Source organism: Agromyces sp. Y182 (assembly GCF_059445385.1).
Window position 1 is genome coordinate 1,700,644 of record NZ_JCAIUF010000001.1, and the last position, 56,924, is coordinate 1,757,567.

47 protein-coding genes and 1 pseudogene (2 of these 48 only partly in view) are annotated in these 56,924 nt (G+C 69.4%); 20 read left to right on the forward strand and 28 right to left on the reverse strand.

Annotated features, from left to right (window positions below):
- On the forward strand, positions 1–32 hold the 3' end of the coding sequence (locus AC1C2R_RS07770) for a MarR family winged helix-turn-helix transcriptional regulator (protein ID WP_495379563.1). It extends 475 nt beyond the left edge of the window; only the last 32 of its 507 coding nucleotides appear in the window; the start codon falls outside the window, past its left edge; the stop codon is at positions 30–32.
- A 26-nt stretch (positions 33–58) separates the two neighbouring features.
- Here AC1C2R_RS07770 and AC1C2R_RS07775 read toward each other — a convergent pair whose 3' ends face one another.
- A complete protein-coding gene (locus tag AC1C2R_RS07775) occupies positions 59–976 on the reverse strand; it encodes an NAD(P)-dependent oxidoreductase (protein ID WP_495379564.1) in 918 nt (305 codons plus the stop codon).
- Between the two features lie 256 nt (positions 977–1,232).
- Positions 1,233–4,430, reverse strand: coding sequence for an efflux RND transporter permease subunit (locus tag AC1C2R_RS07780; RefSeq protein ID WP_495379565.1), 3,198 nt, complete (start codon positions 4,428–4,430; stop codon positions 1,233–1,235).
- Between the two features lie 124 nt (positions 4,431–4,554).
- On the opposite strand from AC1C2R_RS07780, the gene AC1C2R_RS07785 reads away from it, so the two are divergent.
- On the forward strand, positions 4,555–5,091 hold the full coding sequence (locus AC1C2R_RS07785; protein ID WP_495351936.1) for a MarR family winged helix-turn-helix transcriptional regulator: 537 nt from the start codon (positions 4,555–4,557) through the stop codon (positions 5,089–5,091).
- Positions 5,092–5,093: 2 nt separating this feature from the next.
- On the opposite strand, the gene AC1C2R_RS07790 is transcribed toward AC1C2R_RS07785, so the two are convergent.
- The 5 genes from AC1C2R_RS07790 to AC1C2R_RS07810 form a co-directional block, all read right to left on the reverse strand.
- Positions 5,094–5,816: a flavin reductase family protein gene (locus tag AC1C2R_RS07790; RefSeq protein WP_495379566.1), complete on the reverse strand. Its 723-nt coding sequence runs from the start codon at positions 5,814–5,816 to the stop codon at positions 5,094–5,096.
- 126 nt (positions 5,817–5,942) lie between these two features.
- Positions 5,943–7,589 (reverse strand): FAD-dependent monooxygenase, encoded by a 1,647-nt coding sequence (locus AC1C2R_RS07795; protein WP_495379567.1) that lies wholly within the window; start codon positions 7,587–7,589, stop codon positions 5,943–5,945.
- A 104-nt stretch (positions 7,590–7,693) separates the two neighbouring features.
- The gene (locus AC1C2R_RS07800) at positions 7,694–8,782 is read right to left on the reverse strand and encodes a WxL protein peptidoglycan domain-containing protein (protein WP_495379568.1); all 1,089 of its coding nucleotides are present in this window, start codon (positions 8,780–8,782) and stop codon (positions 7,694–7,696) included.
- Between the two features lie 82 nt (positions 8,783–8,864).
- Entirely contained in the window at positions 8,865–10,874 is a 2,010-nt protein-coding gene (locus AC1C2R_RS07805; RefSeq protein ID WP_495379569.1) for a purple acid phosphatase family protein, read from the reverse strand.
- A 147-nt stretch (positions 10,875–11,021) separates the two neighbouring features.
- Complete coding sequence (locus tag AC1C2R_RS07810; protein ID WP_495351941.1) at positions 11,022–12,236, reverse strand: HupE/UreJ family protein; 1,215 nt, start codon at positions 12,234–12,236, stop codon at positions 11,022–11,024.
- A 171-nt stretch (positions 12,237–12,407) separates the two neighbouring features.
- On the opposite strand from AC1C2R_RS07810, the gene AC1C2R_RS07815 reads away from it, so the two are divergent.
- The 3 genes from AC1C2R_RS07815 (at position 12,408) to AC1C2R_RS07825 (ending at position 15,486) form a co-directional block, all read left to right on the forward strand.
- Positions 12,408–13,067, forward strand: coding sequence for a type 1 periplasmic-binding domain-containing protein (locus AC1C2R_RS07815; RefSeq protein WP_495379570.1), 660 nt, complete (start codon positions 12,408–12,410; stop codon positions 13,065–13,067).
- A gap of 150 nt (positions 13,068–13,217) precedes the next feature.
- Positions 13,218–14,189, forward strand: coding sequence for a cation diffusion facilitator family transporter (locus AC1C2R_RS07820; protein ID WP_495351943.1), 972 nt, complete (start codon positions 13,218–13,220; stop codon positions 14,187–14,189).
- A gap of 100 nt (positions 14,190–14,289) precedes the next feature.
- The gene (locus AC1C2R_RS07825; RefSeq protein WP_495351944.1) at positions 14,290–15,486 is read left to right on the forward strand and encodes an AI-2E family transporter; all 1,197 of its coding nucleotides are present in this window, start codon (positions 14,290–14,292) and stop codon (positions 15,484–15,486) included.
- A 148-nt stretch (positions 15,487–15,634) separates the two neighbouring features.
- On the opposite strand, the gene AC1C2R_RS07830 is transcribed toward AC1C2R_RS07825, so the two are convergent.
- Together AC1C2R_RS07830 and AC1C2R_RS07835 are read right to left on the reverse strand one after the other, a co-directional pair.
- Positions 15,635–16,453, reverse strand: coding sequence for a DNA/RNA non-specific endonuclease (locus AC1C2R_RS07830; RefSeq protein WP_495379571.1), 819 nt, complete (start codon positions 16,451–16,453; stop codon positions 15,635–15,637).
- 51 nt (positions 16,454–16,504) lie between these two features.
- Entirely contained in the window at positions 16,505–17,257 is a 753-nt protein-coding gene (locus AC1C2R_RS07835; RefSeq protein WP_495379572.1) for a GAP family protein, read from the reverse strand.
- A 120-nt stretch (positions 17,258–17,377) separates the two neighbouring features.
- Between AC1C2R_RS07835 and AC1C2R_RS07840 the strand changes: the two genes are divergently transcribed.
- Entirely contained in the window at positions 17,378–18,514 is a 1,137-nt protein-coding gene (locus tag AC1C2R_RS07840) for a hypothetical protein (protein WP_495379573.1), read from the forward strand.
- Between the two features lie 165 nt (positions 18,515–18,679).
- On the opposite strand, the gene AC1C2R_RS07845 is transcribed toward AC1C2R_RS07840, so the two are convergent.
- Complete coding sequence (locus tag AC1C2R_RS07845) at positions 18,680–23,341, reverse strand: family 78 glycoside hydrolase catalytic domain (RefSeq protein WP_495379574.1); 4,662 nt, start codon at positions 23,339–23,341, stop codon at positions 18,680–18,682.
- A 411-nt stretch (positions 23,342–23,752) separates the two neighbouring features.
- Here AC1C2R_RS07845 and AC1C2R_RS07850 point away from each other — a divergent pair, with 411 nt between their 5' ends.
- Positions 23,753–25,636, forward strand: a complete 1,884-nt coding sequence (locus AC1C2R_RS07850) for a cation:proton antiporter (RefSeq protein WP_495379575.1) — start codon at positions 23,753–23,755, stop codon at positions 25,634–25,636.
- 147 nt (positions 25,637–25,783) lie between these two features.
- Here AC1C2R_RS07850 and AC1C2R_RS07855 read toward each other — a convergent pair whose 3' ends face one another.
- The 5 genes from AC1C2R_RS07855 to AC1C2R_RS07875 form a co-directional block, all read right to left on the reverse strand.
- Positions 25,784–26,698, reverse strand: coding sequence for an NAD(P)/FAD-dependent oxidoreductase (locus tag AC1C2R_RS07855; RefSeq protein ID WP_495379576.1), 915 nt, complete (start codon positions 26,696–26,698; stop codon positions 25,784–25,786).
- A gap of 320 nt (positions 26,699–27,018) precedes the next feature.
- On the reverse strand, positions 27,019–27,576 hold the full coding sequence (locus AC1C2R_RS07860; RefSeq protein ID WP_495379577.1) for a TetR/AcrR family transcriptional regulator: 558 nt from the start codon (positions 27,574–27,576) through the stop codon (positions 27,019–27,021).
- 36 nt (positions 27,577–27,612) lie between these two features.
- Positions 27,613–29,700, reverse strand: coding sequence for a YhgE/Pip family protein (locus tag AC1C2R_RS07865; protein WP_495379578.1), 2,088 nt, complete (start codon positions 29,698–29,700; stop codon positions 27,613–27,615).
- Entirely contained in the window at positions 29,700–30,434 is a 735-nt protein-coding gene (locus AC1C2R_RS07870) for an ATP-binding cassette domain-containing protein (RefSeq protein ID WP_495379579.1), read from the reverse strand. Before AC1C2R_RS07870 ends, AC1C2R_RS07865 begins: the two co-directional genes overlap by 1 nt.
- A gap of 139 nt (positions 30,435–30,573) precedes the next feature.
- Positions 30,574–30,942 carry a hypothetical protein gene (locus tag AC1C2R_RS07875; protein WP_495351962.1) on the reverse strand — a complete coding sequence of 123 codons (369 nt, stop codon included), beginning with the start codon at positions 30,940–30,942 and terminating at the stop codon, positions 30,574–30,576.
- 106 nt (positions 30,943–31,048) lie between these two features.
- On the opposite strand from AC1C2R_RS07875, the pseudogene AC1C2R_RS07880 reads away from it, so the two are divergent.
- A pseudogene (locus AC1C2R_RS07880) lies at positions 31,049–31,138 on the forward strand (hypothetical protein); the annotation flags it as partial.
- Between the two features lie 101 nt (positions 31,139–31,239).
- Positions 31,240–31,500 carry a hypothetical protein gene (locus AC1C2R_RS07885; protein ID WP_495380413.1) on the forward strand — a complete coding sequence of 87 codons (261 nt, stop codon included), beginning with the start codon at positions 31,240–31,242 and terminating at the stop codon, positions 31,498–31,500.
- A 74-nt stretch (positions 31,501–31,574) separates the two neighbouring features.
- On the opposite strand, the gene AC1C2R_RS07890 is transcribed toward AC1C2R_RS07885, so the two are convergent.
- The 4 genes from AC1C2R_RS07890 to AC1C2R_RS07905 all read right to left on the reverse strand — a co-directional run bounded on the left by AC1C2R_RS07890 (position 31,575) and on the right by AC1C2R_RS07905 (position 37,710).
- The gene (locus AC1C2R_RS07890; RefSeq protein WP_495379580.1) at positions 31,575–35,540 is read right to left on the reverse strand and encodes an SCO7613 C-terminal domain-containing membrane protein; all 3,966 of its coding nucleotides are present in this window, start codon (positions 35,538–35,540) and stop codon (positions 31,575–31,577) included.
- 42 nt (positions 35,541–35,582) lie between these two features.
- Positions 35,583–36,854: a HipA domain-containing protein gene (locus AC1C2R_RS07895; protein ID WP_495379581.1), complete on the reverse strand. Its 1,272-nt coding sequence runs from the start codon at positions 36,852–36,854 to the stop codon at positions 35,583–35,585.
- A 2-nt stretch (positions 36,855–36,856) separates the two neighbouring features.
- The gene (locus AC1C2R_RS07900; protein ID WP_495351966.1) at positions 36,857–37,072 is read right to left on the reverse strand and encodes a helix-turn-helix domain-containing protein; all 216 of its coding nucleotides are present in this window, start codon (positions 37,070–37,072) and stop codon (positions 36,857–36,859) included.
- A 98-nt stretch (positions 37,073–37,170) separates the two neighbouring features.
- The gene (locus AC1C2R_RS07905) at positions 37,171–37,710 is read right to left on the reverse strand and encodes a DUF2000 family protein (RefSeq protein WP_495379582.1); all 540 of its coding nucleotides are present in this window, start codon (positions 37,708–37,710) and stop codon (positions 37,171–37,173) included.
- Between the two features lie 48 nt (positions 37,711–37,758).
- Here AC1C2R_RS07905 and AC1C2R_RS07910 point away from each other — a divergent pair, with 48 nt between their 5' ends.
- Positions 37,759–38,556, forward strand: coding sequence for a helix-turn-helix transcriptional regulator (locus AC1C2R_RS07910; RefSeq protein ID WP_495379583.1), 798 nt, complete (start codon positions 37,759–37,761; stop codon positions 38,554–38,556).
- A gap of 16 nt (positions 38,557–38,572) precedes the next feature.
- Here the strand turns inward: AC1C2R_RS07910 and AC1C2R_RS07915 are convergent, their stop codons facing one another.
- Positions 38,573–39,358, reverse strand: a complete 786-nt coding sequence (locus tag AC1C2R_RS07915) for an SDR family NAD(P)-dependent oxidoreductase (RefSeq protein WP_495379584.1) — start codon at positions 39,356–39,358, stop codon at positions 38,573–38,575.
- Positions 39,359–39,444: 86 nt separating this feature from the next.
- Between AC1C2R_RS07915 and AC1C2R_RS07920 the strand changes: the two genes are divergently transcribed.
- The 3 genes from AC1C2R_RS07920 to AC1C2R_RS07930 all read left to right on the forward strand — a co-directional run bounded on the left by AC1C2R_RS07920 (position 39,445) and on the right by AC1C2R_RS07930 (position 41,281).
- Complete coding sequence (locus AC1C2R_RS07920) at positions 39,445–40,302, forward strand: helix-turn-helix transcriptional regulator (protein WP_495351970.1); 858 nt, start codon at positions 39,445–39,447, stop codon at positions 40,300–40,302.
- Between the two features lie 167 nt (positions 40,303–40,469).
- Positions 40,470–40,820, forward strand: a complete 351-nt coding sequence (locus AC1C2R_RS07925; RefSeq protein WP_495379585.1) for an ArsR/SmtB family transcription factor — start codon at positions 40,470–40,472, stop codon at positions 40,818–40,820.
- Positions 40,817–41,281 (forward strand): SRPBCC family protein, encoded by a 465-nt coding sequence (locus tag AC1C2R_RS07930; protein ID WP_495351972.1) that lies wholly within the window; start codon positions 40,817–40,819, stop codon positions 41,279–41,281. The genes AC1C2R_RS07925 and AC1C2R_RS07930 overlap by 4 nt, the downstream gene beginning before the upstream one ends.
- A gap of 118 nt (positions 41,282–41,399) precedes the next feature.
- Here AC1C2R_RS07930 and AC1C2R_RS07935 read toward each other — a convergent pair whose 3' ends face one another.
- Positions 41,400–42,353 (reverse strand): BadF/BadG/BcrA/BcrD ATPase family protein, encoded by a 954-nt coding sequence (locus AC1C2R_RS07935; protein WP_495379586.1) that lies wholly within the window; start codon positions 42,351–42,353, stop codon positions 41,400–41,402.
- A 122-nt stretch (positions 42,354–42,475) separates the two neighbouring features.
- Positions 42,476–43,588 carry a phospholipase D-like domain-containing protein gene (locus AC1C2R_RS07940; RefSeq protein ID WP_495379587.1) on the reverse strand — a complete coding sequence of 371 codons (1,113 nt, stop codon included), beginning with the start codon at positions 43,586–43,588 and terminating at the stop codon, positions 42,476–42,478.
- Positions 43,589–43,793: 205 nt separating this feature from the next.
- On the opposite strand from AC1C2R_RS07940, the gene AC1C2R_RS07945 reads away from it, so the two are divergent.
- Entirely contained in the window at positions 43,794–44,666 is an 873-nt protein-coding gene (locus AC1C2R_RS07945) for a carbohydrate kinase family protein (RefSeq protein WP_495379588.1), read from the forward strand.
- A 246-nt stretch (positions 44,667–44,912) separates the two neighbouring features.
- Entirely contained in the window at positions 44,913–45,257 is a 345-nt protein-coding gene (locus tag AC1C2R_RS07950; RefSeq protein ID WP_495351976.1) for a cupin domain-containing protein, read from the forward strand.
- 19 nt (positions 45,258–45,276) lie between these two features.
- On the opposite strand, the gene AC1C2R_RS07955 is transcribed toward AC1C2R_RS07950, so the two are convergent.
- Entirely contained in the window at positions 45,277–47,622 is a 2,346-nt protein-coding gene (locus AC1C2R_RS07955; protein WP_495379589.1) for an LLM class flavin-dependent oxidoreductase, read from the reverse strand.
- 99 nt (positions 47,623–47,721) lie between these two features.
- On the opposite strand from AC1C2R_RS07955, the gene AC1C2R_RS07960 reads away from it, so the two are divergent.
- The gene (locus AC1C2R_RS07960) at positions 47,722–48,111 is read left to right on the forward strand and encodes a winged helix-turn-helix transcriptional regulator (RefSeq protein ID WP_495379590.1); all 390 of its coding nucleotides are present in this window, start codon (positions 47,722–47,724) and stop codon (positions 48,109–48,111) included.
- A 58-nt stretch (positions 48,112–48,169) separates the two neighbouring features.
- Here the strand turns inward: AC1C2R_RS07960 and AC1C2R_RS07965 are convergent, their stop codons facing one another.
- The 3 genes from AC1C2R_RS07965 to AC1C2R_RS07975 all read right to left on the reverse strand — a co-directional run bounded on the left by AC1C2R_RS07965 (position 48,170) and on the right by AC1C2R_RS07975 (position 50,326).
- A complete protein-coding gene (locus AC1C2R_RS07965; protein WP_495379591.1) occupies positions 48,170–48,658 on the reverse strand; it encodes a hypothetical protein in 489 nt (162 codons plus the stop codon).
- 145 nt (positions 48,659–48,803) lie between these two features.
- Positions 48,804–49,721 (reverse strand): DNA-3-methyladenine glycosylase family protein, encoded by a 918-nt coding sequence (locus tag AC1C2R_RS07970; RefSeq protein ID WP_495379592.1) that lies wholly within the window; start codon positions 49,719–49,721, stop codon positions 48,804–48,806.
- Positions 49,722–49,735: 14 nt separating this feature from the next.
- Positions 49,736–50,326, reverse strand: a complete 591-nt coding sequence (locus AC1C2R_RS07975) for a TetR/AcrR family transcriptional regulator (RefSeq protein ID WP_495379593.1) — start codon at positions 50,324–50,326, stop codon at positions 49,736–49,738.
- A 91-nt stretch (positions 50,327–50,417) separates the two neighbouring features.
- Here AC1C2R_RS07975 and AC1C2R_RS07980 point away from each other — a divergent pair, with 91 nt between their 5' ends.
- Both AC1C2R_RS07980 and AC1C2R_RS07985 read left to right on the forward strand, forming a co-directional pair.
- Positions 50,418–51,530: an SDR family NAD(P)-dependent oxidoreductase gene (locus AC1C2R_RS07980; protein ID WP_495379594.1), complete on the forward strand. Its 1,113-nt coding sequence runs from the start codon at positions 50,418–50,420 to the stop codon at positions 51,528–51,530.
- The gene (locus AC1C2R_RS07985; RefSeq protein WP_495351983.1) at positions 51,527–52,381 is read left to right on the forward strand and encodes an SDR family oxidoreductase; all 855 of its coding nucleotides are present in this window, start codon (positions 51,527–51,529) and stop codon (positions 52,379–52,381) included. Before AC1C2R_RS07980 ends, AC1C2R_RS07985 begins: the two co-directional genes overlap by 4 nt.
- Before the next feature lie 49 nt (positions 52,382–52,430).
- On the opposite strand, the gene AC1C2R_RS07990 is transcribed toward AC1C2R_RS07985, so the two are convergent.
- Entirely contained in the window at positions 52,431–53,153 is a 723-nt protein-coding gene (locus AC1C2R_RS07990) for a YoaK family protein (RefSeq protein ID WP_495351984.1), read from the reverse strand.
- A 252-nt stretch (positions 53,154–53,405) separates the two neighbouring features.
- Between AC1C2R_RS07990 and AC1C2R_RS07995 the strand changes: the two genes are divergently transcribed.
- Entirely contained in the window at positions 53,406–54,068 is a 663-nt protein-coding gene (locus AC1C2R_RS07995; protein ID WP_495351985.1) for a pentapeptide repeat-containing protein, read from the forward strand.
- Between the two features lie 87 nt (positions 54,069–54,155).
- Here the strand turns inward: AC1C2R_RS07995 and AC1C2R_RS08000 are convergent, their stop codons facing one another.
- The gene (locus tag AC1C2R_RS08000) at positions 54,156–55,562 is read right to left on the reverse strand and encodes an alpha/beta hydrolase fold domain-containing protein (protein WP_495379595.1); all 1,407 of its coding nucleotides are present in this window, start codon (positions 55,560–55,562) and stop codon (positions 54,156–54,158) included.
- A gap of 76 nt (positions 55,563–55,638) precedes the next feature.
- On the opposite strand from AC1C2R_RS08000, the gene AC1C2R_RS08005 reads away from it, so the two are divergent.
- A protein-coding gene (locus AC1C2R_RS08005; protein WP_495379596.1) for an MMPL family transporter crosses the window boundary here: on the forward strand, positions 55,639–56,924 show its 5' portion. Its footprint extends 1,114 nt past the window's final position; the window shows 1,286 of its 2,400 coding nt (coding positions 1–1,286); it begins with the start codon at positions 55,639–55,641; the stop codon falls past the right edge of the window.

Consider the following 56,924-nt stretch of genomic DNA (forward strand, 5'->3'; position numbering starts at 1 on the left):
CCGAGGTGATCGCGGCCGTACAGCGCGGCTGACCGGCGTCCGCACAGACGCGAACGTCCTACAAACCAGGCTCGTACCCCGCGACCCGCCCGTCGGCCGAGGCGTACTTCACGATCAGGCTCGCATCCATGCCGCCGAGTCCCTCGCCGATGAGCCGCTCGAACTGCTCGAGTGCGAGACGCGCCGCCGGCAGGTGCAATCCGGCCTCCCCGCCGGCGGCGACAGCGAACGAAAGGTCCTTCTCGGCGAGCACGGTCGTGAACGTCGCGTCGAAGCCGCGGTTCGCTGGACTCGTCGGCACGACGCCGGGCACCGGATACCAGGTGCGCAGCGGCCACGACTCCCCCGACGACACGGATGCCACTTCGTGGAACTTCGCCGGGTCGAGCCCGAGCTCAGCGGCGAGCTGCGAACCCTCGGCGACACCGAGCAGCGAGACGAAGAGCATCAGGTTGTTCGCGAGCTTCGCGGCGATGCCCATCGTCGGGCCACCGAGGTCGAAGACGTGCCCGGCCAACGATTCGACGAGCCCGGTCGCCTCCGCGACATCCGCCGGCTCGCCGCCGAGCATAAAGGTGAGCGTGGCCGCCTCGGCGCCCGCGATTCCGCCCGACACCGGTGAGTCGACGAAACGAAAACCATGGCCGACGGATGCCTCGTGGCAGAACCGCGACGTCGCCACATCGACCGTCGAGGTGTCGAGCAGCAGGGCCGTGGCCGGCGCCGTCGCCCATACGCCGCCGACGCCGCCGTAGACCTCGCGCACGTGCTCGCTGCGCGGCAGCGACGTGAACACTGCGTCTGCACCTTCGACCGCCTCGGCGATGGTGGCGACGATGCGCACGCCGCGCTCGGCGGCCGCGGTGCGGGCTGCGGGCACCGGATCGACGCCCCTGACGACGTGCCCGTCCGAAACGAGGTTGCCCGCCATCGGGCCGCCCATGTTGCCCAGACCGATCCATGCGATGGTGGCCATGGTCCCTCCCGACGTCGTCGACGCGAAGCACGCTCGGGCGGAAGCCGACCGGTTCCACCTCGCATCCACGATACGTCGGGCGCACCCGCGCGGCCACCGCTGTCGCCGGGCAGCCCTGCGCACCGGCGCGCGCACCCCGTCTCACGCGCACGGCGCGAATCAGGAGAAAGGCCCCGAATCAGGACGATCTCGCGAGAATCGTCCTGATTCGGGGCCGTTTGCCTGAATTCGGGCTCAGGTCACGCCGGGCGAAGCGTCAGAGTTGGTCGGACGCCTCGGGCACGGCGGCATCCGGTCGCTCCGTCTCGTGCTTCGTCTCGTGCTTCGTCTCGTGCTTCGTCTCGTGCTTCGTCTCGTGCTTCGTCTCGTGCTTCGCCGCTCGCTTCGCCTCGCGTCGCTCGCGGCGGCCCTCGATGAGGAGGTACAGCACGGGCACGAGCACGAGGGTCAGCAGGGTCGACGAGATGAGGCCGCCGATGACGACGATCGCGAGGTCCTGCGAGATGAACCCGCTCGACCCGGTGACACCGAACGCCATCGGCAGCAGGGCGAAGATCGTCGCGAGCGCGGTCATCAGGATCGGGCGCAGTCGCTGGCGAGCACCGTTGAACACGGCGTCGGCCACCTTCTGACCTTGTGCACGGTACTGGTTCACGAGGTCGATGAGCACGATCGCGTTCGTCACCACGATGCCGATCAGCATGAGCATGCCGATGAGTGCCGAGATGCCGAGGGGGCGGCCGGTCGCGAGCAGCAGGGCGATGGCACCCGTCGCCGCGAACGGGATCGACACGAGGAGGATCAGCGGCTGCCGCAGCGAACGGAACGTCGCCACGAGAAGCATGAAGACGATCGCGATCGCGACGAGCATCGCGAGGCCGAGCTGCTCGAACGACTCCGTCTGGGTAGAGGCGAGGCCGCCGATCTCGGCGGTGACGCCCTGCGGCAGCTCGAGTTCGGCGAGGCTCTCCTGCACCGAAGTCGTCACGGCGCCGAGCTCGCCCTCTTCGGGCGTGATCGAGATGGTCGCGACGAGCTCGCCGGCATCACGGGCGATCGACGTCGGCACGGTGACCTCTTCGACGGTCGCGACCTCCGACAGCGGCACGAAGCCGGCGGGGTTCGCAGCACTCGGCAGCATGACCTGTTCGAGTTCGGCGGTGCTCTCGGGCGCCGGCGCGCCGTCGAGGAAGATGCGGTACTCCTCGTCGTCGAGCCCGATCGAGCCGATCGCCTGCGGCGAGAGCGTGCCCGCCACGATGGCGAGCACCTGCATCTCGGTGAGACCCTGCTCGAGCGCGGTGGCACGGTCGACCGTCACCTGCACGATCGGCTGCGCCGGCGCGCGGTCGCTCGCGACCTCGGCCGCGTTCGGCGTGTCCTCGAGGGCGGCGAGCACGGCATCGGATGCCTCGGCGAGGTCGCTCTCGTTGGCGGCCTGCACGATCACGTCGACGCTGCCGCCGAAGCCGCCCATCGCGGCCGAATCGGCGAGGGCGATCTCACCGGCATCCTCGATCTCGGCCAGACGTTCACGCACCCCGTCTTGCAGCGCGGTCTGGTCGACGTCTTTCGACGTGTTCACGATGTACGTGGCGGTGCCGCCCGAACCGCCGAGCATCGACATCATGCCGCCGCCGGAGCCGGCCGTGAGCATGACGTCGTCGACGCCGTCGATGTCGAGCAGCACGTCTTCGACCTGTTCGGCGCCCACCGACACGGTCTCGAGGTCGCTGCCGGCCGGGAACTCCTGCGTGACCATGATCATGTTCTGACCGGTCGAGCCGAGGAAGTCGACCTTCAGGAACGGCACCATCGCGAAGGTGATGACGAGCAGCAGCACCGAGGAGACGAGCGTGACCACGGGGTGCTTCTGAGTGCCGCGCAGCACCGGCGCGTAACCGCGCTGCAGCCAGCCCTTGCGCTCCTTCTCTTCGGCGGCGAGGCGGGTCGCCTCGACATCGACGAGGTTCTTCGGCTGGCGGAGGAACCAGTACGAGAGCACCGGCACGATCGTCAGGGCCACGAGGAGCGAGGAGAGCATCGCGATCGTGACGGTGAGGGCGAACGGCGCGAACAGCTCACCGACCATGCCGCCGACGAGGGCGATCGGCAGGAACACGGCGACGGTCGTGAGGGTCGACGACGTGATCGCGCCGGCGACCTCCCGCACGGCGCCCAGGATCGCCTGCACCTTCGGCTCGCCATACGCGAGGTGACGCTTGATGTTCTCGATCACGACGATCGAGTCGTCGACGACGCGCCCGATCGCGATCGTGAGCGCACCCAGGGTGAGCATGTTGAGCGAATACCCGCCGAGGTTCAGCCCGATGAAGGTCACGAGCACCGAGAGCGGGATGGAGATCGCGGTCACGAGCGTCGATCGCACCGACAGCAGGAAGATCAGGATGACGACGATCGCGAAGAGGAGACCGAGCAGGCCCTCGATCGCGAGGTGCTGGATGGACTCCTCGATGAACGGCGCCTGGCTGAACAGCACGGTCAGCTCGATGCCGTCGAGTTCGTCGCCGAGCTCGGCGAGGGCGTCATCGACACCGTGCGACACGGCGACCACGTCGGCATTCTGCGTGGCCGTGATCGACAACGACAGGGCTTCCACGCCGTTGGTGCGGGTGATCGAGGTCTGCGGTTCGGTCACGAGCTCGACGGATGCCACGTCGCCGAGTTCCACGACGGTGCCGGGTGCCGTCGTGCTCGCGAGCGGGATCTCGCGCAACACGTCGAGCGAGTCGATCGGCTCGCCGCCCTGCACGGGAAGCAACTGACCGTCTTCGGTGATGCTGCCGAGCGGCAGGGTCATGCCGTTGGCTTCGAGCGCCTCGGAGATCGCCATCGGCGAGATGCCCTGCTCTGCGAGCACGGCCTGGTCGGGGGTGATCACGACACGCTCGGTCTCAGCACCCGAGACCGTGGCGGCGCGCACGCCGTCGACGGATTCGAGGCGCGGCACTACGACGTCGTCGAGGGTTGCGGAGAGCTCGCTCAGCGAGACATCCGTCGCCCCAGCGGTCAGGAACATGATGGGCAGGGATGAGGTGCTGCCCGAGAGCACCTCGGGTGCCGCGTCTTCAGGGAGCGTTGCACCGAGCCCGTCGATCGCGTCGGTGAGCGATGCGGTGAATTCCTTGGCGTCGGTGCCGTAGGCATAGGCCACCGAGACCGTGGACATGCCGCTCGAGGAGGTCGCGATGACCGATTCGACGTCGTCGAGATTCGTCAGCGCCTTCGAGATCGGCACACTGACCTGTTCGTCCATGACCTCGGGGCTCGCGCCGGGCAGCACCGTGACGATCGTGGTCTGCGGCAGCTCGATCGACGGGATGAGCTCTTGCTTCAGCTGCGTCATCGAGAAGACGCCGAAACCGGCGATCACGAGTGTCACGAGGGCGACGAGCGCTCGATTGGCGAGGCTGAAACGCGCGAGTCTGAACATGGCCGCCCTGGGGGTCGAGTGGAGCTGGAGTCGGGAACATCTGCTTCGTGCAACACGAAGCTTCGTGTCAGGCTACGTTTCCATTCCTGTGCCGCGGCTGAGAATGTGCCGGTACGGTGGTCGAGTGGAGAGCTTCGATGTCGATGCCGCCGACCGGGGCGCGCTGCTTGACGAACTCCTCCGCATGCAGGCGGCGATGGAGACGACCGTCGTGCCCGATATCGTCGAGCCGTTGCTCTCCATCCGCCTCACGATGCAGCAGCTGAAGGTGCTCGGCATCATCATGACGAACCCCGACGGCAGCACCGTGCAGGGCCTCTCGAAGGCCCTCGGCGTCTCGCTTGCGACCATGTCGGGCATCGTCGACCGGTTGACCGGTCACGACATGGCCACTCGCGTCGACGACCCCAGCGACCATCGGGTACGTCGAGTACTCGCCACCGCGAAGGGGCGCGAGCTCATGCAGGAGTTGCTCGCCGCCCGCCCCCAGCTCAGCCGTCCGCCGCTCGAACGACTCGATGTCGAAGACCTCCGCGCACTCACCCGGGGCATCGGCGCGTTGCTGCGAGTGATGGAGGCCGAGGCGGCAGCGGCCGAATCGGCGGCCTCAGGCGACGTAGAGGCTGTCAGCGCCGCCCCTGAGCCCGGCCCCAAACGCTGACTTCAGCCGCGGTACCACTCCTCGTCGATCGTCGCGAGGCGCGAAGGCCGCACCTCGTCGCCGAATCCGAAGAACCGCTGGAAGCTCATCATGAGCGGTCGCCAGCGCTCGGCATCGATGCGGTTGGCATGGCCCGGTGCGCGAACACCCTCGTGCACGTGCACGCGCACGATGTCGACTTCCACGGCCAGCAGGGCGGCAGACGCGAGGTCGGAACTGCCGAGCAGCGGATGCACCGCGGTGACCCTCCCCTCGAGGTGCACCGGGCATTCGAGCACTCGAGGCGGGGCGACGACGTCGGCGGCGATCGGGTGCGCACCGGCCTCGGTGAACTTGTCGCGCACATGCCGGTAGCCGACGCTCGCCTTGCGCTCGGAAACCGGGTCACGTCCGGTCGTGAGGGCGAGCGCGTCGACGATGTCGACCTCGGTGACGGAAGGCAGGTTGATCACGACCTCCCGTGTTGCGACGAGGTTGCGCCCGGTCTGCGATCGGGCCGCGATGCCGAGCACCGCCGTGTGGCCGAGCCACCACACGGATGAGATCGGCGCGAGGTTCGCGTGGCCGGTCTCGTCGACCGTGGTGAGGAGCGCGACGGGGGTGCCGAAGTACAGGATCGCGGGGTCGATCGCAGCGTGGGCACCGGCGGGTGCGTCCGCGCCTGGGCGTCCGGCCCTTGGGCTGGCGTCGGCGGTGCGCGGGTCGGTCTCGGTGAAGGTCGTCATGTCCTGCTCTCGTCGTCGTCTGACTCGAGCATCGCGCGACGGCGGCGCCGGATCCGGCGTGAATCGGACTTCGCGTCGGCGAGGTCTCCTCAGCCACCCTCCGAGATGCGCGTTGACCGGCGCCCCTCACGCGCCGGCGAGGCGCGCCCGAGCGGCGTCGAGCGCACTGCCCGTGCCCGGCGAGAGCACCTCGGCGACGACGAACCCGTCGCGGCGCACGAGGTAGACGCGGTCGCGGCGGAGCCGCCGGTCGCGCGGCCCGCTCGTGTGGCGCGCGAAGACGTGCGCCTCGACCCCGAGCTCGGCGGCGATGCGGCGCACCGCACGCTCGGGAACCCCGTAGCCGTGCACCTGCCACCGCATCGAGCGGAGCGCGGCGAAGTTGTCGCCGGTCCACGGCAGCCGCACACCGACGAGGGCGTCCCGTCGCGTGCCCGCGGCATCCGGTACCGGGTAGCGGATGCGGGTCTGCGAGACGTAGCCGAACACCCGCCGTCCACCGATGAGACGGGGCAGCAGCCGGATGACCAACGGCCCGACGAGCGGCACGATGCGCCCGCGCACGAATCGCGCGAGCGGTGTCGCCGACGTCACGACGCCGAACGCCCGGTCGGTCGTCGCGACGAGCACCTCGCCGACGGGCCGCCGCTCGGCCTCGTACCGGTCGAGCCGCGCGTCGGGCATGCCGCCGACCACGACGTCGGCGAGCGCGCACGCGAGATTGTGCGCTTCCTGCAGGCCGGTGTTCATGCCCTGCGCGCCGATCGGCGAGTGGATGTGCGCGGCATCGCCCACGATGAAGCACGGGCCCTCGCGAAAGCGCGCGGCGAGCCGGTGGTGCAGCCGGTAGGTCGTGAACCATGCGGATGCCTCGTACCGCACGCCGAACTCCCGGTCGACCAGCTCCCGCACGAGCGACTCCGACAGTTCGCCGTGCTCGTCTCGATCGCGATCACGCACGACCCCGAGCAGGCGGGCGCGGCCCGGCCCCATCGGGAAGCCGAGCAGGAAGTGCTCGGCCGTGATGCGCACGTTGATCCCCCCGTCGACGAGACCGGTGACGCCCGAGGCATCCGCAACGTAGAAGGTGTGCTCGTTCGTCACCCCCTCGAAGGGGATGCCGAGCGTCTCGCGCACGACCGAGTGCGCCCCGTCGGCGCCGACGCAGTAGCGGGCGCGCACGGTCACGGCGCCCGTCGGCCCGGCGAGGGTCGCGGTGACGCCCGCTGCGGAGGTCTCGATACTCGTCCTCCTTCGTCGGGCGCTCCTCGACCAGCGGTGCTCGGGTACCGCTGGAGTAGCGAGCGCAGCGAGCGTATCGAGACCCGGTGCGGCGACCTCGAGCCGTTCGAGTCGATGGCCCCAACGCACCTCGCGCCCGCGTTCGGCGAGCGCATCGACGAGCAGCCGTTCGTTTCGGCTCTGCTCGAACACCGTGATCTCGGGGTACGGCGTGATGCCGGCGCCGAACGCCCGCAACGGCAACCGCCCGAACGGCCGACGCCCCCGCCCTGCCCCCGGTACGACGAACGTCGCCGAGGAGCGTTCTGCGAGCACGCGATCGACGAGCCCGAGCTGATCGTAGAGCTCCATCGATCGCGCCTGCACCCCGAGCGCACGGGACTCGCGGGTCGGGCCGCGCTTGCCGTCGACGACGACCGCTTCGACGCCGAGCTTCGCGAGGCACACCGCGAGCATGAGCCCGCTCGGGCCCGCCCCCACGATGAGCACATCGGTGTCGATGCGCCCGGCTGACTCAGCGGCCTCGCCCATGGCTCAACTGTTGCACCGTGCGTCCTCGGATGCCAGAGGTGCCGAACGCAGGCGAGCAAGGACTCGCTCGGTCGGTGACGCCCTCGGCAAACCGGCGGTTCCTGCTATTCGACCGCCGCCGCGACCTTCTCCGGGGCCTCGCCTGCGGCGAGCGCCTGCTCCACGGCCTCTCGCACGCGGGCGTCTTCGCGCTCCTTCGCGGCTGTCGCACGGCCCTTGCGCAGGCGCAGACCCACGACGATGAGTGCGGCGACGACGAGCACGATGATGACGAGGAGCCACGGGACCGCCCATCCGATCGCGGTCGTGCTGACGGCATCCATCGAGGTGGTGGAGCCGGAGGCGTCGGTGACGAGAGGCACGACGGTCGCCGTTCCGGCGAGCCAGAACACTGCGGGCACGCCCTGGATCGGCACCGATACCGTCCACGTCTCACCGGGCAGCAGCTGCGGCGGCGCGTCGACCGCCTCCGCCTCCACCGCGAAAAGGCCGAATGGGCCGGCTGCCGTGGCCGACTGCTGAGCGGAGATGATCGTGTTGCCGGTGTTGTGCACTGTGTAGGTCAAGGTGGCGTCGCCGGTGGCGAGTGGGCTGAGGCCGCCGTTCCACTCGACGTGCTGGTCTTCGATGGCCAGGCCCGGCGCGAGCGCCCCGCCCACGCGCAGAGCGACGCGGATTCCGAGGCGGCGGTCGACGCTGATACCCGCGGTGTCCTTCTGCGCACCCAGCGAAGTCACGATGCCGCCCGCGTAGTCGCCCGGCGTCGCGTTCTCCGGCACCGAGACGGTGAAGGGAACGGTCACGCTCTCGCCTGCGGGGACGGTCACGGTCTCGGTGCCGGCGTGCACCCAAACACCCACACCGACTGATGTCGCGCCCGAGACGAGCAGGTCGAACTGACCGCTGTCGGTCGTGTAGCCGTCCGACGAGTAGACGGCGAGCTCCAGAGGCGTCTCGCCGCGGTTGGCGACGACGAGACCGTCGTCGACGGTCGTGCCGGGGTCGACTGTGTAGGCGTAGCTGGTGCGATCGGCGCCGAAGGCGTTGGACGCTGTGCGCACCGTCCACGTCACATCGTCGGTGGCCGCGTGCGCCCCGAGCGCGGGCGACAACAGCAGGGAGAGCCCGGCGATGATCGCGACGGCGATGGTGCGGACGAAGGAGCGAGACGATGCGAGTGCGGCGCTGGTCATGCGGATCCTCTGGGAGTGGAGTGCGAAATCCGATGGTGTGGATGCCACGCGGCATCCACACCATCGGTGTGCCCTATGCCGGTCAGCCGGCCAGAGCGGTGACGGTCAGCGTGGCGCGGTAGCTGCCGTTCGCGACCTCGAGTGGGATCTTCAGATCCAGGTCGGCGCCGATCGTCGCCTCACCGCGCTCGTGACCCTGCGTCGCAGAGCCGAGGACGCGAGAGCTCGCCAGACCGTTGCCGTCGGTGTAGCCCGACTGGATGGACGAACCGGCGACGGCTCCGGCACCCGCCGTGACGACCTTCGGCGTCCAGCCGAGGTACTTGCCCGAGAAGGTGACGCCACCGTCGTGGAAGTCGCTCGACGAGGCCGAGATCGACCACGGCGCGAGCGACGTACGCGAGTCCGTGACGGCGATCGGGTTGATCTCGCCTGCGGCTTCGAAGTACTCGCCGTCCTTCTCCTTGGCGGCGCCGAGGTCGACGAGGCCGTTGTGGCCGTCGATCGTCCAGCCGAACTCGCCCGGCGCAGCCGTCGGGACGTCGACCTGCACGTCCTGCCCGTCGCCGTGGTACGGACGGATGGTCACCTTGTCGACGACGGAGCCCACCGGCTGCGCCGCGCTGGCACCGCTGTCCGGACCGCACCAGGAGACGTTGCCGAGCTCGACCGCGGCGTTGGGCGCCTCGCAGGTGCCGCTGCGGAGATTCTCCACGACAAGGGCGTCGTTCTTCACCTGGACCTTGACGTAGCTCGGCACGTGCTCCTGGTTCTGCACCGAGTTGTACCAGTAGCTGCTCGGGTTCAGCGGGTCGGCCCCATTGCCCGCGCCGCTCGTGCCGGTCGAGTCGGGGTTGGTGATGTCGTAGTACTTCGAGCCGGATGCCGAGTTGCCCGTCACGTAGACGACGCCGCCGGGCCCGGTAAACACCTCGTCCTGGCCGGGCTGCTCGTCGGGGTTGGCCTTGACGCCGTTCTTGATCTCGTAGCTGCGGGTGTAGACGTGGTCGTGGCCCTGCAGCACGAGGTCGACGCCGAGGTCGGAGAACGCCGTCGGGAAGTCGACGCGGCGCACCTTGGCATCGCCGTCCTTCGCGTGCGCCGCGGCCGAGTAGATCGCGTGGTGGTACACCAGCACGGTGTACTTCGCGTCGGCGCCGTGCTCATCGACCACGTCGCTGACGTACTCGATGTGCGCGGCATCGCCGCCACCGCCGCTCGACGTGGAGTAGCTGTTGCTGTTGAGGTCGATGAACAGCACGTCCTTGTACATGTACCAGTAGTCGCCGCCGGACGTGTTCGACGTCGGCTGGCCGTTGGCGTAGTACGGCGCCGTGCGATCGGTGTTCGGTGTGAACAGGTGCTGCTCGTACGCCTTTCCGCCCACGTCGTGGTTGCCGATCGTGGCCGCCCACGGGTACTGGCGCAGCTTGTCCGAGCTCAGGAACGCGTCCCATTGGCTCTCGTTGTTGGCGCTCTCCACCTGATCACCGCCGGAGACCAGGATCTCCGCGTTCGGGTTCGCGGCCAGCGAGACATCCAGCGTGTTGGCCCAGCCGGCGCCGTCCCTGGCCGTGTCGCCCGACGATCCGATCTGCGGGTCGCCGAAGAAGAGGAAGTCGAACTCGCCGTTGAAGGAGTGCGTCGTGAACGCCGTGGTGTCGGACCAGCCGTCTTCTGCAGAGCCGACCCGATAGGAGTAGGCCGTGTTCTCCTGGAGGCCGTCGATCGTGGCGTGGCGGTTGTAGCCGCCGCTGCTCGCGATGTTCGCGGATCCGAGCGCCGAGTAGGTCTTCGCATCTGCCGGGAATCCGCCGTCGACGAGCGACGCAGTCGGGGCGACCTGCACCGACTGCGCGGTGTCGGCCGAGGAGTACCACGTGACGATGCGTTGCGCTTCGTCGGCACCGACGCCCAGGACGATGCCGGTGAGGTTCACGGTGTCAGCGGCCATCGCCGGCGCGGCGGCGATGCCGCCGAGGGCGAGCGATGTGCCGATCGTGGCCACCGTGAGCCACGAGGACGTTCGGCGCAGCGCCGATGTCCGCGTGTGTGCGCGTGCGTGAAGCACTTCTGCACGAGGGAGAGGCATGGATGTGTCCTTCTCTTGAGAGGGGTGAACCGGCTGACAGCCGGACTTGCCAAACATTCGCCCGGTGCGTGAACCCCGGCTGAACAATGGGGGTCCTGCGGATTGCGGAACCGGGAAGAGTCTCAGCGGGCTCCCAGAGTGGCGAGGTCACACCCCGAGTAGCCGTTCTCCGAACCAGATGAGTCCGAAGATCGAGACGCTGACCGCAAGGGCGCCCGTCGCCCAGAGCCCGATGCGCGGCACGCGCCGGCGCAGCAGCGTCAGCAGGGGGAACAGGATGGCGATGATGACGAGCTGCACGGCCTCGATACCGAGGTTGAACACGAGCAACGACCACAGCAGGGTCCACGACCAGGGCTCGTCGATGCCCAGCGCACCGGCGAATCCCACCCCGTGAACGAGGCCGAACATGAAGACGACACCGATGCGAAGCCAGCCCGCGCGATCCAGGCCGAACGGGCCGCTGTCCTTGGAGAGCTCCGCCGCGGCATCCCCTCTCCGCCAGAGCTGCCACAAGTGCCACGCTCCGACGATCGCGATCGACAGAGCGATGATCGGCTCGACGAACCAGGCCGGAAGCGACACGACACCGGTCGCCGCGAGGATGAACGTGATCGAGTGGGCGATCGTGAATGCGGTGGCGGCGAGAACGACCTCGCGCAGCCGTCGCGACCCGGCGATGAGGGCGAGCAGGAACAGGATGTGGTCGATGCCGGTGAGGAGGTGCTCCGCGCCGAGGTGGAAGAACTCCCAGAAGCGCTCCCAGGTGCTTTGCTCGGTCGAGAACGAGGTCTGGTCCGTGTCCAGTGCAGCGCTGCCGGAGCGTCCGTCGAGCTCGTACGTGAGCACGACCTTCGTCCCGGTGACGTACCCCTCTGCGTCGGCGAACAGCGTGCTGGTCACGACGTGCGCGTCGCCCCGAGTCGCACATGCGCTGTCGAGCGCGAGCTCGACATAGGGCGCGTCCTGCTGCTCGGTCATCTGGATGTCGCCGGCCAGCGCGGCCGGACAGGCATCCCCGCCCGAGGTCACGACGTATCTTTCGTTCACGTAGGCGAGCACGGTGTCGATGTGCGCGTCGAGCGCGTCCGCCATGGCGGGGCCTTCACCGCTCTCGAACGCCGCGGTCCCGTCCTGGAAGAGCGGATCGTCGCCCTCGGCGTCGGCCGCCGAGACCACGAGGAGGTCGTACTCGAGCTGGAGTTGCGTGCGCACGTGACCGGGCTCGGCCGACGTGACATCGGCGTAGACCACGGAGGTGAATCCGTGCGCGGCGGCGGGTGCCGTCGTCAGCGCGCCGATCGTGAGGGCCGCCGCTCCGGCGAGCAGGGTGAAGACGACGCGACGCGCACGGGACGACATGGAACTCCTTGGGTACGGGGATCCTAGAAGAGTCGACGGCAGCCGTGAACGACGGGAAGAGCGAAGGAGAACAACGGGCAAACAGCCACCTCTCGCCTCGTATGCACACGGGGCGAGGGCGCAGAGTAGAGGAACCTGCGCCCGCTGCCCGATCCCGAGGACGGTCCCTCCTTGCTCCGCCGACACCGGACGATCTCGACGCTCGTCATCGCCACTCTGTCCCTCGGCCTGCTCACCGGCTGCGCGAGCGATTGGTCGGGGCACCACGCGGCCCCGACGGCGGAGGGCATGCTCGCGCCGGGCTTCGCACCTGACACGCCGCCGAGTCCGGAGGCGACGATCACACCGACCCCGGGTTCATGGGACGACGTTCATGCCTCCTCGGGCATGCGAGTGGTCCTCCTCACAGCCGGAGACGATCGGCCGACGCAGACGCTCGTGCAAGCGGTGCGCGACTGGGCCGCAGAGGACGGCGTCGAGCTGCGCACCGTGAACGCAGACGATCACCACGTCGACGGCATCGTGGAGGCCATCGAGATGAACTCCGACCTCATCGTCGCGGTCGGCAACGACCTCATCGATCCGCTCACCATCGTCAGTGCGAGCCACCTCGATCAGCAGATCCTCGTCGTCGGTGCTGAACTCCCGGAACCGACCGACAACGTGACCGCCGTGGACTGGGCCGGCGCGTCCTTCCGCGGCGAGGGCAACGGCTCCTCGTCGACCTACGACGCGGCGTCGTTCACGCCCGAGCGATGCGCCACCGCGGTTCGTGCGGGCGTCGCCGCCGTTCTGCACGACATGACCGGCATCGTGGTCTGGATCGACTGAGCCGCACGGACCACACGAGCGGTATCCCTCCAGACCGCTCGACACCGATGCGCCTGCGTGTTCGCGGCGACCGATGCGGCGGCCGCGCCTGCTCCGACTGTCGCGCCGCGACGCGCCGAGTGCCAGACTCGAAGCCGGGGAAGGTGCCGCGTGATCAAGAAGAAGAAGACCGACGCAACGGGCGAGAGCCTCCTCACCGTGCTCATCGCCCTCGTCGCGAACGCGCTCATCGCGACCGCGAAGTCGTTCGCAGCAGCGATCACGGGCTCCGCGTCGATGGTCGCCGAGGCGGCGCACTCCTGGGCCGACACCGGCAACGAGGTGCTGCTCGTCGTCGCCGAGCGGCGCTCGCGCAAACCCGCCGATGCGCGGCATCCGCTCGGCTATGGCAAAGACGCGTACATCTGGTCGATGTTCGCGGCATTCGGACTGTTCACCGCGGGATCCGTGGTCTCGATCCAGCACGGTATCACCGAGCTCTTCGATCCAGAACCGGCGAGGGACTTCGCCGTCGCGTACGTGGTGCTCGCCGTCTCGTTCGTGCTCGAGGGCATCTCCTTCGTGCGTGCGTTCCGGCAGGCGCGCACCGACGCGCGCACCCATAATCTGAACACCCTCGAACACGTCGTGCGAAGCTCCAATCCGACGCTCAGGGCGGTCTTCGCCGAAGACTCCTCGGCGCTCATCGGCCTCGTGCTGGCGTTCCTCGGCATCATGTTGAACCAGGTCACCGGCTCCCCCGTGTACGACGCCCTCGGGTCGATCTGCATCGGTGTGCTGCTCGGTGTCGTCGCGGTCGTGCTCATCGCCCGCAACCGCGCGTTCCTGCTCGGCGAGGCGATCGACGACGAGGCCCGCAACGGCGTGCTCGCCGAACTGCTCGAGCGCCCCGAGATCGACCGGATCACGTTCCTGCACATCGAGTACACGGGCCCCGAAACGGTGTTCCTCATCGCCGCCGTCGACCTGGCGGGCGATCGAGTCGAAGCGGATATCGCGATCGAACTGCGCCGCATCGAAGACGAGCTGGAGCGGCATCCGCATGTCGGCCGTGCCGTGCTCACCCTCGCCGACCCCGGGAGCGCCTCGCTCTCGCCGGTCGCGACCACGCCACCCCGCTGAGACTCGCGCGGCGGATTCTCGAAAAGATCCGCCCGAACGTGAGCCCTGCTCGCTATCGTGAGGACAGGCGCGGCCGTGCGGCTCGCGGATCGGAGTCCCCATGTGGTGGAACAGAAAGCGATCTGGGCCCGAGGCGGCGTCGAGCAACGACCCCGACGAGACCGCGGCCGCGCTGCAATCGCCGGCCGGTGCGCACCGCAACGAGTTCATCCTGATGGGTCTCGGCGGGGCCGCCCTCGCCGCGTTCGGCCTCGCCGGCATCGCCGGCATCGTCGCGCCCGTGTTCCTCGCGCTCGTGCTGACGATCTGCGTGCATCCGCTGCGCGTCGCCCTCGAGAAGCGGGGAGTGCCTCGCGGACTCGCGACCGGCTCGGTCATCGCCGCGGTGACGGTGCTGCTCGTCGGCTTCGGCTACGCCGTACTCGTCGCATTCGGGCAGTTCGCGACCCTGTTGCCCCAGTTCACCGACGAGATCAAACAGTGGGGAGCCGATCTCGCCGCGTGGCTCGGCTCGCTCGGCATCGGCGCCGAGGGGGTCGACGCGCTGTTCGCCGACTTCGACCCGTCGGCGCTCATCGCGTTCTTCGGCGGCCTCCTCGGCGGCGTCGCCGGGTGGGTATCGGGCCTCGTGGTCATCTTCACGATGCTGATCCTCATGGCGTCGGATGCCGGGTACCTGCCGACCCTCTTGCGACAACTGCAGCCGCGCCGCCCGCTGCTCGTGACCGCGCTCACGAGGTACGGGTCGAATGTACGCCGCTACATGGTCGTGACCACGGTGCTCGGGCTTGCGCAGGGCTTCATCAACTGGCTCGCGCTCATCATCATCGGCGTGCCCGGCGCGTTCATCTGGGGTCTGCTCGCGTTCCTCTGCAGCTTCATCCCGAACATCGGCTACTTCATCGCCATCATTCCGCCGATCATCTTCGGCGCACTCGTCGGCGGCTGGCCCATGGTCATCGCCGTGATCATCGTCTACGGCCTCGTGAACGCGGTCATCCAGTCGATCATCCAGCCGAAAGTGGTCGGCAACGCCGTCGCACTCAGCCAGACGATCACGTTCTTCTCGGTGCTGTTCTGGGCAGTGATCATCGGGCCGATCGGCGCGATCCTCGCGATCCCGCTCACACTGCTCGTGCGCCTGGTGCTCGTCGACGCGAACCCGAATTCCTTCTGGATCCGACCTCTGCTCGGCGACCTCGACGAGGCGAAAGAGTCGATGGCCGAGACGGATGCCGCGACGAAGGCCGCACGCAAGGCGAGACGCGCGGGCGCCCCCTCACCGCTGGTCGAGTAGCGCCCGCGCCCCCTCACCGCTGGTCGAGTAGCGCCCGCGCCCCCTCCCGCTGGTCGAGTAGCGCCCGACGAAGGAGGACGCGTATCGCGACCCCCCGCGCAAGGTCTCGATACGCTCGCTCCGCTCACTACTCGACCAACGAATCCCGTCAGAGCCAGATGTCGTCGGATGCCTCGAGCCGCCGCCACCCCGCAGCGGCGACGGCGCGCGGCAGCACGTCGGCGGCGATGAGCTCGGGCATCACGAGACCCGTCAACCCCGCGACATCCGACACCGGCACCTGGAAGGTGCGGAACGGGCCGAGCGGCGGGGCCTCGCCCGGCGTCGGCGCCACGACGTCGCGTGTGTCGACGAGCGGCGCCTGGTCGACGACGAAGGCCGTCGTCGCGAGCGCGCCGCCCGAGTTCCACGCGACGACCTTCCAGAACTGAAGGGGCACGCGGATGCCGCGATAGGGCGGGTCGCCCGCAGCGAGCACCGGCGCGGTGAACACACTGAGCTTCAGCCCGTGCGCCTCGGCGTGCTCGAGCACGTGGTCTTCGAGGCCGAGCCAGAGCTCTTTCGACTGGTTGAAGCCCGAGGCCTGCGGCGCCGCATTCGGGTAGCGGAATGTCTCGGCGTTCGCGCGTGCCGCGACCTCTGGTGAGCCCCACACCGGGTCGCGCCGGCGCACGAGGTGCCCGCGATCGAAGTCGTTGCGGGCATAGATCTCGGGCCCGGCCTGCCAGTCCGCGGGAATGCGCTCGTCGAGCTGCCAGTCGTCAGCGCGTGGGAGCTCGAGGAGCGAAGCCCCGTCGACATTGACGCCGGTGACCATGGCGAGACGCCGTGCGGTGTCGAGCACGACCGTGAAATGCAGGTAGTCGAGCTCGACGACCGCGACGGGATCGGCGGGCGCCGAGGCATCCGCTTCGCCGACTCGCGGCATCGCCGCTTCCACACCCAGGAACCGCGCGTCGAAACCCATGCCCCGAGTCGACCACGACCCGCCGACACGGCGCGAGAAGCCGACACGGCGCTAGAAGATCGAGTTGAACAGTCCGAGATCGACCGCCGCCGCCCGGAACAGGAGGAACCCGAGGATGCCGACGATCCAACCCGTCGCCTCGGCGGCGTTCTTCTCCATCCACACGCCGAACCGCGCGAGGGGCCGCTCCATCGCCCGAGCGGCGCCGAGTCGCAGCACGAGCAGCACGATGGCCGGCAGCACCATCACGATGCAATAGCCGGCGAGCAGCAGCAGCCGAGTACCGGCGTCGTACTCCGATGTCGTCAACAGACCGATGCCGACGAGGTACGGAAGCATCGACGCGACCTCGACGGCGGCCGCCGCGACGGCGAGCCCCATGAGCGGCAGCACGCTTCCGGCCTCGTCGGCGACATCGGTGACCGCACGCTCACGCCACCGCGCGAATCGGCCGGGACCGGATCGCTTGCGTTTTCCGCCGATGAAGAAGGAGCCGGCGAGCATGGCGGCGCCGAGCACGAGCTGCACCCAGAGGAACGCGGGGGTCACCGAAAGCTCCATGAGCTGCGGCAGTACCGTCGCGGCGATGGTGAGCAGCACCACGCCGACCACGAGGTAGAAGCCCGCGACCGTGGCGAGGTACAGGAGGATGCGGCCCGGCCGCAGCTTGCCCGGCGCGAGCAACAGCCAGGTCGGGATGAGCAGGGTGCCGAAACTCGTCGAGTCGACGAGCGCCAGCAGCGCGAGTGCGCCGAGGAGGGCGGGGCCGGTGAGGGCAGCTCCGCTCAGAAGGTCGAGGTCCACTGGTCAAGACTGTCGGATGCCACGGACCGGCGTATCCACCGTGCGGGGGATCTCGCATATTCCGCAAGGTGCACAGACCGGGTCGTTCGCTCTCATAGACTGGGCGGCCGAAGGGGGAACATGACCGAGAATTCCCGGGGCGACGAGCCTCAACTCACTGATTCCGAGGCAGTAACGGCGGGGGCCGACTCCTCACCCGTACGCGATGAGGTCGGCGCACCGCTCCCCTACGCGACACCGCCTGTCGACGCACCGCCTCCCCCTCGGGAGGGCCTCGGCCCGGGCGCCATCATGGCGATCGTCGCCGGCGGCGTCGTGCTGCTGCTCGTACTGATCGCGATCGTCGTCTTCGCCGTCGTCGTCCCCGCCGTGCGGGGCGGTGGCGACAAGGCTGAGGGGGCGGCCGAGAGTTACCTCACGGCCATCGCCGACGGCGACGCCGAGACGGCGCTCTCCTATCTGGACGCGACCGTCTCGGGACCACTGCTCACCGACGAGGCCCTCGCCGCCTCGCAGAAGCTCGCACCGCTCACCGACATCACCATCGGCAAGCCCGACGGGAGTGAATTCTCGACCACCGTGCCCGTCACGTACACGATCGGTGACACGGCGGTCTCGACCGAGCTCTCGATGTACAAGTACGACGCCGACTCCGGATGGCAGATCTCGGGCGGCACCGGACAGTTGGGTGTCTCGCAACTCGCCGGCCTCGAGCCGACGATCAACGGGATCCCGGTCGAAGGCGATATGGACTTCGTCGACGCCCTGCCGGGCGCATACGAGTTCGCCGTCGGTGTCGAGGGCTTCACCCTCGAAGGCGAGACCGTCGTGCTGGTCACCGAATCGAGTGAGTACTCCGATACGACCGGCATGAAGCCGACCCTCACCGATGCGGCCGCAGCGGAGTTCCGGCAGGCCGTCTCGACCGCGATCAATGAGTGCGTCGCATCGACCACCCTCGACGCCGGCTGCGGTCTCACGATTCCGCAGACCCTGAGCGACGGTACCCAGCTCACCGACGGCACGATCACTCGTACGTTGTCGGCAGAGACCCGTGCCACCATGGACGCCCTCGTGCCCGAGCTGAGCTACGACATCCCCACTCTGGTGACGGCGAGCTACATCGGCTCGGTCGAGGTGAGCGCCCAGTGCACGAAGGGTGGCGCCACCGGCACGTGCTCGGTGCTGTTCGCCCCGTCTCTGGGAACCCCGTCGATGAACCTCGCCAAGGAGAGCCCCGCCGTCGAGTGGGACTGATCCCGCGAACCGGGCGCCCGCGAGATTCGCCGCACGGTGGAACTCGCGGGCGTCCGACTGTCTCTCGACGAGCCGGCTCGTCCTCATTCGGCAGCATTCTGCTTCTTGCCCGATGCCCTACCCGCTGATAAGCGGGAGGACGAGCCACGTCAGCGCCACACGACGCTAACGAAGCACCCGAATGCTCTCGATCCGAATGTCTCCGGGGGCGGTGAGCGGGTCGAACCGGAGCGCGGCGAGCGGACTGCCCTGGGGTGGGATACTCACCCGGTAGACGTGCGGGCCACCCGACTCGACCGCGAATCTGATGCTCCGGGCCTCCGCCGCACCGGGCTCGTCCACGGTTCCCCAGAAGAGCTGTGCCTCGGTCGCGATCGACGACGTCATCGTGATCTCGACCGTCGTCCCAGATGCCGCATCCAACGACATCGGCCCTGAAAAGGACAGGTTCGGATCCCCGCCGGTGGATGTCGCGTGAAGCGCGCCATCCACTACGGTGAAGCCTGCGAGCTGGTTCGCAGGCTCCCACCCCTCGGCGTCGCCGGCCGTGTCGAAGTTCCATGACTCCATGACCGAGGTGATCCGCACCTCGGCGTGGTCGCCCGCCGTGCCGTCGTCGTAGGCGGCAACGACCTCGACCGTTCCGGCCGGCAGCTCGGCGCCCGACGGTGACGTCACGGAGGTGCTCACGCTCGCCTCGGCCCCGCCGTCGAGTTCGTACGGAACGGTCGCGGCGTCCAGGCGCCAGCCATCCGGAGCAGTGAACTCGACGACACCGGTCAGCGGCACCTCCGGTCGCCGGTTCCGAATTGTGACCGTCACCGTCGCCGAGTCTCCGGGTTCCTCGAGCACCTCAGGATCGGCGCGCACCGACGTGATCTCGACCGGAGAGACCACGTTCACGACCGTCGATACCGGGATCGCGATCGTGGCCTGCCCTTGCCGGAAGGTCACGATGCCGTCGACGGCGACATCAGCGGCGATCGACTCGTCGGCCCCGACCGACACCGTCAGCGGCAGCACCGCCGAGGTGCCGGGCTCCACCGCCCGCGGGCTCGTGCCCGGCTCTGCCGACCAACCGGCGGGCAGGTCGAGACTGACGGTTGGATCAGCCAGGCGTGTGGTGCCGGTGTTCTCGATCGTCGCGTCGATGAGGGCGGTGGAGCCGGGAACCACGTCGGCCTCCGTGAAACTCAGCGATGCGGTCACCCCGAGCAGCAGCGTGCTGGTGAGCGACAATGCGGCGTCGAGCCGGTGGAGCGAAGCGAGTAGCGCTGCGGCATCGGTCGGTGTGATCGATCCGTCGTCCGCCCAGGACTCGAGCAACTCTCTCAGCTTCGTCGACTTGGCCAGGGCCTTCGTTGCGGCCTTCAGGCCGGCCGGCGCCGTGCCGTCGACGATGTGTTGGCGGCTCGAGTCGACGGTACGAGCGAGCACGGAAGCCTGGGCGAGCAGCCGGCCGCCGACCTTCCGCGCGACGTCGCCGGACGCGACGAGATCGGCGACCTGACTCCGGAAGGCCGCAGCCTCGTCCGCGGCCCGACCGATGTGACCGCGAATGTCATCCGACTCGAAGGCGTAACTCCCCGACCCGACCTCGAACACCGCGGCGCCGTCCTGCATCCGCACGAACGTGACGCCTGGCGCCTCGCCCGCGCTGGTGCCGCGTTCGACCACGCCATGCTCGCTGACCGCAGGAACGTGGACCAGCGCTGTGGTGTTGGCCGGAACAGTCACGTCGAGAGTGAGTTCATGACCGCTCACCTGCTTCCAGGACGAACGGATCACACCGTAGGGCGAGTCGAGGCTCACATCGGCATGCGTGAGCCCGCCGCCCGGTCGTGGGGCGATGTCGAAGGTCGAATAGCCCGGCCCGGTCGCCGTGATCCCCGCGATCGAGGAGTACATCCACTCGCCGACTGCGCCGTACGCGTAGTGATTGAAGGAGTTCATGCCCGGGTCCTGGAACGAACCGTCGGGTCGGATGGAGTCCCACCGCTCCCAGGTGGTGGTGGCTCCCATCGTCAGCTCGTACAACCACGACGGGTACTCCTTCTCGAGCAGCAGCCGGTAGGCCACATCGTCGCGTCCCACGGCTGACAGCGCCGGCAGCAGGTGCGGCGTACCGAGGAATCCGGTGGACAAGTGCCAGTCGCGGGCCTCGATGGCCGCGACGAATCGGTCTCCGACCGCGTCCAGCCGCTCCTCGGGGACGAGCCCCATTCCGATCGACATCGTGTACGCCGCCTGCGAGCCGGTGTCGATGGTGCCATCGGGGGCGATGAATCGCTCGGCGAAGGCCGTTCGGATCTCGTCGAACAACTCGCCGAGTGCATCCGCCTCCTCGTCTCTGCCGGTGGCGCGCGCCATCTCACTCATCAGGCGCGCGTCGTACGCGTAGTACGCCGTGGCGATCAACGAGTTGGACGTGGGGTCATCGAGGTTCAACCAGTCGCCGATCCCGTGCCCCTCGGGGACGATGCCGTCGTGCGCGACCGAAGTCCAGAAGCCGAGCAGATCGTCCATCATCGTCCAGTTGTCGTCGATGACGTGCGTGTCTCCGTACTGCTTCCAGAGTGTATGGGTCACGGTGACGGCGGCGTCGCCCCACCCGGCCGAGACGTTGCTCTCGCCGATACCCGGCTCCGTGCCGGGAGCGACGCCCGGAAGCGCCCCGTTCGGGGCCTGCCGGAGCCGCAAGTCCCGGAGCCATTTCGTCAGGAACGCGTACGCGTCATGGTTGAACGTCGCGGTGTCTGCGATGGCGTTGAGGTCGCCCGAATAACCCAGCCGCTCGTCACGGGCCGGAGTGTCGGTGGGGACCGAGAGGAAGTTCCCCCTCACACCCCAGACGATGTTGGACTGCAACTGGTTCAGCATCGGGTCGGAAGTGTCGAACGTCGAGATGGGCCGGTTGTCGGTGCCCACGACGATGCCGGTGAGGTCTGCCGCTGCGGGCGGGGCATCCAAGCCGGTGATCTCGACGTACCTGAACCCGTGGAAGACGAAGCTCGGGCTGTACTCGACCGTCCCATCGCTGCCCAGGGTGACCGTCTCGGTCGCCCGCGCGGTGCGCAGGTTGGCGGTGTAGAGCGTGCCGTCGGGGCTCAGGACCTCGCCGTGTCGAATCGTCACCACGTCGCCGGGCTCGCCGGTCAGTCGGACTCGAACCCAGCCGACCATGTTCTGGCCCATGTCGTAGATGGTGACGCCATCAGCCGGCATGGTCACGGCTTCGACGGGTCGCTCCTCGGTGACCCGAACGGGTGGATCGGTCTGAGCGTGCAGTTCGCCGATCTCGGGCGTGAGTACTCGGGCGGGAGACCATCCGGTCACGGAACCGGGCTCACTCCACGCGGGGACCTCGAGGCTGACGTCGTAGGTCTCGCCCATCAGGATGTCGGCATCGACGATCGGCCCGGGCGACGTCAGCCACGACTCGTCGGATGTCACGACCGAAGTCGTACCGTCGTCGTGGGTGATCTCCAGTCGGCCGAGGAACGCCGGGTCTGTGCCGTAGCGATTCGGTCCGATCCAGGCGAGGTGCCCGGCGTACCATCCGGTGCCCAGCTTCACGCCGATCGTATTCTCGCCCTGCCGGAGCAGCTCGGTGACGTCGTAGACCTGGTACTGGACCAGCTGGCTGTAGTCGGTCCAGCCCGGTGCCAGCTCGTGGTCGCCGACGCGCGCGCCGTTGATCTCCGCACCGTAGACACCGAGCGCCGTGGAGTAGAGCCGCGCCGAGCTGATGGGCTTGTCGATGCCGAAGTCCTTGCGGAGCAGCGGAAGGGGACGGTCTTCGCTCCTGAACACGCCGTTCTCGACCACGCCGGAGACCGCGAGTCGGCCGTCGCTCACGGTGCCGATGGCGAACGGGTTCACGCCGTCGGAGAAGTCCGTGTGGAAGAGCGTCTCGTCGCCCCGTGTGACGGTCACCTCATCGATGTCGCCCGACTCGCCCTGCGCCGATCTGAATCCGAGCGTGCCCGACGACCGCAGCGGAATGGGCCGGGTGTCGATGACGTGTCCGTCGATGCTCGTGGTGGCCGTGTCATCCGCCAGCTCGATCGTGATCTCGTGCTCGCCCGCGAACCCGCCGGGCAGTGCCTCGCCCGGGATCGGCACCTCACCGAGCAGTCCCCAGCTGCCGTTGACTCGGCTGTGCGGGCGCAGGGTGGGTGCTCCTCGCGCCGACAGCTGCCACATGTACGCGTTGTTCGCCGAAGAATCGGCGTAGAAGACGATCCCGAGCGCATCGACGATGTTGCTGGTCCGGATGCGCAGCGTGTAGTCGCTCCACTCGATTCCGAGCGTTCCGTCCGGCGGGCCGCCGACCCATTCCGCGTCCCACGACTCCGCCGTGGTGGCGTCGGCGGGGAGTGCCGTCTCGAAGCGTCTCGGCGCGGCCCACTCCGTGGCCGCCCCAGCGCTGTCCCAGGCCCGGACTCGCCAGTAATAGTTCGTCGTGGCCTGGAGCTCCTCGCCGTCGTAGGCCACGTTCACCGAGTCGCGTCCCTCGACTCGGCCGCTGTCCCACGCGTCGGGATCGTCGAAGCCGTCGGGCGACGTCGCAACCTGGATCTGCCGCGCCGATTGCACGATGCCGCGTTCCTCCCCCTCGAGCTTCCAGGAGAAGACCGGGGGCGCCGTGGGGATGCCGATCGCCTCCTCGAGGTGGTTCACGGTCAGCGACCCGGCTGTGACGGAGAGGTCTCCGTCGGGCTCGGCTTCGCCGGTCGTGACCGTACCCGCGAGCGAGATGATGAGCACTGCTGCCAGCGCCGGCCTCACGGCACGCTGTGAAATCTGCCCGATACCCCAGAACATCGCAGATGTCTCCCTTGACATAATTGAAGCGTTTCATATCGGGTGCTCCGGAGCTTACACAGCTTGAGCGAACTCGACAACCGGGCAACCGTGCGCGCTCGAACTCTGCGTTCCAGCGGCAGGGTCTCTTGGCCGGCAAGATCGCCACGATGCCGGTCGTGGCGGGCGAGAGGCGCTCCGCCATGGAAATCTGAAACGTTCTACTCGCGTCCGTCGAGAACCTGCCGCGAGTGATCGAGTGAGCCGGCCCCAGAGTCGAGTTCACGAGCACTCTGGATCCGGCGGGATGATGACCGTCGCGCTCCACATCGCCGTGTTCGTCGCCATCGTGTTCATCGCGCTCGGCGTGCGCGAGCTGCGCACGGGGGGGCGCTTCGGCGAGAGCCGCCGCAATCACGAGAGAATGCTCACATGGATCTGCTCCTCGTGGGGGTCATCGCCCTGCTCGCCATCGCCGCGGCGACGGCCGTCGCTCCGAAACTCGGTGTGGCCGCGCCACTGCTGCTCGTGCTCGTGGGCCTCGGCGTGGGGCTGCTGCCCGCCGTCCCGTCGATCGAGATCGACCCGGAGTGGATCCTCGCGGGCGTTCTGCCGCCACTCCTCTACTCTGCGGCCGTCTCGATGCCGGCGATGGAGTTCCGGCGCGACTTCAGTGCGATCAGCGGGCTCTCGGTCGTGCTCGTGGTCGTCACGGCGGTGCTCCTCGGGCTCTTGTTCGCGTGGCTGATTCCCGGCCTCGGCATCGCGTGGGGCATCGCACTGGGTGCGATCGTCAGCCCGACCGACGCGGTCGCGACGTCGATCGTGAAGCGCCTGGGCGTCTCACCGCGGGTCGTGGCGATGCTCGAGGGAGAGAGCCTGCTCAACGACGCGAGCGCGCTCGTGCTGCTGCGGGCCGCGATCGCGGGCGCAGCGGCATCCGTCTCGCTCTGGAGCGTCGCCGGATCGTTCGTGTACTCGATCCTCGTCGCCGCGGTCATCGGCGTCGCCGTCGGCTGGGTCAACCTGCGGGTACGAGCGCGCATCCCGAACCCGACGGTCAACACGGTGATCTCGTTCACGATGCCGTTCCTCGCGGCGATCCCGGCCGAGCACCTCGGCGCCTCGGGCCTCGTCGCCGCCGTGGTCGCGGGGCTCATCACCGGACGCGGGGCGGCGCGCTACCTCAGCCCGCAGCATCGGCTTTCGGACGCCCAGAACTGGCGCACGGTCGAACTCGTGCTCGAGGGCGCGGTGTTCCTCGTGATGGGGCTCGAGCTCACCGCGATCGTCGCCGACGTCGAGGCCGCGCACGCGGGGGTCTGGTCAGCGGTCGGACTCGCGGCGCTCGCACTGGTGTGCACGGTGCTGATCCGCGCCGCCTACGTCGCGCCCCTGCTCGCCGGCCTCAAACGCCGAGCACGCAGGGCCGCCTCGATCAAGGACGTCCTCGCCGATCGAGCGGCCGGCGGAACGGCAACCTTCACCGACCGCCCCGACCGCCCCGGCCGAGTAGATCGAGGGGATCGCCGCCGCGAGCGGGGGCGTGCCGCCATCGGGACGAAGCAACTGGAGCATCGGGCCTCGCCGGGGGAACGACGACACGGCCCCGTGCCCTCGGCCGCGACCCTCGAGCGCTTCCGCACGGTCTGGCGGCGTCGCGTCGCGGACATCGACTACTTCCTCGCCCAACCGCTCGGCTGGCGCGAGGGCACGATCGTGGTCTGGGCCGGAATGCGCGGCGTCGTGACGCTCGCCGCCGCGCAGACGCTGCCGGCCGAGACCCCGAGCCGCTCGCTGCTCGTGTTCATCGCGTTCCTCGTCGCCGTCGGCTCGCTACTCGTGCAGGGCGGTACCCTGCCGTGGCTCGTGCGCCGGCTCGTACCGGCGCGGAACCCGGACGAGAGCGTCGCCGAGCGGCGCGAACTGCAGCAGATGATGCAGTCTGCCGCGATGGCCGAGATCGCCGACGCCGACGACCCGGCGCTGCGTTCACTCGCGGAGCGCATGCGCGCAGCCTGGCAGGTGTCGCACGACGAGGGCGCGAACGAAGCGGATCCCGCGACTGCGACGGATGCCACGAGCGAAGCGGATGCCGCGACTGAGAGTGAACCGGCGAACGCCCCGCCCGGGGCATCCGACCGCCGTATCGACCCCGAGCTCGTGCGCGTGATGCGACTGCGCATGATCGAGGCGGAGCGAACCGCGCTGCTCGACGCACGCGATGATGGCACGTTCAGTGCCGCCGTGCTCAGCGCCGCACTCGAAGATCTCGACGCCGAGCAGATCAGCATCGAGCTGAAAGCGGGCGCGTGACACGAGCGCGGCGACCGTGGCGATCAGCACGGCACCGAGTGGCACGAGGAACGCCGGACGATAGGCCTCGAGCTTGCTCGCCGGGTCGCCGTCGAGAGCGGTGAGCGTGATGAGGCTCGCGACGATCGAGAGGCTGAGCGCGAAGATTCAGCCGACGGCGATGTCCTCAGCAGTGAGATCGGCGTTGACGGCTCCGGCGATCAGCGACCCGGCGCCGAGCGACACCGAGACGTTCGAGCGTGGATCGACCACGTTGCCCGCGGCCCAGACATGCTCGACACTCGTGCGGCCATCGGGGTCGACCACGACCCAGGAGCCGTCCGCGTCGTCGCGACTTCGCGCACCCAAATCGCGCAGCAGCTGGTCTCGGGGGTGCAGCGTGGTTGCGGTGAAGATCGTGTCGACCGGCACCGACCTGCCGTCGCGCAGCTCGACGGCCTCGAGCCCGCCGGCGTTCGAGCGGACTGCTTGTACCCGCCCGGGCTCGATCCGAATGTCTCGCGACCCGAGGATCCGGCGCGCTTCGGCCGAGGGCTCTCCGAGATCGTTCGGGAAGTAGACGATCCGGTCGGACCACTGGCGCAGCTGGTGAGCCTGGTCGATCCCCTTGGGTCCTGCCGCGATGACGCCGATCGTGTGGTCGCGACGTTCCCACCCGTCGCAATAGGGGCACACGACGACGCCGCGACCCCACTGCTCGCGCAGGCCGGCAATATCGGGGAGCTCGTCGCGGAGCCCGGTGGCGACGATCAGCCGCCGTGCGGTCACGACACCCGAAGGGCCGTCGACCTCGATGCCGTCACGGCCCGCGCGAGCGGTCTCGACTCGCCCATCGACGACTACGCCCCCGTAGTGCCCGACCTCGCTGCGACCCCGCTCGAGCAGCTGCATCGGTGGCAGCCCGTCATGACCGAGTACGCCGTGCATGTGCTGGGCGACACCGTTCCTCGGATCACCCGAATCGAACACGATCACGCGGCGGCGCGCTCGCGCCAGTGAGAGTGCGGCGCTCAGCCCGGCCGGACCGCCCCCCACGACCGCGACGTCGAACAGATCAGTCATTGTGCGTTCCTCACGATCGGAGCTGCGGCTCCCCGGGTTCCCGGGTTCCATCGTGCTGAGAACGGTCGCCGGGCGCAAGCGGTAGTTGAGGCCCGCGGTGAGATGCTGACCGCCCAGTTCTGTGCGCTCTCGACGTCGCGCCCGGGCCGCTTCCGTGAGGGATCAGATCTCCCAGATACACAACTCGTAGTTTTGTATCGAGTTCGTAGTTTTGCGAGATGTAATTCGCGGATCCGCGATGTCTATTCGCAGATTCGTGGAGCGTCGGCCGACAGCTCCGAGTCGAGCTGAATCTCGCGACGGGATGTGGCGCGAAGCCCTCAGCGCACGCGAAGGGTCGCGAGGATGGCCGCTGCGACCTCGTCGCGCTCGCGCTCGGGCTCGAACACGAGCCACTCGAGCCCCGACATGAGCACGGCCCCGAAGACGCTCGAGGCCATGATGCCGCTGCGGCCGGCCGCGGCATCCGTCGTCTCGTCGATCGCCTCGGCGAACACGGCGAGTGCCTCGTGCCGCAGCGCGAAGAGTGTCTCCTGCCAGGCACGGTCGGTACGGAAGATCTCCGACGCCATGAGCTTTGCGAGCGGCGCGTTCGCCGCGATGAGGTCAAGCAGATTCGTGACGAGCGCGTTGATCGCCGGCCAGCCGCGCAGTTCGCCCTTCGCGCTGCGGAGCGAGTCGGCGAGCGCGCCGACCCCCTCTTGCAGCAAGGCCTCGAAGAGCTGGTCCTTCGAACTGAAGTTGTAGTAGAGGCTGCCTTTGGCAACGCCGGCGAGTTCGGCGACCTCGTCCATGGTCGTGCCGGTGATGCCCTTCGTGGCCGCGAGCTCGAGTGCGGCGTCGAGGATGGCGCGCTTCGTGGTGTTCGCGCGAGCCATGGTGTCTCCTCTTCGTCGGCTCGGGCCGTGCCCGGTCTAGATCGCCAGCTCAGGATGCAGCCGGCTGACGCTCCACATGCGCTGCTTTCCTGCGCTCCAGGCACTGATCGCGAGCGAGCCCACGAGGATGCCGGCCAGCACGAGCACCGAAAGCCACAGTCTAGAGTCCACGCCGCCGGTGATGAGTTCGCGCAGTCCGCTCACGACATAGGAGGCCGGCATGAACGGATGCAGCCACTGGAAGAACGCCGGCGTCGTCTCGACGGGGTACGTGCCGCCCGAGGAGCTCAGCTGCAGCATGAGCAGCACGAGGCTCACGACCCGGCCCGCCGCGGTGCCGAGCACGATGATGAACATCTGCTGCAGGGCCAGGAACGCGAGCGTCACGAGGTAGATGAACGCCGACGTGGCGAGCCAGTGCACGGGCTCGAGGCCGATGCCGTAGACCAACACGAGCACCATGATCACGACCTGGCCGAGGCCGATCGCCATCGCGGGCAGGAACCCGGTCATCACGGCGCGCAGGCCGCTCGCCGAGGCGGCGAGCGCACGGGTCGGCAGGGCGCGCAGGATGAGCCACGTGATGAGGCCGCCGACGAAGGTCGCCAGCGCGATGAAGAACGGGGCGAAGCCCTCGCCGAAGCTCTTCGACTCGTTCTGCCAGCTCTCGTTGAGCTGGACCGGTGCGGCCATGACGTCGGCTTTCGCCTCGATGTCGGCGGCGCTGAGTTGCGGTGCCTGGGCTGCGCCTTCGTCGAGCTTGTCGGCGAGCGTGCGGCTGCCGTCGGCGAGCTGAGTCGCGCCAGAGGCGAGCTGCGTGCCGCCATCGGCGAGCTGGCCGGTGCCGCTCACGAGGTCGCCGGCGCCGGCGCTCAGGGTGGCCGCGCCGCTCGCGATGGTGTGGGCTCCGGATGCCGCTTCGCCCGACTTGCCCGAGAGCGTCGATGCCCCGTCGCGCACCTGGGCGGCGCCGGCCGCGAGCTCGGCGGCCTTCGGCGCCCCGGCGGAGAGTCCGGCGGAGAGTTCGTCGACCTTGCCGGCGAACGCCGAACTACTCGCGGCGTACCCCTGCACGGTCGGAAGCGCGACCTGCGCGTCGGTGTTCATGTCGCTCGCGCCTTCCGAGATGGCCTGCAGCATCGGCAGATAGCTGCTCGCCGGCACCTCGGGGTGCGCCTGCATCTGGGCGGCGAGTGCCGCGAGGGAGTCGGAGAGCTGCTGGGCGCCACCGGCGAGTTCGCCGGTCTTGTCGGCGATGCCGGTGGCACCGGTCGCGAGCTGGTGGGCGCCCTGCCCGAGCAATGCCGAGCCGCCCGCGGCTTCGCCGACCTTGCCCGAGAGCTCGGCCGCGCCATCCGCCACCTGGGTCGCGCCGCTCGCGAGCGTTCCGGCGCCCGAGGCGAGCTGATCGAGACCGTCGGCGAGGGTGCCCGTGCCGTCGGCGAGCTGCACGGCGCCGGCATCGATCGCGTCCGCCCCGCTCGCGAGGTCGCCGAGGCCGACGACGAGGCGACCGGCGCCGTCGTTCGCGGTCACGACACCGGCGGCGAGAGTGCCGGCGCCGTCGGCAGCGGCGCGAATGCCGTCGCCGGCGTCGTTGAGCCCGATGAGCATCGCGTCGGCGGTCTGCTGGCCGACCTGCTCGGCGACCGCGTCGCGAAGCTGCACCATGGCCTGCTTGCCGAGTGTGGAGGCGAGGAAGCTGTTGGAGTCGTTGTAGTCGACCTCGACAGTCGCAGTCTTCGGGGCATCCGTGCCGACCGAGACGGCGTTCGTCGAGAAGTCACTCGGAATGGTCACGGCGAAGTAGTAGTCACCGTCGGTCACTCCGGTCGTGGCATCCGCGGCATCCGTCACCTGCCAGGCGAGCTCGCCGCCGCTCGTGAGCTCGTCGACGAGGTCGTCGCCCGCCGTGATCGCCTCGCCGTCGCGGCTGGCGCCTGCGTCTTCGTTCACGAGGGCGACGGGCAGGTTCTTCAGCTCGTCGGTCGGCGCCCAGAACGCCCAGAGGTACAGGGCACCGTAGATGAGCGGGATGAAGAGGAGCACGACGAGTGCGACCTTGGGCAGCGTGCCCTTACGGAAGCGGCGGAGTTCCGTGCCGGAGGAGAGGAAGGCGAACATCAGGCGTGCTCCAGGATGAGGTCGATGGCGTCATCGGGGTCGGCGACTGCCTCAGCCTCGGACGCGATGGTGGAGATGTCGAAGGCGAGTGGGGCGATACCGAGCTCGTTCCAGAGTTCGGTGTCGGGCGCGGCAGCGGATGCCACGACGGCGGTGCCTGCCCGGGTGATCGCGTCGAGGCACTGCCAGAGCACGAGCCTGGCGGCGGGCGCCTGCAGTTGCTCGATCTGGTCGAAGAAGAGCACTTGCGGTTCGCTCATCATCGCGAGGGCGATGCGGAGCAGCACGGTCTGCACTTCGTCGAGGTCCCAGATGAGGGTGTCGACAGTCGGCAGCGGCACCTCGCCGAAGACTGGGGTGAGCACGCGGCGGAGTTCGGCGTCGTCGGTGCGTCGCACGATCGCCCACCAGGGTGCGATCCAGGCCGCCCGTTCGCGGATGGCAGCGCCGACGCTCACCGAATCCTCGAGCGTGTCGATGCCCTGGAAGCCTGCGATCGCCGTCGCACGCTGCACGGGACGTGCGCGGCGCGGCAACCCGTAGCCGAGCACCTCGGCGGCCCCGCTCGTGGGCTTCATGCGCCCGGCGAGCGTGAGCAAGAGGCTCGTGCGGCCGCTTCCCGCTGGCCCGTGGAGCACGGTGAGCCCGCCGTCGGCGGCGAGGTTCACAGGGCCGTAGACGGCGCCGCGCTTGGAATGGAGGGCGAGCTCATGGGCCCGCACGATGATCGACACGGTGCTTCTCTCTCGTTTGTACTGACTAGTCAGTCTAGAACGGAGAACAAGTGTTTGGCAACTCCGCCGGGCCGCGTGCTCGTCGGGGATGCCAGTCGGCCTCGAGGCAATCCGCACCGCCTCGAGGCGGCCGGCTGAGCTACGCGAAGGGCCCTGCCACCCATAGCAGGCAGAGCGCTCCTGCGGCGATGAAGACGATCCACGACGGATGCCGCCCGCGGCTGTAGACCAGCGGCAACAGGCTGCACGCGAGCAGGGTCCAGCCGATCGCGGCGACGACGACGGACGCCGTCGTGCCGATCGCGAAGAGCAGGAGCACGACGGCGACGCCGGCCGCGAGCATCGACGTCACGTGCCACGCGAAACGGATCGTGCCGAGCGGGAACTCGACACCGCGAAGCTTCGGAAGCTCGGCCTGCCGGTACAGCGGGCCGACGATGTACACCTCGCCGAGGATCGAGTGGGCGATGCCGAGCACCGTCATCAGGGCGGCAGCGACGAAGAGCATGTGCTGACGCTATCGACAACGGCGGGCTCCGTGCCGGGTTCAGCCGCTCGCGGGCACGAACGTCACCGCATTGGTGCGCAGGTAGCCGGCGGCGCCGTTCGTGAGCGTGATCGCCCCTCGGTGCCCGCGTCGAACCGCGTCGTGCCGAGCAGCACCCGGCGAGCTACGCGTCTCGGAACTCTGTGCACTCACCGGGCTCGGCCAGTCCACCGTCTCCCGCATGATGTCGGTCCTCGACCGCATGAAGTCGTCATCCAAGACGGTCGCACGGGCCGCTACCGACCCGGGCCTGCAGCGGTGTCGCTCGGCACCATCGCCCTCAACGGGTCGCCGATCTTCCGCGCCTCCCGCCAGATCGCCCAGAACCTCGCCCACCGACTCGGCATCGGCGTCAACGTCGTCGAGCTCAGCGGGTTCACGCTCACGTACCTCTGCAATTTCGAGGCTGCCCGCCGCCCGCCGCCACGCCGCCCGCCGCCACGACCTTTCGCCGCGTCACGACCCGTCCGAATCGCCGTCACTCCGCAAAGGGTCGTGGCGGCGCGTGGGGCAGCGTGAGTTCTGCGCCGCAGCGTGAGTTCTGCGCCGCAGCGTGATTTCCGCGCCGCAGCGTGAGTTCCGCGCCGCGACGCCTACTCGAGCTCGCGCAACCGCGCCGCGACGCCGCCGCCCTGATTGGTGCGTCGCTCCGATCCGACGGCGATCGCGAGCAGCACCGCACCCGCCGTTGCGAGCGTGATCCACCACGGCATCGCGCCGACGGCGCGGTCGACCTGAGCTGAGAACACCACGATGTTCTCGATGGGCAGCACCGCGAGCCCGAGCAGGAACGGCGCCGCGAGCTTGCGCGACGAACCGACGAGGATGGCGACGAGCGCGAGCGCGATCACGAGGATCGGCCGGTACAGCTGCGGGTCGGTGCCGGTCGCGATCACCGACGGCAGGAACGTCAGCACGATGCCGGGCGCGAGCAGGCGCCAGCTGCCGCGGAATCCGATCGGCCATGAATTGAGCGACGGATGCACCGGCGCAGCGGCCGGCCGCATCGCGATGATGCCGGCCGCAAGCACGGCGAGCCCGAGCGGCAGCGAGAACACCTCGACCCGCAGATCGCGTTCGCTCCAGCCCTGGACCCCGGTCACCCACGCGAGCACATACGTGAACCAGAACGGCGGCAGCACCGGTCGAGCCCTCCTCGCAAGCGCGATCGTGATGAGCGCGAGGGCGAGGACCAGCGCCATGAGCACCCAGAGCGTCCAGATCGCGAACCATTCGCGTCGGATCGCCGTGATCGGCCCGGCAACGAGGAAGACCAGGGCGGGAGCGAAGAGCCACCTCGTGCGCAGCAGCCACTGGTCGAGCCTCGCCGCGGCGGCGGTCGCCGCGGAAGCCCCTGAAGACGCGGAGCCCGCGGCACCCGCGGTACCCACGGAGCCCGCGGCACCCACGGCACCCACGGCACCCACGGTACCCACGCCACCCACGGCACCCCCGGCACCCGCCGACGTCGCCGCCCGCTCCGCCGCGCCGCGCAGCAGCCACACCGAGACGACCGCGAGCAGCACGCCGCCGAGCGTCAACCCGAGCACGGGCACCATGACGAGGCGGGGGTCGGCGCCGACGAGCACGTCACGCACGAGACCCCAGCGCATGGCCTGGATCGGAGCGGCGGCCGCCGCAACCAGCGCGCCCGCGAAGACGGGGGCACGGAGCATCCGCAGCCTCGACGTCTCTGCGACACGAGAAAGCACCACGCCGACGGCGAGCAGCACGACGGATGCCGCAAGCAGCGCCGCCGTGCGCCACGCGAACGCCTCTTCGGCCGAACCCCACGCGGCGAGCAGCACGAGCGACGGCACGAGCGCGCAGGCGAGGCCGGTCGCGAACAACGCCGCACCGCGGCGGCCGCGTGCCACGAGCAGCGCTCCGACGATCACCGCGGCGAGGGCGGGAGGCAGCGTGTACGGCTCGATCACGTCGACGCCGAGCATCGCCCACACGCACCAGAGCGCGCCGGTCCAACTCGCCGCGGCGAGCCACCAGCCATACCGTCGGCCGGCGACGATGCGCGTCGCCGCGAAGCCGAGGCCGAGCACGACGAGCACGGCCATCGCCGTGCCGAGTCCGGCGGCGTCGCGCACGAGCGCGAGCAGCACCGCGATCGCCGCGGTCACGAGGGAGGAGATCTCGATCCACAGGCGCACGGATGCCGCGGCGGCGGCGTCTTGGCCACGGCCGACGAGCACCGCCTCGACGCCCTTCGTCGCCGGCAGGACGAGCGCGACGATCGCCGCGATGACCGGCAGCACGACCGGGGAACCGCTGACGTCGAGGAACTCCGAGCCGAGGCAGACTGCGACCACCGCGAGCGAGGGCACGAGGATCGTCGCTGCAGCGGAACGTACGAGGCGGTTCAGGCCGGGGCGCCGGGTGAGCACGAGCGCGAGGGCGAGCAGGAAGGTCACGCCCGTCGAGAGCGCCGTCCAACCGTTCGGCTCCTGCAACACCGTGGCGACCCCGATGAGGAACGGCACGGCGGTCACGACGAGGATCGCGTACCAGGAACGGGCGTCGACGCGGCGCACGAGCGTCGCGGCGAGCGCGCAGAGCGCGGCGGCCGTCGTCGTCAGGCAGAGCACGGCGATCGTCACGACCCCGAGGCGATCGAGTGCCGTCGCGAAGATCACGAGCGCATACGCGTACGCTGCCGCGACGTGCACCACCCGCACGCCGGTAGGCAGCGGGCGCGCGACGACGACGATCGCCGCCACGATGACGACGCCGACCGGCACCGTGATGGCCGGCTCGATCCAGCTGATGAACGCCGAGCCGATCAGGGCGACGTGGGCGAGTGCGATGAACGGCGCGCGCACGCTCGGGCGCGCACCGGTGAACCTCGACACGGGCAGGAGCACCGCGGCCGAGGCGAGCACTGCGATCGCGATGCCGACGCCGGCTCCCGCGAGCGGCGGGAGTGCCGGCCATCCAACGAAGGCCGCGGTGCCGACTGCACCGATCCACAAGGAAAGAACGAGCATGCCGACGGGGAATCCAGCACGGAGCTCCGGCGGCTCGGAACGTCGGGTCGCACCGGCGAGCGCGGCGACCCCGAGCGCGGCGACGAGGAGTCCGAGCACACCTGCGAGCACGGCGTCGGCGGGCAGCCCGAAGTCGGCGACGACCGCCTCACCGCGCTCGCTGCTCGCTCCTCGGAGCGGCGCGAGGCCGGTACCGACGAACGCCAGCGCGACCGAGCCGAACGTGGTCAGCGCCATCGATCCGGCGGGCAGCGCGGCACCGAGCCCGATGGTCAGCGTGCCGGCCTGCAGGGAGCGAGCTCGCACTGTGCCGCCGCGGACCACGAGCCAGACGAGTCCGGATGCCGCGACGGCGAGCGCACCCGCGAGCGGCATGAGCGTCGTGAGCCAGACCGCCTGCAGGTTCTGCGGGGCGAGCGGCAGCATGACGAGCGCGGCCGTGCCGAGTGCACCCGCGGCGAAGCTCCAGAATCGCGGCATGCCGTTCCGTGTCGCGACGGCGGCGAGCACCGCGAGCGCCGCGAGCAGCGCCACGCGACCGATGACGCCCGACTGCGGAGTCGCGGCGGGCAGGAACACGAGTTGCGCGAGCACCACCACGCTTGCGAGCAGTTGCACGACGGTGAGGGTCACCCGGTCGGCGTGCAGTGCGCTGCCGAAGCGGGGCGCCGCGAGCTGCACGAGCCCCTGCGCCCCCAGCGCCACTGCGACCACGCCGACGTGCCCCCAAGCCGTGCCCCACCCGCCGACGGCGTAGCCGAGGAAGGCCGGAACGACCGCGAGCCCGAGGAGGGCGGTCCACCACCAACTGCGGATGCGCGCGCGCCACGCGATCACGAGCATCGCGGCCGCCGCGATGAAGGTGCCGAGCCCCGCGAACGCCCATGCGCTGACGGCGGCGGGTGCGAGCTCTGAGAACGCCCACACGTCGAGGGCGAGGAAGACCATGCCGAGCGCGCCGATCGCCTCGGCCGAGAACTGCACGCCCCGCCGGCGGAGCATCCAGGCCCCCGCGAGGAAGAGCGCGGTCACGACGGCGATGACCGTGGTGCGCATCGCGAATCCGACGTCGGGGTTCAGGAAGGTGAAGACGATCGCGGCGACCGCGAAGAGGCCGGCCCCGGCCACGGCGAGCACGGATTGCACGCTCAGCTGCGAGGTCGAGGCCGGCGCCGCGACATCCACTCGCGGCAGTGCGGTCTCGGTCGCGCTGGTCGCGCCGATCGCATTCGGGGCATCGGATGCCGCGGCCTCGCTCTGCACAGCCGTCTGTGCCGAGAGCCGCGGACCGACCGGCGCCCAGGCTCGCCTGGCGCTCGCCCGCACCTGCGCGGCGGTGACCGGCGAGGCCGTCGGCAGCGCCGCGACGAGTCGCTGCCGCTCGAGCACCGCATCGGCGGCGCGTTGCGAAGCGGCCCACAGCTGCGCACCTTCGGCACCGCGCAGGTCGGCCTTGCACGACGGGCAGATCGGGCTGTCTCGCAGCTCTTCGTCGCACCGTGGACAGATCGTCGAGGCGAGCAGATAGCGGGCCGCCTGCTCATTCCATGCGCTCACCATTGGCGAAGTCTATTCACGCCGGATGCCGATGCGCCCGCGTCTTCAGTTGATCCACCCGCGGGTTTCCGTGTGCCGAGCGACGGCTGACGCGATGCGCTCGCCGACAGCGCGCTCGCTCGGGGACCCGATCGTCGACGCCGCCGTCGCGTATGCCTCCGCGAGTCCTGCGCGAATGTCTCGGGCGCGCGTCTCGGCCTCGTCCGCCGGAATGCGGAGCTTGCGTGCGATGCCCACGAAATTGCGAATGCCGATCGCGTCGAGACGATATTCGTCGCCGACCGTCATTGCCGAAGCCAGCGGGCGAGACGACGGATAGGCGAGGTGCGTTCCGAGGTCGTAGAGCGGGGCGAGCGTCGCGGTCTCCGCCCGCAGCAGGATGGAGTAGTTCTTGGCATGCGCGTCGGTGTTGGCAGCGGAGACATTGAACACCATCGCGTCGAAGAGCTGGCGCTGGCTGTTACGTCGCTGCTCGAGGTCGGGAAAGGTGTCGATGAGCTGTGCCATCTGCGCGAAGCCCGGCCCACCGTCGGCTTGGTACTTGCGAGCCGGGCTCACCGAGAGCGCCTGGCAGAAGTCTTCTTGGTGGTGACGGACCCAGATGCCGCGCTCGACCGCACGGTCATAGCGTGCAGACACGAAGACCCGATCGCCGCGGGTTGTCGTGTAGAGCTCGGCGTCGGCGACGTCGAGACCGAGTTGCGCCGCCGCCCTCATCGTGACGTACTCGTTCACATCGTGTTCGATGAACGGTGCGACCGCGGGCTTGAGGATATGGGTCGTCGGCGTCGCATCGGCCGGCACACCCCAGCTTCCATCGGCAGATCGAAAGAGTGCCGTCTTCGGTTGGGCACCGGGCAGACTCCAGCGCCCGGTCGCGTCGCGAGAGCCCCATGTGTCGGCGTGGGCGACGAGGTCGGCGATGACCTCGGCGACTTCGTCTTCAGAGAGTGGGTCGATTGCCGTTCGATGACCGGATGCATCGGTCGACTCGCTGCCCTCTGGAAGGATCTGCACGGCACCGGCGACGTCGCGGCCGACGTACGTCAGTAGCCCGAACGGATTTGCTGCCGAGGTGTGGAATTCGCGCGCCAGCTCATCGAGCCGCCCCGCGCTGTCGGGGAGCAGTCCCTGGAGGAATGGAAGTACTGCGCGCGACGGGTGCGTCGCGCGCGAAACCGGCATCGACATCGACAGCGGTGTCGCGTCGAGGCGAGCCCGGTACGACTCGTCATAGGTGAAGGTGACGGCCCCTGCCGTGGTCTGTTGCAGTTCACCGATGTACGTGCCGTCGAGGAAGACGTTCAACGATCGCATGCTCATCGTTCGTTCTCTTGAAGGTCGACCGAAAGCTCGAGCACGCCGAGCACGTCGAAGACGCGATCCAACCGAACGCTGGGCTTGCCGCCTTCGAAACGAACCACCCACTCGCGGGTGACGCCAGCGCGCTCGGCGAGGGCTTGTTGCGACCAATCCAGCGCCTCACGACGGGTTCGCACAGCGCCACCGAGTTCACGTACGGATCTGATTCGCATCGCGGCCTCCTTGGTGCGCGTTCGCGCACAACACCAAGTGTGCTCGATCGCGCACAGAAACGGAAGTGCACGATCGCGCACAAGATCAGAAGTGCGTTCTACGCCACATTGATGCGAATGTGACAGAGCCCAGAAGCACACGAAGAATCTTGTCTTTCGCCTCGCTTCTCATCGTGCAGTCGAGCGCCCTTGACGATGCGGTCGACGACGTTGCGCGGCCCGCGCAGGCCGATGCCGACGAGATCGAGGTCGTCGGCGGCGACCGCGGCGACGGCAGCGCGGTTGGCATCGTCGTGCCCGGTCGAGAAGAGCTCCCGGGTGTACACCGCGAGCGACACCCCGCGAGCGGATGCCTTCGACCGGGCCGCCAGCAGCAGTTCGGCAGTGGCCGTCATCACGAGCACGGGCTGTCGCAGCATCGGCAGGTACTCGGTGCCGTCGCGATCGCGATACGGCGCCCCGGTGAGGTCGGGGCCGCTGGTTGCGATTCCGCTCATCAGAAACGCGGTCACGTTCAGCTCCTGCCACGGTTCCAGGTCGTCGCGCAGCACGACCACGACCTTCGTGTCGAAGCGGGGCGGAGCGGCGGGTTCGGGCGAGGCATCCGCAAGAGGTGAGGCATCTGCAATGGTGGGCATGCTCCCAGTCTTCGCGACGCGCACAGCGTGGTCTTGTACGTTTCTTGCATGGTCGACTCGGTGCGCGCGTGGCACCCCGCGGTGCCGTCGGTGCGGGAGGTACTGCACGCGACGTTCGAGCACCATGCCTACCCGGCGCACACGCACGACGACTGGACCGTGCTCCTGATCGACGACGGTGCCGTCGCCTACGACCTCGACCGTGCAGCCCATCACGCGACGCCTGCGTCGATCACGCTCCTTCCTCCGGGCGTGCCGCACGACGGGCGCTCGGCGATCGACGGCAAGGGGTTCCGCAAGCGTGTGGTGTACCTCGAATCCCAGTGGCTGCCTGCGAGTGCAGCGGATGCCGCGGCGACACGCCCCACCCTCGTCGCTCCCGACTCGATCGCAGCCGTTCGGCGTCTCCACGCGGCGCTCCGCTCCCCCGCAGACGTCATGGCCGCCGAGCACTCGGTGCTGTTCTTGCAGCAGCAGGTGCTCGCCCACCTCGGCTCCCCGTTGCGGCCCGTTCGAGACGCGCCCTTGGCGCGGCGCCTGCGCGAACTGCTCGACGACCGTCTTCTCGAGACGTTCACGATCGCCGAGGCCGCTCGGCTGCTCGGTGCGCATCCGAGTCATCTGGTGCGCGTCTTCTCCGGAACCTACGGCATCGCGCCGCACCGCTACGTGACCGGGCGCCGGGTCGACCGAGCACGTCGGCTCCTGCTCGACGGCCATCCGCCCGCCGACGCCGCGGTGCACGCCGGCTTCCACGATCAAGCCCACCTCACCCGCCACTTCCGTCGGATCCTCGGCACGACCCCCGGCGCCTTCGCGGCGGAGCCCCGGCCGGTGCGACGCTGATTCTCGGCGCTGATTTCTAGGCGCCGGCACCGCCGTCGACCGGCACGATCGCGCCCGTCACCATCGAAGCCCGGTCGCTGAGCAGCCACGCGGCAGCCTCCGCGATCTCTCGAGGTTCGGCCATCCGGCCGAGCGGGATGGTTGCCGTGATCCGCTCGACGATGCCGGGGGTCGCCGCCTCCCACGCATCGATCATGTCCGTGGCCGTGCCACCTGGAGTGATGCCGTTCACCCGGATTCCCTCGCCTGCCCAGCTCACCGCGGCAGACTCGGTGATGCTGTTGAGCGCACGCTTCATGGCGCCGTACGCGGGGAGGGCGGCGTTCGCACGACGGCTGCCGATGCTCGAGGTGTTGACGATCGCCCCACCGCCGTTGCGACGCATGAGCGCGGCCTCGGCGGTCATGGCGGTCCAGTGCGAGCGGAAGTTCACGGCGAACTGCTCGTCGATATCGTCATCGCTCGTGGTGTCGAGCGGGCCCGGCCGGCGCTGAATGGCCGCGCCGTTGTTGAAGGCGCCGTCGAGCCGGCCGTGCAGTTCGTCGACGCGCTCGAGGGCTGCGCGGATGCTTCCAGGGTCGGCGAGGTCGAGCGCGACGGCGTCTGCGACGCCTCCGTCGGAGCGGATCTCGCCGACGATGCGGTCGAGGGCATCCGTGCCGCGAGCGGCGAGCACGACGGCGGCGCCCTCGGCGGCGAAGAGCCGGGCCGAAGCGGCGCCGATGCCGCGGCTGGCGCCGGTGATGAAGACGACCTTGCCGGTGAGCAGGCCGATCGGGGTGGTGTCGATGCTGTTCGTCATATCGACAGTGTCACCTCGAACCGGAGCCCGGATTCAGGTACAGACGGTACCAGGGTCCGCGACGCTCGAGCGCGCAGAATGGGGACATGGACAAGCAAGAGCTCGGCGCGTTTCTCCGCAGCAGACGTGAGCGGCTCCGGCCGGAAGACGTCGGCCTCCCTTCGGGGCCGCGGCGAAGGACGCCCGGGCTTCGACGTGAAGAGATCGCGGTGCTCGCGCACATCTCCACCGAGTACTACGTCCGCCTCGAGCAGGGCAGGGCGCCGCGCCCATCGGGCGAGGTCCTCGCGGGCATCGCCGGCGCGCTCGGACTCACCGACGCCGAGTCCGACCACCTCCACATCCTCGCGGGCACCGCGCCCTCCCGGGTGGGCCTGCACCGGCGAGATGTCCGCCCGAGCATCCTGGCGCTTCTCGAGCGGCTCCCGCTGACGGCTGCGATCGTGACATCCGCAGCGTTCGAGGTTCTCGCATGGAACGATCTCGCGGTCACGCTCATGGAGGACTTCAGCAGCCTCGCCCCCGAAGACCGCAATCTCGCGCGAAAGGCGTTCCTCGGAACTCGACGCCCCGACGTCGCGCTCTATGGAATCTCCGACGGCGCCGAATTCCGGCGGAACGCCGTCATGGAGCTTCGAGCGACCACCGGCCGATACCCGTCGGACCTCGCCGTGACCGGCCTCGTCGAGGAGCTCCGCAACGGCAGCCCCGAATTCGCCCGGCTCTGGGAGCAGCATGACGTACAGGCGGCACCGACGTTCAGGAAGACCTTCCGGAACACGGCCGTCGGAGAGATCACCGTCGACTGCGACTCCCTCTTGCTGACCGACCGCGACCAGCACCTCGTGCTCTACAGCGCACCGCAAGGTTCCCGCGACGCTGAGAATCTCGCTCTCCTCAACGTCATCGGTACCCAGAACATCGACGCCGGCGAGACGCGCTGATCGATCCGAATTCTGCCGGCCCTGGCCTACTACCCCGAGGCTGAAGCGCTCTGCCTCGCGAGTGCCACTGCGATGGCCTTCGTCCGACCGCGAACCGTGCTTCCCGTACTGCTCCTCGCCGAACGGGAACATTGAACTTTTCGGTTCAGTGTCATACACTGAACCACATGGTTCAGCAACAAGCCCCCACCCCGGCAAGTCTCGATCGGGCATTCGCGGCCCTCGCCGACGAGACCCGGCGCGGCATCCTGACCCGGCTCGGCTCCGGCCCAGCCACGATCACCGAGCTCGCCGAACCGAGCGGCATGACCCTCACCGGCATCCGCAAGCACGTCGACGTGCTCGAGACCGCCGGGCTCGTCGCGACCGAGAAGATCGGTCGTGTGCGGCAGGTCAGCCTCGGCACCGAGCGATTGGACGACGCCATGTCGTGGATCACCTTCTATCAGCAGCTCTGGGCGCGCCGCCTCGACGGACTCGACGCCTACTTCACCCTCACGAAAGGAACGGAATCATGAGCAACACCGACACGAACGAGACGATCGGGCTCCGGCTCCAGCGTCAGCTTCCCGCGTCACCCGACGATGTCTTCGACGCCTATACCGACGCCGAGAAGCAGAAGATCTGGTTCTCGATCCTCGACGAAGAGCCCGGCGTCGTCGAGATCGAGGTCGACCTGCGTGTCGGCGGCACGCAGACCGCCGTCTGGGGGCCCAACCGCGACACTCTGTTCCGCGAGGTGCAGACGTTCCTCGAGATCGATCGCCCGCACCGGCTCGTCACCGAGTCGACCGGCAGCGAGCCCGACGGCAACACGATGACGACGCACATCGTCGTCACCTTCGAGGCGAACGACGGCGGCACGCTCATGACCGTCGAGCAGACCGGCTTCCCGACGCCCGAGGTGCGCGACTTCTTCCAGACGCAGGCCTGGATCGGCGCCTTCGACCGCATCGAGGCGTACCTCACCCGCGGCTGACGACCCCTCGCTGGTCGAGTAGGCCGCCTGCGGCCCACCCGCCGGTCGAATACCGCCCGACGAAGGAGGACGCGTATCGAGACCTCGCAACGGGTCTCGATACGCTCGCTGGCGCTCGCTACTCGATCAACGGTGGGGAGACCGCGCGCGCGATGTGCGCCGCGAGGGCGCTCGTCGACGCGACGTCGGCGAGTGCGGCGGCGCCGTCGAGCGGGTGCGCCTCACCGAGCCGGATGTCGGCGCCGGGCAGCGTCGCACGCACGGCCGAGACGAAGTCGCGTCCGAGGACTTCGCCCATGAAGAGCCCGCCGACTCCGCGCACGCGCGGCTCCGGGGCATCCGCGCCGCCCACGCGCCGAAGACCTGCGAGAGCGGATGCCGCGAGCTCGCGTGCTGCGCCCGCGACGAGCGCCCCGGCGACGGCGTCACCGGCCGCTGCGGCCTCGGCGACCGCCCTGGCGTACGAGGCGACGCGCTGCACGCGCTCGGGATCGCCCTGCAGTTCGATGTAGGCCGACTCGAGGTCGGGAAAGTCCGCGCGCACGATGTCGGTCAGCGCGGTCGTGTCGCCCCGGCCGTCATGGTGCCGCATGACGGCGTCGAGGCCGGCTCGGCCGAGCCAGAATCCGCTGCCGGCATCGCCGATGAGATAGCCCCACCCGTCGACGCGGGCGATGTCGGTGGCCCCGACTGCGAGGGTCACGACGCCGGTGCCTGCTGCAACCACGGCCCCGGGCTCGTCGCCGAGCGCACCGAGGTAGGCGGTGATGGAGTCATGTGCGAGGTGCACGCTGCGCGCACCCATCGGCGCGGCCGCGGCGAGCAGGTAGCCGGCATCGGCCTCGTCGTCGGTGAGTCCCGAGACGCCGAGCCCGACACGCTCAGCGACGTGCCCTGCCTCGTGCGCCTGGTCGATGATGCGGGCGAGCTGCGGCAGTAGCGGCAGATCGGTGCGAATGCCGGGCGCCGACCACTCCGTGACCCCCGAGGCATCCGCGTGCCGGATCTTGATGCCGGATTGCCCTGCGTCGATCGCGAGCGTGCTCGTCGCATTCACGGTGTACTGCTCCATTCGCGGGAACGCTCGGCGACCAGACTGCGAGCGATTTTGCCTCGGGTACCGGCGAGCGCAAGCCCGCTCGTACCGCGGAGACGACGCTATCAGTCCGGGCACGGCCGACGTGGCGCGCCGGTTCAGGGCACGACGGGCACCGGCGACGAGAGGTCGTCGATGATGCGGTCGATCTCGGTGAGGGCGTAGCGGGCGAGCGCCCGCTGCGCGACATCCGCTGGGCTGCCCTGTTCTTCCTCGAGGTCGCCGATCACGATGATGTTCTCGTCGTTCAGGGTGTTCGCGGGTGCCGTGTAGTTGAAGCTGCCGACGATGGTGAGCCGCTCGTCGATGACCATGAGCTTGTGGTGGAGCTTGCGCACCCCCGTGTTGCGCTTGTTGGCGAAGAGCTCGACGTCGCCTCGGCCGAGGTCGCTCGTCGCCGCCCACTTCGCCGCGCCCTGGCCGCGGTCGAGCACACCGCGGATGCGCGTGACGAGCGGCCGCAGGCGGATCATCGTGTCGTCGATTCCGGATGACTGGGCGAACGTGAACATCGCGAAGTCGATGCTCTCGCGCGCCTTCAGCATCTGCTTCATGATCTCCATCTCGGGTCCGTGCCGCGGAGCGAAGAGCGGTTTGACCCGCACCTCGGGCAGGTCGAACTCCTTCGGTCTCGGTTCGACGCGCTCGTGCAGGTCGCCGAACGTGCCGGAGCGCATGCGCTCGAACTCGCGCAGGTACTCGGTCGCGGCGTGCTGGCCGTGCAGCACGACGATCTGGTTGAGGTTCTGGCCGGCGTCGATTCCGGATGCCTCGTTCTTACCGGTGTCGGTGAGGGTGAAGTTGGTCGAGCCAGTGAGCACTGCGGCCGTCGGCTTGCCAGAATCGCGCACGATGAACTTCTGGTGGAAGATCTTCGGATTCAGGTCGCTGATGACGTCGACCCGCGCCTTCAAGAGGGCGCCCTGAATGATGCGATTCTCTTCATGCGCACCCGTGACACCCCACGGATCCTCGAGCGCCTTCTCCTCGGTGAGGTAGTCGCCTTCGAGGATGACCCGCACCCGCACGCCGCGGAGCTTCGCCGCGAGGATCGCCTTGGCGATGGGCCGCGAGTCGATCTCCTGCACGGCGATCGCGAGGCTGTGCTTCGCCTCGTCGATGAAGTCGCGCACCGCCTGGTCGAGATCGTCGGGGCCGCCGACCTCGGTCGGTCCCATGTACAGCTCGACACCGCCGATGGTGACCGGCATGGCGCACCTCTTTCATGAGTGTTCCTCACTCAAGCGTGACCCAGCTCGCCCGCCCGAGCATCAGTGCCGACCCGGAACTCCGTTGGTCGAGTAGCGAGCGCCAGCGAGCGTATCGAGACCCCTACGCCGACCCGGGGCCCCGCTGGTCGAGTAGAGAGCGCCAGCGAGCGTATCGAGACCCACCGCACCGCTACGCTGGCGAACCATGAGCGCGCCCATCGTCATCTCCGGACCCGCAGCCTGGAACCGGATCGTCTACCTCGAGCACCTCCCCGAGCCCGTGCCGCACATGCAGTTCGCGCTCGACGACTACGAGACCGTCGGCGGCACTTCGGCCGGTAAGGCACTGGGCCTCGCCGGGCTCGGTCGGCCGGTGCTGCTGCACACGCTCATCGGCGACGACGACGAGGGCCGTCGCGTGCAGGGCGCGCTCGAGGCATCCGGCGTCGAACTCGCGAGTCTGCCCTCCGAACGCACCGAGAGCCACCTGAACCTCATGACGCGCGCCGGCGAGCGCGTCTCGCTCTACCTCGCCGCACCCGCCGATCCGGGCACACCGCCGTCGGCCGAACTGACGCGGGTGATGACGCATGCCCCGGCGATCGTGCTCGACCTCTCCGAGCGTTCGCGCGGGCTCATCGACGCGGCGCGCGCGACCGGTCGTCCGATCTGGACGGACATCCACGACTACGACGGCAGCGCCGACTTCCACCGGCCCTTCATCGAGGCCGCCGACTGGATCTTCATGAACGCCGACCGCATCGGCGACGACCCACGGCCCTTCATGGAGGAGTGCGTGCGGGGCGGGGCGTCCGTCGTCGTGTGCACGCTCGGCGCGCAGGGCGCGATTGCGATCGATGTCGAAAGCGACGGCCGGATGCAGCGAACCGATGTCGCGGCGGTGCCGGTCGAGGTGCTCGACACCAACGGGGCCGGCGACGCCTTCATGGCCGGAGTGCTCGACGCGCACCTCACCGGCGCTTCGCTCGCCGACGCCCTCGCAGCGGGATCTCGGCATGCCGCGGCGGTGCTGACCACGCGGCACCTGCACCCCGTACTCGACGGCGTGCTCGCGTAGCCCGCGCACCACCCGTTGGTCGAGTAGCGAGCGCACCACCCGTTGGTCGAGTAGTGAGCGCCAGCGAACGTATCGAGACCCGGACCGCACACCCCGCTGGTCGAGTAGTGAGCGCCAGCGAACGTATCGAGACCCGTTGCGAGGTCTCGATACGGCCGCGGGCGGCCTACTCGACCAACGGATGCCGCCCGAGTGCGGTCACCCGCGCTCCCGTGTACCGTGTCCGTCGAACGTGGGGAGCACACGATGGTTCTGAAGCACCAACGCAGTGGCGTCGCCGAAGACGACGTCTATTGGCATGAGTCGATCGAGGGAACGTCGATCGGCTCAGAGGTGTCGCTCATCCTCACGTACAACTCGAAAGACGGGTCGGGGCCGCGGCTGCATCTGCATCCGTACACCGAGACCTTCGTCATCCGGCACGGGCGCGCGCTGTTCACGGTCGGCGACGAACAACTGGAGGCGGTCGGCGGTCAGGTACTCGTCGTGCCGGCGCAGACGCCGCACAAGTTCGTGATCATCGGTCCCGAGGCGCTCATCTCCACGCACATCCACGCGAGCCCGACCTTCATCACCGAGTGGCTCGAGTGATGCGCGGGCACGACCCCGCCTACGCCGGCGTGATGTTCGTGTTGTCGCGGAACAGGTTGCCGGGGTCGACCTCCCGCTTGAGGGCACGCAGCCGGTCGAGCGTCGCCGGCGGGTAGGCTGCGGCGACCGATTCGGGGCCCTGCTCGGTCTCGAAGCTCACGTATGCGCCCGTGAAGTGCGGGGCGAGCAGCTCGTTCCAGCGCGCGCTCGTCTGGTTCCGGCTCGAACCGAACGCGACGACCGAGAACTCGGCCGAGCGGTGCGCGAACGCCGTGGCATCGGCGGGCACGTCGTGCACGGCACCGCCGACGGCGCGTAACTGGAAGAAGTAGCTCGCCCCGCTCGCCAGGAACTGGGCGACGTCGCGGGCGAACTCCGGCGTGATGCGCCCGATGATGCCTGTGCGCGAGGTCGGCTCGCCCTCGGCGCCGTGACTGCCGTCGGCGGCGTTCGAGATGATCGACTCGTAGGTCGTGAGCCGCACATCCTGCCCGACGAGGGGCGCGACCTCGGCGAGCGGCGCCAGCCGCGCGAGCACCGTGTCGGGGTCGGCGGAGTCGATCACCGCCATCACCCTCGCGACCGGCGGTTCGCCCGGGCGCGCTCCGCCCATGAGCATGAAGCTTGTGACGTCCCGAGGCGAATCGACGACCCAGTCGCCCCACGCCTGCAGGAACCCCGCGGTGTCGCTCGCGTCGAACGCCAGTTGCGCGAAGCCGACTGCGCCGACCTCGTCGACCTCGAATTCGAACGCGGTGACGATGCCCATGTTCGCGCCGGCGCCCTGCACAGCCCAGAAGAGTTCCGGATGCTCCGTGGCATCCGCTCGCACCAGGCTGCCGTCGGCCAGCACCACCTCGGCGGCGCGCAAGTGGTCGATGGTCAGCCCGTGTTCGCGCACGAGCCAGCCGATGCCGCCCGCCGTGGCGAGCCCGCCGACCCCGACGCCGCCGTAGTCGCCCGACGAGAGTGCCCAGCCGTGCGGCGAGAGGAACGCCGCGACGTCTTGCCACCGCGCGCCGGCCTCGATGCGCACGAGCCGGTTCGCTTCGTCGAGCACCTCCATCGCGTTCATTCGCGAGAGGTCGATGACGATGCCGCCGTTGTTCGTCGAGCGGCCGCTGATGCCGTGGCCGCCGCTGCGCACGCCGAGGGGCACATCGGGATTCGCTCGCGCGAAGCCGACTGCGTCCGCGACCTGTTGCGCGTCGGCCGGTCGCAGCACGAGCCCGGGCGAGCCGCCCCGCATGTAGGTCGACTTCACGCGCACGTAGCCCGCATCGCCGGGTTCGATCGCATCGGCGGCGAGCGAGGCGGGCACTGCCTCGTAGTCGATGCCGTCGCGGCGCTTCGCGCGCACCGTCGAGCTGCGCACGGCACGGATCGCCGAGGCTGTCGAAGCGTCGCCCCCTGAGCCCGTCGAAGGGATTCCGGAGGACGCACCGATCGAGTCACGGGATGCCGCGGCATCCGTCACCCGAAGTTCACGCGCGACCGCCTCGCGCAGCGCGGGCGCGACCTCGTCGGCGAAGTGCGCGATCGTGCCGGGGTCGTCGCTCGCGAGGATGAAGGTGCCCATGCCGTCGTCGACGACGTACGGCAACAGCTGCTCCACCCACTGGGCGGCCGGCCCGTCGAGGAATCCGCCGCCGACGCCCGCCGAGAACCGGCCGCCGATGTTCACGAGGCGCCGGATCTCGCGGGGGTCGCGCCCGGCGCCGACCGCAGCCTCGTCGATTCTGGCGTTGCCCGCGGCGAGGTCGCCGGGCTGCAGGTAGGCGAGCGAGGGCAGCCAGCCGTCGCCTTTGCGCCCGATGAGCCGCAGCATGCGGGGCTTGAGCGCACCGATGATGATCGGGATGTTGTGGGCGGGCGCCGGCCCGCGCTTGGCGCCGCTGACCCGGTAGTACTCGCCGTCGACCTCGAACCGGGCTCGATCCCCCTGATCCCAGACGCCACGGATGATGTCGATCGCCTCGGAGAGCGCATCGACCGCCTGACCGGGAGTGAGGCGGCGGCCGCCCATCGCCTCGATCGCATCCCAGAACCCGCCGGCGCCGAGGCCGAGCTCGAAGCGCCCGCCCGAGAGCAGGTCGAGACTCGCGGAGGCGCGAGCGAGCACGGCCGGCGGCCTCAGCGGCAGGTTCGCGACATTCGCCGAGACGTGGATGCGTTCGGTGCGCGCCGCGACCCAGGTGAGCAGCGTCTGCGTGTCGTGGAATGACGGCTGATACGGGTGATCTTGAAAGGTGACGAGGTCGTAGCCGGATGCCTCGCTCAGCTCGGCGAGGCGCACTGCCGACTGCGGCGGATCGTTCTTCGGGGTGATGAAGGTGCCGAACTGCAGTTCGTGGCCGTAGTGCATCGTGCTCCGATCGGTCCGGCGCCGTCGTTGCTGGTGCGCCACCTCTCCATCATGGGCGACGGATGCCGCAGCCGCATGAGAGGAGTAAGCTACTTACTCATGGTAAGTAAATCCGACGACTTCACCCGACACCGCGCGCGCCTGGAAGAGCTCGGCCACATCGACGATGCCGAATGCCGGCGCTTCCAGGGCACCGTCGAGTTCGCCGGACGCAAGTGGAACGCAGCGATCCTGCTGGCCGGCGTGCGGGGAGCGCGCCGATTCTCGGAGTACCGCAGCACTGTCACCGGCATCTCCGACCGACTGCTCGCCGCGAGGCTCAAAGAGCTCGAAGACGAGGGCGTCATCGAGCGGCATGTGCGCGCGACGACACCGGTGACGATCACGTACACCCCGACCGCCGCCGGGCTGCAGCTGATCGAACTGCTGCAACCGCTCGTCGAGTGGGGCCACGCGCGCATCGTCGCCACTGAACGCTCAGCCGGCTGATGCCCCGACCGGACACTTGAAGCGGGCCGGCAGTCCGCCGGCCCGCTTCGTCGATGCGCTACTTCTCGGTGCTCTTGGGGTCGACGGTCTCGTCGGTCGCGGGCTCCTCGGTGGGAACCGCAGTCGCCTCAGGCGCCGCGGCGGCCACCGGCTCCGCACTCGTCGGCACGCCGTCGGCCACGATCACGACGTCTTCGACATCCGTCTCGGCGAAGTCGGCGTCATCGAACGCGGCGTCGTCGGCGAGCACGAGCGCCGAGGCATCCGTCGCCGACCGACGCGCGGCCGCGAGGGTGATCGCGTGCACCGCGAGGGCGATGACCACGGCGAGGCCGCCGGCGGCGAGCAGCAGGCCGCCGATCGTGGTGCCCGACTGTGCAGCGAGGTACGCCGCGTAGTCGGCCGACTGGGTGGTGTACAGCTCGACCTGAGTGGCGTTCGATGAGGCCAGGAGCCAGGCGCCCACGGCGATGATCACGACGGCGACGACCCAGAGCAGGATCAGCGGCACGTTGACCTTGGTGCGGGCGGATGTGTTGTCGGTCATGACGTCCTTCGGGGTGGGGTTGCGACCGGATCGGCCTCAGAGCACGTTACGAGGCGAGCCTATGCGTGTCCTATGCGTCAGCGCGACATGTTCTTGGAATGAACTTGGCGAAAGCCGTGTCCACAGCGGCGTGACGCACCGCCGCTCAGATCGCGCGATGGTCGACGAACGCCATGCGCGGCCCCCGTCGAGGCCGGCCGCGAACGCCGGCCGCGCCGAGCAACCGCACCACCCGGTACCGGTGACCGGCCCACGGGGCGAGCGTCTCGAGCATCTCGTCATCGCTCATGTCGCGGCCCGCAAGCGCGTGGCCGACGTAGTTCGAGAGGTGGTAGTCGCCCACCGAGAGTGCGTCGGCGTCGCCGAGTGCACGCTGGGCGACCTCGGCGACGGTCCACGGGCCGACACCGGGCATGAGGGTGAGGCGAGCCGCGGCATCCGTCGGGCTCATGTCGACGACGGCCTCGAGCTTCGGTGCGTAGCCCGCGGCGTTCTGCAGGGTGCGCGCCCGTTTCGGATCGACGCCGGCCTGGTGCCACTCCCAGCTCGGGATCGCGCACCACGCCTCGGGTGACGGCACGACCCGCATCGGTCGGGGCGTCGGGCCCGGCGCCGGGGTGCCGAACCGCGTCACGAGTCGTCGCCACGAGTCGTGCGCCTGCAGCGTGATGACCTTCTGCTCGAGAATCGTCGCCGCGAGCGCGTCGAAGACCTGAGCGGAGCGCGTGATACGCAGACCCGGATTCAAGCGGTGCGCATCGTCGAGCAGGCGCAGGCCGGGCTCGAATCCGGCGGGATCGTCGCGATCGCCGAGCAGTTCGGGCGCCTGCTCGACCGCGATGCCGGCACCGGGCCCCCAGGCCTCGCAACGCAACTCGTCGGCGGCAGGCTGGGTCAGGCGCACGGTCGCATCGCCGTCGTGCGTGCGAGTCGTTCGCCACACCGCACCACTCGCGTCGACGTGGAACGCCGGGTCGCCGCCACCGCGGCGCAGCACCCAGATCGTCTGGCGAAGGTCGGTCGGATGCCGCGGCCGCCAGCTGAGGGCATGGTCCGCGATCACCGCTCCAGTGTGCCTCACGCTCCTGACAGGTGCGGCGTGAACGCCGCGTGGAAGAGCGACCGCGCCCGCTGCGCGACACGCTGACGCTCCGAGGCATCCGTGCGCGCGACGACATCGGCGAGCATCGTGACCGCGAGCAGCACGTCTTCGGTGGCGACGTGGTCGCCGATGCGTCCGGCTGCTCGCTCGCGGTCGAGCACGGTGCCGACGATGCGGGCAAGTCGTGCACCGAGGTGGGTCACACGCTCCTCGTGCTGGTTGCGCCAGATCAGGTCGATGATCGCGGTCGAGACCACCGCCTGCTCGATGATCGCGTCGAGCAGCTCGTCGAGGGTCGCTTCGGCAGGCTCGACGGATGCCTCGAGCTGGTCGATGTTCTCGTCGAAGACGGCCACGGCGAGTTCGAGTCGATCGGGGAAGTGGCGGTAGAGGCTGCCCTGGCCGACGCCGGCGCGCTTCGCGATCGCGTTGAACGGGGCCTGCAGGCCATCGCTCGCGAAGACCTCTCGCGCGGCGGCGATGATCGCGCGCCGATTCTCGGGTCCGGCACTCGGGCCGCGATTGGCCTTGCGAGTCTCGGATGTTCCCTTCTCACGTTCAGGCACGAGTGCTACCTTACTACCGGACAACGATGTCCGGTATGAGCTTCGAAATACAGAAGAACCGTCGGAACACTGAAGAGAAGGAAGCACTCGCATGAGCACCACCAAGCCACTCTCGGGCGACGACTCGATCAAGACCTGGCTCGACCATCCGGTCGGCGGCCCGATCGTCCGCGACCTGCTCGCGCAGGCCGGCCAGGACCCCGACGTGCTGCGCCCCGTGCAGCGCCTCGCCATCAAGCGGCTCGTCAAGCTCAGCAAGGGCAGCTTCAGCCAGGAGATGATCGACACGCTCGTCGCGCGCGCGGCGACCGGCGACGTTCCGGCGGGCGCGCCTGCGTCGACGGATGCTGCGGCTGCGGTGTCCGCCGCAGGGGCCGGCGCCGAGGCATCCGACCGCGGTACCGACGCCGCCCCAGCCGCCGCGCCCGCCGTGGAACAGCCCGTGTGGGTGGAACGCCTCGACCAGGGCCGTTTCGCGGGCAAGACCGTCATCGTCACGGGCGCCGGTTCGGGCATCGGCCGTGCGACCGCGTCACGCATCGCGCGCGAGGGCGGCCGGGTCATCGGCGTCGACGTGTCGCAGGAGCGACTCGACGAGTTCGCGGCCGAACACGCCGGTGCCGAGGTCGTGACCCTCGTGGCCGACATCACCGACGACGCGGCCATCGCCCGCATCGTCGAAGCCGCCGGCGACCGCATCGACGGCCTCGCGAACATCGCCGGCATCATGGATGACATGACGCCGATCGGCGAGCTCACCGACGCCGTCTGGAAGCGCGTCTTCTCGGTCAACGTCGACGGCACCATGAAGCTCATGCGCGCCGTCGTGCCCGTCATGCTCGCGCAGGGCATCGGCTCGATCGTGAACACCGCCTCCGAGGCGGCGTTGCGCGGCTCGGCCGCGGGCGTGGCCTACACCGCATCGAAGCACGCCGTCGTCGGCCTCACGAAGTCGACGGCGTTCATGTACGGCCCGAGCGGCCTGCGCGTGAACGCGGTCGCTCCCGGTGCGACCATCACGAACATCGAAGCGACGTTCGCGTCACCACTCGGCGCCGAGCGGGTGCGCCAGGCCATGGCGATCCTTCCGGATGCCGCCGAGGCCGAGGCGCTCGCGGCATCCATCACCTTCCTGCTCAGCGACGACGGCGTGAACATCAACGGCGTCGTGCTCGCGAGCGACGGCGGCTGGTCGGCGGCATGAGCGCGAACGGAGCAGTCGGCACGCGCGACGTGCTCGTCGTCATCGGCGTCGGCGGCATGGGCGAGGCGATCGCCCGCCGCCAGGGCACCGGGCGCACGGTCGTGCTCGCCGACTTCAGCGAAGAGGCGCTCGACCGCGTCGGCGACGGCCTTCGCGGCGACGGATTCGACGTCGTGACGCACCGCGTCGACGTGTCGTCGCGTGCATCGGTCGTCGGGCTCGCGAACGCCGCAGCCGAACTGGGGCCGGTCACACAGCTCGTGCATACGGCGGGCCTCTCCCCCGTGCAGGCGCCGCGCGACGCGATCCTCGCCGTCGACCTGCTGGGCACCGCGCTCGTGCTCGACGAGTTCGAGCGGGTCATCGCACCGGGCGGAGCCGGCGTCGTCATCGCGAGCATGGCGGGCCACTTCCTGCCGCCGCTGCCGCCCGAGGTGTCGCACGCTCTCGCGATGACTCCGGCCGATGACCTCCTGTCGTTGCCGGTGCTCGCCTCGGTCACCGAGGCCGCCGCGGCGTATCCGCTCGCCAAGCACGGCAATCACCTGCGGGTGCGCGCGGCCAGCACCGGGTGGGGTGCTCGTGGCGCCCGCATCAACAGCATCAGCCCCGGCGTCATCTCGACGCCGATGGGCCAGCAGGAGCTCGCCGGCGAGTCGGGCGGGCAGATGCGAGCGATGATCGACGCGTCCGGCACCGGCCGCGTCGGCACGCCGTACGACATCGCGGATGCCGCGGCGTTCCTGCTCGGGCCCGACGCGAGCTTCATCACGGGCACCGACCTGCTGGTCGACGGCGGGGTGGTGGCTGCGGTCAGCAGCGGCCGGCTCGGGCTGCGCGGCAGGGAGTAGCACCCGGGTCCCCGCCGAGGGCCGGTGCCACACGGCGCCGGCCTTCGAGTCACGCCGCGCGCCGCGGCATCCTCATGTCCTCGTCTTGCCCAGGCACCGGGATGGGCAACTTCGCGAGCAGCGCCAACCCGATGAGCGACGGAAGCAACGGGAGCGCCGCTCCGAGCGCGGGCTCGACGCTCATGAGCAGCGCAGCACACACGGCGCCGAGCACGAGCGCGACGATGGCGCCGATGCGGATGCCGCTGTCCTCTGTATTCCGGTCGGCGAAGCCGGCCATGACGCTCGTCAGTGTGCCGGTCATGAAGGTCGTCGTCACGCCGGAGCGGCGCTCGATGCGTCGCGCGACGGAGGTCTGTCCGGCCATTCCGAGCGCCGAAGGCGCGATGAGGGCCACGAGAATGAGCAATTCCGTCGGGTGCGGGTTGAGCAGCCAGCCGACGAGCACGACGACCTGGGCCAGCACGGTCGCCGTCAACACGATCAGGAGCCCCCGTCGAAGAGTTGCACCCGGCCGGGCGATCCGCAGCGAGATGAACACGCCCGCGGCGAAGAACACCAGGGCGACGCTCGCACCCACCAGGGTGTTCGCGTAGTCGGGCCGTTCGAACAGGCCCGCCAAGATCATGTTGCCGGTCATGTTCGCCGTGAAGATGCCGCCGAACTGGAGGAAGGCGAACGCATCTGTCGCCCCCGCTGCGAATGAGAGCACCACTGCGAGACCGGTGAGCTGCGGCCCGACTCGCGTGAGGCGATCGTCTGACGTCGTCATTTGCCCTCCCTCGGAGGCCAGTACGGCTTCCCGCCACCGGTTCACGACGGATGCGCGCTCTCGCCTCAGCCGGAACTTCAGTCGCGTGATTGCCATTCCTCGTGGTTGCAATTCAACTGCATGTCGGATGCGGCCGAAAGGACTGTTTCGCGCACACGGCGGCCGACACGCACGGCGGCTGACGGCGGGCACGGTCAGTGACGGGCCGTAACCTCGATCTGTTCGATTCGACGACATTCACCAGAGGACGCCATGCCCCCACGCCCGCACACTCTCGCGCCGCGGATCGACGAGATCACGCTCACCGACCTGACGGAGGCCGACATCGACACGCTCGCCGCCGGCGACCGCGTCGAGGGCCTGCGCTATCGAGGCGGCGACGTCTCGGAACGCGACCTGACGGGCGTGAGCCTCAGTGAGTGCGAGATCACCGGCGTGTTCGCCCATGACGCGCACCTCCGCGGTGCGGTACTGACCGAGACCGTGATCGAACGCCTCGAGGCACCGGTGCTGCGCGCGCCTCGGGCCACATTGCGCGACGTGCTCATCTCGAGCTCACGCATCGGCTCCGTCGAGTTCTACGACAACACGTGGCAGTCGGTGCGTTTCATCGGCTGCAAGCTCGGCTTCGTGAACCTGCGGGGGGCTGAGATCCGCGACATCCGGTTCACCGACTGCACCATCGAAGAACTCGACCTCGGAAACATCCGTGCCGAGCGCGTCGCGTTCGAACAGACCGAGGTGCGCGCGCTCGACGTGACCGGCGCGAGACTCCGTGACGTCGACCTGCGCGGACTCGACCTCGCCGCGATCACCGGCCTCGAAGGCCTGAAGGGCGCGACGCTCGACGGCATGCAGGTCGCCCTGCTGGCGTCACTCTTTGCGAGTCACCTCGGCATCCGCGTCGTCGACTGAGCGCACGCAGTCACCTCACGGGCGAGTCGCCTCGGCATCCGCGTCGTCGACTGAGCGCACGCGCTCTGCACCGACCCCGCAGCGCTCTCAGACGGTGACGCGCCGCGCGAAGTCGATGGCGTCGTCGAGCAGGGCGTCGCGGTCGACCGCGCCCTCCCAGCGATGCCCGGCACCCTCGACGAGCACGAGCTCTGCCGATGCTCCCGCCGAGAGCAGCGCGTCGGTGAGCAGCTCGGCCTGCGACACGGGCACCGAGCGGTCGCTCGTTCCGTTCACGATGAGGAAGGGCGGGGCTCCGAGCCGCACTTGCCGTGCCGGGCTCGCCGCCACCGCGCGTTCGGGGTTCGACGCGACCGTCGCCCCGAGCCACTTCGCCTCGCTGCAGTCGGGATCGTCCTCCCGTCCGAGGGCGCGGGCGTGCTCGATGAAGTCGGTCGGCCCGTACCAGTCGATGACGCCGCGCACCGCGGCATCCGCGCGAAGACCGATGAGTGCCGCGAGCGTCGCCCCCGCTGACTCGCCCCAGAGCACGACGCGCGACGCGTCGAGGCCGAACCGTTCGGCATTCGCCCGCAGCCAGTCGAGCGCCGCCGAGACGTCGTCGAGCTGGGCGGGAAAGACCGCCTCGGTGCTCAGGCGATAGTCGACGGATGCCACGGCGAACCCCGCGGCGACGATGCGGCCGAACGCCTGCTCGATCTCGGGGCCGAATTCGCGCCTGCTGCCGCTCTGCCACCCGCCGCCGTGCACGAAGAGGATGACCGGCGTTGGCGCGGCCTCGACCGCCGGCAGATGCAGGTCGAGCGCGAGCGGCCGGTGGCCGGCGAGCTCGGTGTAGACGAGGTCGCGCAGCACTCGCGCACCGGTGCGGGGGTGCTGCGACCGCTGCGCCGACGCCGGCGGCTGCGGCTGCGGCTGCGGCTGCGTCGCACCGAGCACCGCGTCGACGAGCCGTCGGGGCGACTCGGGGTCGAGCGGTGCGCGGCTCAGGATCCGCAGGATCAACGCGCCGACGAGCGCCTCGACGATCTCCTGGATCGGCGACGCGGCAGGAAGGTCAGAGGTGTTGACCGCCGACTCGAGTCGCACGATGAGCGCCGAGCCGGCACCGAGGCTCTCGTACAGGCGTCGACCGACCTCGTCATGCTCCGAAGCCGCCGCGAGCAGGGATCGCAGGAGGGTCTCGTTGCCGGGGTCGGCGATGAATCGGCTCAGGTCGTCGAGCCAGACGACGAGGTCGGCCCGCGCATCTCCGGAGTCACCCGGGATGAAACGATCCGGCAGGAGGATGCCCTCGAGGAGGCACTCCGCGACGAGTGCGCCCTTCGACGACCACCAGCGATAGATCGTCTGCTTGCCGACTCCGGCAGCGGCGGCGATGCCCTCCATCGAGAGGTGGTCGTACCCGCGCTCGGCGAAGAGACGCGCGGTCGCGTCGAGGATCGCGAGGCGCGCGGACTCGCTTCGCGCTGCGCCTCGTCGCCGCTCGGACATCCTCACATCCTATTCACAATCAACGAGACGGACCGTTGCGTATTGTTGTCCTTCGGGGCTTCGGGAGGACAGACGGATGGCGGAACTGCTCTATCGCTTGGGCAAGCTCTCTGCGCGGCGCGCGTGGACTGTCGTCGCGGCATGGGTGCTCGTGCTCGTCGTCGCCGGCGTCGGCTTCGCAATCGGGTTCAAGGGTCTCGCGACGAGCTTCGACATCCCCGGCACCGCGTCGGGCGCGGTGACCGAAGAGCTCCAGGAGCAGCTCCCCGACTTCGCCGGTGCCTCCGGCACGGTGGTCTTCGAGACGAGCGACGGCAGCGCACTGAGCGACACCCAGCGCGAGCAGATCAGTGCGCTCGTGGCAGACGGCCATGAGCTGCCGGATGTCGCGGACGTCATCGACCCCTTCGAGACCGAGCAGCAGCGGGCCGATCGCCGACAGGAGCTCACCGACGGCCGGGCGCAACTCGAGGCCGGCCGCACCCAGCTCGACGCCGCGCAAGCGCAACTCGACGCGGGCCGCCAGCAGGCCGTGGCGGCAGGGGCGCCGGCCGAACAGCTCGCCGCGCTCGACGAGCAGCAGGCGCAACTCGACGCATCTCGCGACGAACTCGAGTCGGGCGCAGAGCAACTCGAGGTCGGCGCCGAGCTGCTCGAACTCTCAGACGGCATTCACGTGATCTCCGACGACGAGTCCACCGTGCTCGTGAACGTCGCCTTCACCGAGCCGCGGCTCGAGCTTCCCGAAGAGTCGAAGCAGGCGGTCATCGACCATTTCGAGTCCGAGCCGATCGACGGCGTCGAGGTCTCGTTCTCCACCGACATCGCGCAGGGCGTGCCGCAGCTCGTCGGCATCGGCGAGATCGTCGGCGTCGTCTTCGCCGCCATCGTGCTGCTCGTGATGCTCGGTTCAGTGCTCGCGGCCGCACTTCCGCTCGTCACCGCCCTCGTCGGCGTCGCGATCGCCGCCCTCGGCTCGCTCGCCTTCTCGGGCGTCGTGCAGATGGCGTCGGTGACCCCGATGCTCGGCGTGATGCTCGGCCTCGCGGTGGGCATCGACTACTCGCTCTTCATCATCAACCGGCACCGCAAGCAACTGCTGCAGGGTGCCGAGGTGCGCGAGTCGATCGGCCTCGCGAACGGCACCGCCGGCAACGCGGTGGTCTTCGCCGGCGCCACGGTCGTCGTGGCGTTGCTCGCCCTGAACGTGACCGGGGTCCCCTTCCTCGGCCTCATGGGAACCGTCGGCGCCGTCGGCGTGGCGGTCGCCGTGCTCATCGCCGTCAGCCTCACGCCCGCCATTCTCGGGCTCCTCGGCGAGCGCGTGCTCAGCCGTCGCGCGCGGGCACGCGTGGGTGAGGA

What these genes read in the sequence shown, in the direction of transcription:
- AC1C2R_RS07780 (WP_495379565.1), bottom strand. Translation starts at nt 4,430, where the DNA reads ATGTTCAGACTCGCGCGTTTCAGCCTCGCCAATCGAGCGCTCGTCGCC.
- AC1C2R_RS07995 (WP_495351985.1), top strand. Translation starts at nt 53,406, where the DNA reads ATGCCCCCACGCCCGCACACTCTCGCGCCGCGGATCGACGAGATCACG.
- AC1C2R_RS07890 (WP_495379580.1), bottom strand. Translation starts at nt 35,540, where the DNA reads ATGGTGAGCGCATGGAATGAGCAGGCGGCCCGCTATCTGCTCGCCTCG.
- AC1C2R_RS07845 (WP_495379574.1), bottom strand. Translation starts at nt 23,341, where the DNA reads ATGTTCTGGGGTATCGGGCAGATTTCACAGCGTGCCGTGAGGCCGGCG.
- AC1C2R_RS07900 (WP_495351966.1), bottom strand. Translation starts at nt 37,072, where the DNA reads ATGCGAATCAGATCCGTACGTGAACTCGGTGGCGCTGTGCGAACCCGT.
- AC1C2R_RS07990 (WP_495351984.1), bottom strand. Translation starts at nt 53,153, where the DNA reads ATGACGACGTCAGACGATCGCCTCACGCGAGTCGGGCCGCAGCTCACC.
- AC1C2R_RS07875 (WP_495351962.1), bottom strand. Translation starts at nt 30,942, where the DNA reads ATGCTCTTCGTCGCTGCCGCCCTGATGACGGTGCTCGGCATCGCCCAC.
- AC1C2R_RS07790 (WP_495379566.1), bottom strand. Translation starts at nt 5,816, where the DNA reads ATGACGACCTTCACCGAGACCGACCCGCGCACCGCCGACGCCAGCCCA.
- AC1C2R_RS07940 (WP_495379587.1), bottom strand. Translation starts at nt 43,588, where the DNA reads ATGCCGGTCACCATCGGCGGTGTCGAGCTGTACATGGGACCGACCGAG.
- AC1C2R_RS07955 (WP_495379589.1), bottom strand. Translation starts at nt 47,622, where the DNA reads ATGCACTACGGCCACGAACTGCAGTTCGGCACCTTCATCACCCCGAAG.
- AC1C2R_RS07910 (WP_495379583.1), top strand. Translation starts at nt 37,759, where the DNA reads ATGGTCGACTCGGTGCGCGCGTGGCACCCCGCGGTGCCGTCGGTGCGG.
- AC1C2R_RS07960 (WP_495379590.1), top strand. Translation starts at nt 47,722, where the DNA reads ATGGTAAGTAAATCCGACGACTTCACCCGACACCGCGCGCGCCTGGAA.
- AC1C2R_RS07865 (WP_495379578.1), bottom strand. Translation starts at nt 29,700, where the DNA reads ATGTTCGCCTTCCTCTCCTCCGGCACGGAACTCCGCCGCTTCCGTAAG.
- AC1C2R_RS07840 (WP_495379573.1), top strand. Translation starts at nt 17,378, where the DNA reads ATGACCGAGAATTCCCGGGGCGACGAGCCTCAACTCACTGATTCCGAG.
- AC1C2R_RS07895 (WP_495379581.1), bottom strand. Translation starts at nt 36,854, where the DNA reads ATGCGATCGTTGAACGTCTTCCTCGACGGCACGTACATCGGTGAACTG.
- AC1C2R_RS07795 (WP_495379567.1), bottom strand. Translation starts at nt 7,589, where the DNA reads ATGGGCGAGGCCGCTGAGTCAGCCGGGCGCATCGACACCGATGTGCTC.
- AC1C2R_RS07855 (WP_495379576.1), bottom strand. Translation starts at nt 26,698, where the DNA reads ATGACTGATCTGTTCGACGTCGCGGTCGTGGGGGGCGGTCCGGCCGGG.
- AC1C2R_RS07850 (WP_495379575.1), top strand. Translation starts at nt 23,753, where the DNA reads ATGGATCTGCTCCTCGTGGGGGTCATCGCCCTGCTCGCCATCGCCGCG.
- AC1C2R_RS07830 (WP_495379571.1), bottom strand. Translation starts at nt 16,453, where the DNA reads ATGGGTTTCGACGCGCGGTTCCTGGGTGTGGAAGCGGCGATGCCGCGA.
- AC1C2R_RS07965 (WP_495379591.1), bottom strand. Translation starts at nt 48,658, where the DNA reads ATGACCGACAACACATCCGCCCGCACCAAGGTCAACGTGCCGCTGATC.
- AC1C2R_RS07925 (WP_495379585.1), top strand. Translation starts at nt 40,470, where the DNA reads ATGGTTCAGCAACAAGCCCCCACCCCGGCAAGTCTCGATCGGGCATTC.
- AC1C2R_RS07805 (WP_495379569.1), bottom strand. Translation starts at nt 10,874, where the DNA reads ATGCCTCTCCCTCGTGCAGAAGTGCTTCACGCACGCGCACACACGCGG.
- AC1C2R_RS07825 (WP_495351944.1), top strand. Translation starts at nt 14,290, where the DNA reads ATGTGGTGGAACAGAAAGCGATCTGGGCCCGAGGCGGCGTCGAGCAAC.
- AC1C2R_RS07810 (WP_495351941.1), bottom strand. Translation starts at nt 12,236, where the DNA reads ATGTCGTCCCGTGCGCGTCGCGTCGTCTTCACCCTGCTCGCCGGAGCG.
- AC1C2R_RS07775 (WP_495379564.1), bottom strand. Translation starts at nt 976, where the DNA reads ATGGCCACCATCGCATGGATCGGTCTGGGCAACATGGGCGGCCCGATG.
- AC1C2R_RS07985 (WP_495351983.1), top strand. Translation starts at nt 51,527, where the DNA reads ATGAGCGCGAACGGAGCAGTCGGCACGCGCGACGTGCTCGTCGTCATC.
- AC1C2R_RS07905 (WP_495379582.1), bottom strand. Translation starts at nt 37,710, where the DNA reads ATGCCCACCATTGCAGATGCCTCACCTCTTGCGGATGCCTCGCCCGAA.
- AC1C2R_RS08000 (WP_495379595.1), bottom strand. Translation starts at nt 55,562, where the DNA reads ATGTCCGAGCGGCGACGAGGCGCAGCGCGAAGCGAGTCCGCGCGCCTC.
- AC1C2R_RS07800 (WP_495379568.1), bottom strand. Translation starts at nt 8,782, where the DNA reads ATGACCAGCGCCGCACTCGCATCGTCTCGCTCCTTCGTCCGCACCATC.
- AC1C2R_RS07935 (WP_495379586.1), bottom strand. Translation starts at nt 42,353, where the DNA reads ATGGAGCAGTACACCGTGAATGCGACGAGCACGCTCGCGATCGACGCA.
- AC1C2R_RS07860 (WP_495379577.1), bottom strand. Translation starts at nt 27,576, where the DNA reads ATGGCTCGCGCGAACACCACGAAGCGCGCCATCCTCGACGCCGCACTC.
- AC1C2R_RS07950 (WP_495351976.1), top strand. Translation starts at nt 44,913, where the DNA reads ATGGTTCTGAAGCACCAACGCAGTGGCGTCGCCGAAGACGACGTCTAT.
- AC1C2R_RS07920 (WP_495351970.1), top strand. Translation starts at nt 39,445, where the DNA reads ATGGACAAGCAAGAGCTCGGCGCGTTTCTCCGCAGCAGACGTGAGCGG.
- AC1C2R_RS07915 (WP_495379584.1), bottom strand. Translation starts at nt 39,358, where the DNA reads ATGACGAACAGCATCGACACCACCCCGATCGGCCTGCTCACCGGCAAG.
- AC1C2R_RS07980 (WP_495379594.1), top strand. Translation starts at nt 50,418, where the DNA reads ATGAGCACCACCAAGCCACTCTCGGGCGACGACTCGATCAAGACCTGG.
- AC1C2R_RS07945 (WP_495379588.1), top strand. Translation starts at nt 43,794, where the DNA reads ATGAGCGCGCCCATCGTCATCTCCGGACCCGCAGCCTGGAACCGGATC.
- AC1C2R_RS07930 (WP_495351972.1), top strand. Translation starts at nt 40,817, where the DNA reads ATGAGCAACACCGACACGAACGAGACGATCGGGCTCCGGCTCCAGCGT.